The organism is uncultured Maribacter sp., assembly GCF_963975365.1.
Lineage (GTDB): Bacteria > Bacteroidota > Bacteroidia > Flavobacteriales > Flavobacteriaceae > Maribacter.
In genome coordinates, this window is the sequence record NZ_CAXBGF010000008.1 from 57,672 (window position 1) to 115,342 (window position 57,671).

The 57,671-nt window shown below is 33.9% G+C and carries 49 protein-coding genes and 1 pseudogene (1 of these 50 only partly in view); 21 read left to right on the plus strand and 29 right to left on the minus strand.

Going from position 1 to position 57,671, the window contains the following annotated elements:
- Positions 1-1,048 carry the 3' portion of a GTP cyclohydrolase gene (locus AACZ49_RS10830; protein ID WP_339654503.1) on the plus strand. Its footprint begins 74 nt before the window's first position, so the window shows 1,048 of its 1,122 coding nt (coding positions 75-1,122); the start codon falls outside the window, past its left edge; its stop codon occupies positions 1,046-1,048.
- 63 nt (positions 1,049-1,111) lie between these two features.
- Here AACZ49_RS10830 and AACZ49_RS10835 read toward each other — a convergent pair whose 3' ends face one another.
- The 3 genes from AACZ49_RS10835 to AACZ49_RS10845 form a co-directional block, all read right to left on the minus strand.
- Complete coding sequence (locus AACZ49_RS10835; RefSeq protein WP_339654506.1) at positions 1,112-2,371, minus strand: aminotransferase class I/II-fold pyridoxal phosphate-dependent enzyme; 1,260 nt, start codon at positions 2,369-2,371, stop codon at positions 1,112-1,114.
- A gap of 114 nt (positions 2,372-2,485) precedes the next feature.
- Entirely contained in the window at positions 2,486-3,526 is a 1,041-nt protein-coding gene (locus AACZ49_RS10840) for a cysteine synthase family protein (protein ID WP_339654509.1), read from the minus strand.
- A gap of 78 nt (positions 3,527-3,604) precedes the next feature.
- A complete protein-coding gene (locus tag AACZ49_RS10845; RefSeq protein ID WP_339654511.1) occupies positions 3,605-5,662 on the minus strand; it encodes a S9 family peptidase in 2,058 nt (685 codons plus the stop codon).
- Positions 5,663-5,785: 123 nt separating this feature from the next.
- Here AACZ49_RS10845 and AACZ49_RS10850 point away from each other — a divergent pair, with 123 nt between their 5' ends.
- Together AACZ49_RS10850 and AACZ49_RS10855 are read left to right on the plus strand one after the other, a co-directional pair.
- Complete coding sequence (locus tag AACZ49_RS10850; protein ID WP_339654512.1) at positions 5,786-6,112, plus strand: YbaB/EbfC family nucleoid-associated protein; 327 nt, start codon at positions 5,786-5,788, stop codon at positions 6,110-6,112.
- Between the two features lie 64 nt (positions 6,113-6,176).
- A complete protein-coding gene (locus AACZ49_RS10855; protein WP_339654514.1) occupies positions 6,177-6,506 on the plus strand; it encodes a YegP family protein in 330 nt (109 codons plus the stop codon).
- Here AACZ49_RS10855 and AACZ49_RS10860 read toward each other — a convergent pair.
- Complete coding sequence (locus AACZ49_RS10860) at positions 6,492-7,514, minus strand: GntG family PLP-dependent aldolase (RefSeq protein ID WP_339654516.1); 1,023 nt, start codon at positions 7,512-7,514, stop codon at positions 6,492-6,494. The two genes, AACZ49_RS10855 and AACZ49_RS10860, sit on opposite strands and share 15 nt — an antisense overlap.
- A 20-nt stretch (positions 7,515-7,534) precedes the next feature.
- Complete coding sequence (locus tag AACZ49_RS10865) at positions 7,535-9,940, minus strand: zinc-dependent metalloprotease (protein WP_339654519.1); 2,406 nt, start codon at positions 9,938-9,940, stop codon at positions 7,535-7,537.
- Between the two features lie 196 nt (positions 9,941-10,136).
- On the opposite strand from AACZ49_RS10865, the gene AACZ49_RS10870 reads away from it, so the two are divergent.
- The 7 genes from AACZ49_RS10870 (at position 10,137) to AACZ49_RS10900 (ending at position 18,128) form a co-directional block, all read left to right on the plus strand.
- Positions 10,137-11,600 carry a circularly permuted type 2 ATP-grasp protein gene (locus AACZ49_RS10870; RefSeq protein WP_339654520.1) on the plus strand — a complete coding sequence of 488 codons (1,464 nt, stop codon included), beginning with the start codon at positions 10,137-10,139 and terminating at the stop codon, positions 11,598-11,600.
- Between the two features lie 9 nt (positions 11,601-11,609).
- Complete coding sequence (locus AACZ49_RS10875; protein ID WP_339654521.1) at positions 11,610-12,557, plus strand: alpha-E domain-containing protein; 948 nt, start codon at positions 11,610-11,612, stop codon at positions 12,555-12,557.
- Positions 12,558-12,586: 29 nt separating this feature from the next.
- Complete coding sequence (locus AACZ49_RS10880) at positions 12,587-13,441, plus strand: transglutaminase family protein (RefSeq protein ID WP_339654522.1); 855 nt, start codon at positions 12,587-12,589, stop codon at positions 13,439-13,441.
- Positions 13,442-13,494: 53 nt separating this feature from the next.
- Positions 13,495-14,596, plus strand: a protein-coding gene (gene prfB / locus AACZ49_RS10885) for a peptide chain release factor 2 (protein WP_339654525.1) whose coding sequence is annotated in 2 segments (ribosomal slippage) — positions 13,495-13,560 and positions 13,562-14,596 — 1,101 coding nt in all. Because the reading frame shifts where the segments join, the coding sequence is not laid out codon by codon here.
- 67 nt (positions 14,597-14,663) lie between these two features.
- Positions 14,664-15,008 (plus strand): arsenate reductase (glutaredoxin), encoded by a 345-nt coding sequence (gene arsC / locus AACZ49_RS10890; protein ID WP_339654528.1) that lies wholly within the window; start codon positions 14,664-14,666, stop codon positions 15,006-15,008.
- An 81-nt stretch (positions 15,009-15,089) separates the two neighbouring features.
- Positions 15,090-15,611 (plus strand): hypothetical protein, encoded by a 522-nt coding sequence (locus tag AACZ49_RS10895; RefSeq protein WP_339654530.1) that lies wholly within the window; start codon positions 15,090-15,092, stop codon positions 15,609-15,611.
- Positions 15,612-18,128, plus strand: a complete 2,517-nt coding sequence (locus tag AACZ49_RS10900) for an outer membrane beta-barrel family protein (protein ID WP_339654533.1) — start codon at positions 15,612-15,614, stop codon at positions 18,126-18,128.
- 51 nt (positions 18,129-18,179) lie between these two features.
- Here the strand turns inward: AACZ49_RS10900 and AACZ49_RS10905 are convergent, their stop codons facing one another.
- Entirely contained in the window at positions 18,180-18,353 is a 174-nt protein-coding gene (locus AACZ49_RS10905; protein WP_091609002.1) for a hypothetical protein, read from the minus strand.
- Between the two features lie 170 nt (positions 18,354-18,523).
- Here AACZ49_RS10905 and fumC point away from each other — a divergent pair, with 170 nt between their 5' ends.
- Complete coding sequence (gene fumC, locus AACZ49_RS10910; RefSeq protein ID WP_339654538.1) at positions 18,524-19,924, plus strand: class II fumarate hydratase; 1,401 nt, start codon at positions 18,524-18,526, stop codon at positions 19,922-19,924.
- 67 nt (positions 19,925-19,991) lie between these two features.
- Here fumC and AACZ49_RS10915 read toward each other — a convergent pair whose 3' ends face one another.
- Complete coding sequence (locus AACZ49_RS10915; RefSeq protein WP_339654540.1) at positions 19,992-20,879, minus strand: hypothetical protein; 888 nt, start codon at positions 20,877-20,879, stop codon at positions 19,992-19,994.
- Between the two features lie 150 nt (positions 20,880-21,029).
- Between AACZ49_RS10915 and AACZ49_RS10920 the strand changes: the two genes are divergently transcribed.
- Both AACZ49_RS10920 and AACZ49_RS10925 read left to right on the plus strand, forming a co-directional pair.
- Entirely contained in the window at positions 21,030-21,488 is a 459-nt protein-coding gene (locus AACZ49_RS10920) for a GNAT family N-acetyltransferase (RefSeq protein ID WP_339654542.1), read from the plus strand.
- Positions 21,489-21,498: 10 nt separating this feature from the next.
- The gene (locus AACZ49_RS10925; protein ID WP_339654545.1) at positions 21,499-22,320 is read left to right on the plus strand and encodes an MBL fold metallo-hydrolase; all 822 of its coding nucleotides are present in this window, start codon (positions 21,499-21,501) and stop codon (positions 22,318-22,320) included.
- Between the two features lie 51 nt (positions 22,321-22,371).
- On the opposite strand, the gene ettA is transcribed toward AACZ49_RS10925, so the two are convergent.
- The 3 genes from ettA to AACZ49_RS10940 form a co-directional block, all read right to left on the minus strand.
- Positions 22,372-24,063: an energy-dependent translational throttle protein EttA gene (ettA, locus tag AACZ49_RS10930; protein ID WP_339654547.1), complete on the minus strand. Its 1,692-nt coding sequence runs from the start codon at positions 24,061-24,063 to the stop codon at positions 22,372-22,374.
- Between the two features lie 76 nt (positions 24,064-24,139).
- Positions 24,140-24,316 (minus strand): CAL67264 family membrane protein, encoded by a 177-nt coding sequence (locus AACZ49_RS10935; RefSeq protein WP_200811599.1) that lies wholly within the window; start codon positions 24,314-24,316, stop codon positions 24,140-24,142.
- Between the two features lie 76 nt (positions 24,317-24,392).
- On the minus strand, positions 24,393-25,364 hold the full coding sequence (locus tag AACZ49_RS10940; protein WP_339654549.1) for a Gfo/Idh/MocA family oxidoreductase: 972 nt from the start codon (positions 25,362-25,364) through the stop codon (positions 24,393-24,395).
- A gap of 73 nt (positions 25,365-25,437) precedes the next feature.
- Here AACZ49_RS10940 and AACZ49_RS10945 point away from each other — a divergent pair, with 73 nt between their 5' ends.
- Positions 25,438-27,066, plus strand: a complete 1,629-nt coding sequence (locus AACZ49_RS10945; RefSeq protein ID WP_339654551.1) for a carboxyl transferase domain-containing protein — start codon at positions 25,438-25,440, stop codon at positions 27,064-27,066.
- Between the two features lie 63 nt (positions 27,067-27,129).
- Here the strand turns inward: AACZ49_RS10945 and AACZ49_RS10950 are convergent, their stop codons facing one another.
- From AACZ49_RS10950 to AACZ49_RS10975, 6 genes and pseudogenes are all read right to left on the minus strand, one after another.
- Positions 27,130-28,857, minus strand: a complete 1,728-nt coding sequence (locus AACZ49_RS10950; protein ID WP_339654553.1) for a carboxypeptidase-like regulatory domain-containing protein — start codon at positions 28,855-28,857, stop codon at positions 27,130-27,132.
- A gap of 132 nt (positions 28,858-28,989) precedes the next feature.
- The gene (locus tag AACZ49_RS10955; protein ID WP_339654556.1) at positions 28,990-30,336 is read right to left on the minus strand and encodes a M24 family metallopeptidase; all 1,347 of its coding nucleotides are present in this window, start codon (positions 30,334-30,336) and stop codon (positions 28,990-28,992) included.
- 96 nt (positions 30,337-30,432) lie between these two features.
- Positions 30,433-32,529: pseudogene (locus AACZ49_RS10960) on the minus strand (von Willebrand factor type A domain-containing protein).
- Between the two features lie 93 nt (positions 32,530-32,622).
- Complete coding sequence (locus AACZ49_RS10965; protein WP_339654559.1) at positions 32,623-33,714, minus strand: AMP-binding protein; 1,092 nt, start codon at positions 33,712-33,714, stop codon at positions 32,623-32,625.
- Positions 33,698-34,657: a CPBP family intramembrane glutamic endopeptidase gene (locus AACZ49_RS10970; RefSeq protein WP_339654561.1), complete on the minus strand. Its 960-nt coding sequence runs from the start codon at positions 34,655-34,657 to the stop codon at positions 33,698-33,700. Before AACZ49_RS10970 ends, AACZ49_RS10965 begins: the two co-directional genes overlap by 17 nt.
- Positions 34,648-35,700 carry an o-succinylbenzoate synthase gene (locus AACZ49_RS10975; protein ID WP_339654563.1) on the minus strand — a complete coding sequence of 351 codons (1,053 nt, stop codon included), beginning with the start codon at positions 35,698-35,700 and terminating at the stop codon, positions 34,648-34,650. The genes AACZ49_RS10970 and AACZ49_RS10975 overlap by 10 nt, the downstream gene beginning before the upstream one ends.
- A gap of 54 nt (positions 35,701-35,754) precedes the next feature.
- Here AACZ49_RS10975 and AACZ49_RS10980 point away from each other — a divergent pair, with 54 nt between their 5' ends.
- Positions 35,755-36,540 carry an SDR family oxidoreductase gene (locus AACZ49_RS10980; protein ID WP_339654565.1) on the plus strand — a complete coding sequence of 262 codons (786 nt, stop codon included), beginning with the start codon at positions 35,755-35,757 and terminating at the stop codon, positions 36,538-36,540.
- A 1-nt stretch (position 36,541) separates the two neighbouring features.
- On the opposite strand, the gene AACZ49_RS10985 is transcribed toward AACZ49_RS10980, so the two are convergent.
- The 9 genes from AACZ49_RS10985 to AACZ49_RS11025 form a co-directional block, all read right to left on the minus strand.
- Positions 36,542-38,512 (minus strand): sensor histidine kinase, encoded by a 1,971-nt coding sequence (locus AACZ49_RS10985; RefSeq protein WP_339654568.1) that lies wholly within the window; start codon positions 38,510-38,512, stop codon positions 36,542-36,544.
- Positions 38,513-38,923: 411 nt separating this feature from the next.
- Positions 38,924-39,685, minus strand: coding sequence for a response regulator (locus tag AACZ49_RS10990; protein WP_339654571.1), 762 nt, complete (start codon positions 39,683-39,685; stop codon positions 38,924-38,926).
- Positions 39,686-39,718: 33 nt separating this feature from the next.
- Complete coding sequence (gene menA, locus AACZ49_RS10995; RefSeq protein WP_339654574.1) at positions 39,719-40,627, minus strand: 1,4-dihydroxy-2-naphthoate octaprenyltransferase; 909 nt, start codon at positions 40,625-40,627, stop codon at positions 39,719-39,721.
- Positions 40,627-41,235, minus strand: coding sequence for an SPOR domain-containing protein (locus AACZ49_RS11000; protein WP_339654577.1), 609 nt, complete (start codon positions 41,233-41,235; stop codon positions 40,627-40,629). The genes menA and AACZ49_RS11000 overlap by 1 nt, the downstream gene beginning before the upstream one ends.
- 170 nt (positions 41,236-41,405) lie before the next feature.
- Complete coding sequence (locus AACZ49_RS11005) at positions 41,406-42,242, minus strand: S1-like domain-containing RNA-binding protein (protein WP_339654579.1); 837 nt, start codon at positions 42,240-42,242, stop codon at positions 41,406-41,408.
- 93 nt (positions 42,243-42,335) lie between these two features.
- On the minus strand, positions 42,336-42,680 hold the full coding sequence (locus AACZ49_RS11010) for a DUF2853 family protein (protein WP_339654581.1): 345 nt from the start codon (positions 42,678-42,680) through the stop codon (positions 42,336-42,338).
- Between the two features lie 34 nt (positions 42,681-42,714).
- On the minus strand, positions 42,715-44,466 hold the full coding sequence (gene menD / locus AACZ49_RS11015; RefSeq protein ID WP_339654583.1) for a 2-succinyl-5-enolpyruvyl-6-hydroxy-3-cyclohexene-1-carboxylic-acid synthase: 1,752 nt from the start codon (positions 44,464-44,466) through the stop codon (positions 42,715-42,717).
- Positions 44,467-44,515: 49 nt separating this feature from the next.
- Positions 44,516-45,628, minus strand: a complete 1,113-nt coding sequence (locus AACZ49_RS11020) for a chorismate-binding protein (protein WP_339654586.1) — start codon at positions 45,626-45,628, stop codon at positions 44,516-44,518.
- Between the two features lies 1 nt (position 45,629).
- Positions 45,630-46,052, minus strand: coding sequence for a hotdog fold thioesterase (locus AACZ49_RS11025; RefSeq protein ID WP_339654588.1), 423 nt, complete (start codon positions 46,050-46,052; stop codon positions 45,630-45,632).
- 64 nt (positions 46,053-46,116) lie between these two features.
- On the opposite strand from AACZ49_RS11025, the gene AACZ49_RS11030 reads away from it, so the two are divergent.
- Both AACZ49_RS11030 and AACZ49_RS11035 read left to right on the plus strand, forming a co-directional pair.
- A complete protein-coding gene (locus AACZ49_RS11030) occupies positions 46,117-46,758 on the plus strand; it encodes an esterase (protein ID WP_339654591.1) in 642 nt (213 codons plus the stop codon).
- Positions 46,755-47,312, plus strand: coding sequence for a GNAT family protein (locus AACZ49_RS11035; RefSeq protein WP_339654593.1), 558 nt, complete (start codon positions 46,755-46,757; stop codon positions 47,310-47,312). The genes AACZ49_RS11030 and AACZ49_RS11035 overlap by 4 nt, the downstream gene beginning before the upstream one ends.
- Positions 47,313-47,321: 9 nt before the next feature.
- Here AACZ49_RS11035 and AACZ49_RS11040 read toward each other — a convergent pair whose 3' ends face one another.
- Positions 47,322-48,248, minus strand: coding sequence for a hypothetical protein (locus AACZ49_RS11040; RefSeq protein ID WP_339654596.1), 927 nt, complete (start codon positions 48,246-48,248; stop codon positions 47,322-47,324).
- 102 nt (positions 48,249-48,350) lie between these two features.
- Positions 48,351-50,255: a molecular chaperone DnaK gene (gene dnaK, locus AACZ49_RS11045; protein WP_339654599.1), complete on the minus strand. Its 1,905-nt coding sequence runs from the start codon at positions 50,253-50,255 to the stop codon at positions 48,351-48,353.
- Positions 50,256-50,440: 185 nt separating this feature from the next.
- Here dnaK and AACZ49_RS11050 point away from each other — a divergent pair, with 185 nt between their 5' ends.
- The 3 genes from AACZ49_RS11050 (at position 50,441) to AACZ49_RS11060 (ending at position 54,529) form a co-directional block, all read left to right on the plus strand.
- Positions 50,441-51,865 (plus strand): L-serine ammonia-lyase, encoded by a 1,425-nt coding sequence (locus tag AACZ49_RS11050; protein ID WP_339654749.1) that lies wholly within the window; start codon positions 50,441-50,443, stop codon positions 51,863-51,865.
- A gap of 88 nt (positions 51,866-51,953) precedes the next feature.
- Positions 51,954-53,873 carry a DUF294 nucleotidyltransferase-like domain-containing protein gene (locus tag AACZ49_RS11055; RefSeq protein ID WP_339654602.1) on the plus strand — a complete coding sequence of 640 codons (1,920 nt, stop codon included), beginning with the start codon at positions 51,954-51,956 and terminating at the stop codon, positions 53,871-53,873.
- Positions 53,873-54,529: a 3'-5' exonuclease gene (locus AACZ49_RS11060; RefSeq protein ID WP_339654605.1), complete on the plus strand. Its 657-nt coding sequence runs from the start codon at positions 53,873-53,875 to the stop codon at positions 54,527-54,529. Before AACZ49_RS11055 ends, AACZ49_RS11060 begins: the two co-directional genes overlap by 1 nt.
- Before the next feature lie 2 nt (positions 54,530-54,531).
- Here AACZ49_RS11060 and AACZ49_RS11065 read toward each other — a convergent pair whose 3' ends face one another.
- The gene (locus AACZ49_RS11065) at positions 54,532-55,488 is read right to left on the minus strand and encodes a phosphoribosylaminoimidazolesuccinocarboxamide synthase (protein ID WP_339654608.1); all 957 of its coding nucleotides are present in this window, start codon (positions 55,486-55,488) and stop codon (positions 54,532-54,534) included.
- 8 nt (positions 55,489-55,496) lie between these two features.
- Positions 55,497-56,450, minus strand: coding sequence for a PhoH family protein (locus AACZ49_RS11070; RefSeq protein ID WP_339654611.1), 954 nt, complete (start codon positions 56,448-56,450; stop codon positions 55,497-55,499).
- Between the two features lie 129 nt (positions 56,451-56,579).
- On the opposite strand from AACZ49_RS11070, the gene AACZ49_RS11075 reads away from it, so the two are divergent.
- Positions 56,580-57,410 (plus strand): SAM-dependent chlorinase/fluorinase, encoded by an 831-nt coding sequence (locus AACZ49_RS11075; RefSeq protein WP_339654613.1) that lies wholly within the window; start codon positions 56,580-56,582, stop codon positions 57,408-57,410.
- Positions 57,411-57,671 lie beyond the last annotated feature (261 nt).

Sequence of the window (57,671 nt, forward strand, 5' to 3'; positions counted from 1 at the left end):
AAACAACAAATATTGGGTACCACCCATTATTAATGATGAGCTGGAAAGTTTTGATAAAAATAAAAACCCTGTTTTTAAAGATGCCGATGCTTGGTTTTTTCTTGCGTTTGATGGCGATAAATTAGTAGGTCGTGTTTCCGCAGTAATAAATCGACTAGAGGTGAATCAACAGAATGTTAAAAAAATGCGTTTTGGATGGTTCGATTTTGTTGATGACCCTGCAGTATCAAAAGCACTTTTAGACAAGGTGGCCGAAATTGGTAATCAACACAGCTTAGAATATATGGAAGGCCCTGTAGGTTTTTCAAATTTAGACAAAGTAGGTGTTTTGGTAGAAGGTTTCGATCATATAGGTACCATGATTACTTGGTATAACCATCCCTATTACAAAGACCATTATGAAAATTTAGGTTTTGTAAAAGAAAAGGAGTACATGGAAAATAAGTTTCCAGCTAAAAATGCTGATCCGAAACTTTTTTCAAAACTGAACGACTTAATAAAAAGACGCTACGGACTAAAAGAGGTCAACTTTACAAAAACCAAAGAGGTTATGCCTTTAGCTGACGAAATGTTCGACTTATTCAATAAAACCTATGCCAGTCTTTCATCATTCGTGCCTATTACCGAAATACAAAAAGCTTATTTCAAGAAAAAATATATAAGTTTCATTAATCCTGAATATATAAAGTTCATTAAGGACAAGGAAGACAGACTAATTGCTTTTGCCATTGTAATGCCTTCATTTTCTGAAGCACTACAGAAAGCGAAGGGTAAGTTGTTTCCCTATGGCTTTTATCACCTTTTAAAAGCTAAAAAGAATAGTAAAGATGTTATCTTTTATCTGGTGGGCATTGACCCTGAATATCAAAACAAAGGGGTAACGGCAGTTATTTTCAATGAGTACCATAAAACATTTACCGATAAGGGTATCGACATGTGTTATAGAACACCTGAGCTTGAAGAAAACTTAGCAATCAAACAAATGTGGAAACATTTCGACCCAGTAATCTATAAACGCAGAAGAACATATAAGAAATCACTAAGCTAAGTACAATAAAAAAGCCCAGATTCAAATTTGAATCTGGGCTTTATAAATTATAATGAACTGAAATTACTCTCCCATTGCCGCAGCGACTGCAGCAGAAAGTCTTTTGTACGTTCCATTTTGTAAACGCTCACGAATAGAAGAAAAAGCTGTTAATGTTTCTTCAACATCTTGTAAAGTATGTGTAGCTGTTGGTATTAAACGCAGTAAAATAAGTCCTTTTGGAATTACTGGATACACTACTATTGAACAGAAAATACCATGATTTTCACGTAAGTCTTTCACCAATGCCATCGCCTCAGGTATACTTCCATTTAAGTATACAGGGGTAACACAACTAGTTGTCGTACCTATATCGAAACCGTTTTCTTTTAAGCCATTTTGTAGTGCGTTTACGTTCTCCCATAACTTAGCTTTAAGCTCTGGTTGCGTACGTAACATATCTAAACGTTTTAATGCTCCCTTCACATAAACCATAGGTAAAGATTTAGCGAACATTTGTGAACGTAAATTATATTTCAAATAATCAATAATTCCTTGATCTGCAGCTACGAAAGCTCCTATACTAGCCATTGATTTAGCAAAAGTTGCCAAATAAACATCAATACCATCTTGAACACCTTGCTCCTGTCCTGCTCCAGCACCTGTCTTTCCTAAAGTTCCAAAACCATGAGCGTCATCAACTAATAAACGGAAATTAAATTTCTCTTTTAAAGCAACAATCTCTTTTAGAATACCTTGTTCTCCACGCATTCCAAAAACACCTTCAGATATAACTAAAATACCTCCTCCGGTTTGCTCTGCCATTTTGGTGGCCCGCTCTAAGTTCTTTTCAAGACTTTCTGGGTTGTTATGAACAAATGTGAATCGTTTACCCATATGTAAACGTACACCATCAATAATACAAGCGTGACAATCTACATCATAAACAATAATATCGTCTTTAGTTACAAGTGCATCTATTACAGACATAAAACCTTGATAACCAAAATTTAATAAATAAGCAGCTTCCTTATCAACAAAGGCCGCACATTCTTGCTCTAATTGTTCATGAAATTCAGTATGACCACTCATCATTCTTGCACCCATTGGGTATGCAGCACCATATTCTGCTGCAGCTTCACCATCCACCTTTTTTACTTCAGGAAGATTTGCCAAGCCTAAATAATCATTGATACTCCAAGTGATTACATCTTTACCTTGAAATTTCATTCTATTAGAAATAGGGCCTTCTAATTTAGGGAAAACGAAATATCCTTCAGCTTGTGAAGCCCATTTACCCAAAGGACCTTTATTCTCTATAATTCTATCAAATAAGTCTCTCATTGCTTAATTCAGTTCTGTCTGCAAAAGTAAATAATTTTGATTAGGTTACATAAATTATTTACAATGCAAAAAAGTGGGCTATAAACCCACTTTTTCTAAAATATGTACTTCATATTATTTTATAAATTGAATCTCTTGTGCTTCCTCTACCGTATTTGTATTTAAGAAGCCTTGATCTTCCATCCATTGATCACTATATATTTTACTCATATATCGAGAACCATGATCAGGGAAAATAGCAACAACATTACTATTCTTATCGAATGTATTTAATTCATTCAATTGTTTAATTGCCTGCATTACCGCACCACTTGTATAACCAACAAAAATACCTTCTGTTCTAGAAATTTCTCTAGCCGTATGGGCACTTTCAGCATCAGTAACCTTTATAAACTCATCTATAACTGAAAAATCGGTCGCTCCTGGAATCAAATTTTTCCCTAACCCTTCAATACGGTAAGGATAAATTTCATTAGTATCTAATTTTCCAGTTTCATGATATTTTTTCAAAACTGAACCAAAAGCATCTACACCAATAACTTTAATATTAGGATTTTGTTCTTTAAGGTAACGTGCTGTACCAGAAATAGTACCACCTGTTCCACTACATGCAATTAAATGGGTTATTTGGCCACCTGTTTGTTCCCAAATTTCAGGCCCTGTAGACTTATAATGCGCTTCCATATTCAGTTTATTGAAATACTGATTAATATAGATAGAACCTTTTGTTTCTTTATGTAATCTTTTTGCAACTTCGTAATAAGATCTAGGATCATCAGCACTTACGTGCGCAGGACAAACATATACTTTCGCACCCATAGAGCGAAGCATATCAATTTTATCTGGAGATGACTTTGAACTTACAGCCAAAATGCAGTCATAACCTTTAATGATACTTGCCATAGCAATACTAAAACCAGTATTACCTGAAGTTGTCTCAATTATAGTGCTACCTTCTGTAAGTAAACCTGCTTTTTCAGCCTGCTCAATAATGTGAATCGCAATTCTATCTTTAGAAGAATGACCTGGATTAAAAGCCTCAACTTTTGCGTAAAAACTTCCTGTTAGACCATTAGCAATTTTATTCAACTTAACAAGTGGTGTATTACCTACTAGTTCTAAAATATTGTTGTAAGCCCTGATCTCATTTTTCATAAGAAGGATCAATGTTTGGTTATTTCTTTAAACGAAATTTGTTAAAATTTCTGTTGCAAATCTACTATTTTTTTTCAACTATGAGATTTTTCCTTCTAAATCTAAAAGAAAAGCATATTCTTTGGCTACTTCACGTAAAGACTCAAACCTTCCAGAAGCACCACCATGGCCGGCTTCCATATTAGTATTAAGAAGTAATTGATGATTATCCGTTTTCAAATCTCTTAATTTGGCTACCCATTTAGCCGGCTCAAAATATTGTACTTGAGAATCATGCAAACCAGTAGTTACCAACATATTTGGATATTCTTGTTCAATAACATTATCATACGGCGAATAGGACTTCATATAATCGTAATACTCTTTTTCATTCGGATTTCCCCATTCATCATACTCACCAGTTGTTAGAGGAATAGAGTCATCTAGCATGGTAGTCACTACATCCACAAAGGGTACCGCTGCAATTATACCCTTATAAATATCGGGTTGCATATTAATAATAGCTCCCATGAGCAAGCCACCTGCCGACCCACCCATAGCATATAAATGCTGGGCACTGGTCATTTTCTGTTCAATTAAAAATTTCGAACAATCTATAAAATCGGTAAAGGTGTTTTTCTTTTTCAATAGTTTACCATTATCATACCATCTACGCCCTAAATACTCCCCACCTCTTATATGTGCAATGACGTAAACAAAACCACGATCTAGTAAACTTAAACGAACGGTAGAAAAATAAGGGTCTATTGTTGCACCATAAGAACCATATGCATATTGTAATACGGGTGTATTTTCATTTAAGTCCGTATCTTTTCGATAGACTAATGACATAGGTATCTTTTCGCCATCGCGCGCTGTAGCCCACAAACGAAGTTCTAGATAGTTTTCCTTATCAAACTTACCACCAAGTACTTCCTGCTCTTTTTTAACATCGTTTTCTTTGGTTCTCATATTAAAATCAATAACCGAACTTGGTGTTGACATTGAATTATATGAATACCTTAAAATTTCGGTATCAAAATCAGGATTACTACCTACAAAGGCTGTATAAGTTTCACTTTGAAATGGTAAAAAGTATTCCTCTGTACCGTCCCATTTAATTATGCGAATCTTATTAAGTCCGTTTTCACGCTCTGAAAGCACATAATATTCTTTAAAAATATCAATATCTTCTAATAACACTTCTTCGCGATGAGGAATAAACTCCTGCCAATGCTTAGATGTTGTTTCTAATTCAGAAGAGCGCATTAACTTAAAATTCTCAGCCTTATCCTTATTTGTTAAAATATAGAAGTAATTCGCATAATGAAAAATAGTATATTCTAGACCTCTTTTTCTTGGTGAAAAAACCACAAACTCCCCATCAGGGTTATCGGTAGGTAAAATCTGAAACTCAGAAGTTAATGTACTGAACGAACCTATCACAAAATATTTTTTCGACTTTGTTCTATAAACAAAAGTGCTAAATGTATCATCTTCCTCATGAAAAATCAGAACATCTTCAGAGGTAGGCGTACCTAACTTATGCTTAAAAATTTTATCGGAACGAAGCGTAACTGGATCTTTTCTAGTATAAAATAAGGTCTTATTATCATTTGCCCATACTCCATCGCCTGTTGTATTTTCTATTTTATCTTTTAAAACGACACCAGTTTCTAGATTTTTTATCTGTAATGTATATTGTCTTCTTGAAATGGTGTCTACACCAAAAGCTGCCAATTTATTATCAGGACTGATTGCAATACCACCAAGACTAAAGTAATCGTGCCCCTTCGCCATTTCATTGCCATTGAACATTATCTCCTCAATAGCTTCTAAACTGTGCTTAAATCTAGAATAAAGTGGATACTCCCCTCCTATTTCATAACGAGTACTATACCAATAATCATTCAATTTATAAGGTACAGAAGAATCATCCTCTTTAATTCTACCTTTCATTTCTTGAAATAAATTCTCTTGAAAATCTTTGGTATGTGCCGTTAGCGTTTCATAGTATGAATTTTCAGACTCTAGATATGAAATAACTTCTTCATCTTCCTTGTCATTAAGCCAATAATAATTATCCAATCGAACATCATCATGAATGACTAATTCTTTTTTTACTTTTTTCGCTTTTGGCGGATTCTTATGACTCATATTTAATTAATTAATAAACATGTAAAAATAAGACTAATTCGCAGATGCCCTTTTAGAAAACTTAAAAACAAAAAATGGGCTCCATTTTTATTATTTTTACACTCTAAATCTAAAAATTAAATTATGTTCGGAGATATGATGGGAATGATGGGAAAACTTAAAGAAACCCAACAAAAAGTGGAAGCCACAAAAAAAAGATTAGACACGGTTATAATTGAAGAAAAATCAAATGATAGCCTATTATCGGTAACTATCACAGCCAATAGACAGATAAAAAAAACAGTAATAGATGACAGTCTTTTGGAAGATAAAGAACAATTGGAAGACTACCTCATCATGACCATTAATAAAGCTATCCAAAACGCAACTAACGTTAATGAAGCAGAATTAGCAGCTATTGCAAAAGAAGGAATGCCCAATATTCCTGGTATGGATTCTCTTTTCAAATAAACAACATGTAACGGTAAAAAATTTCTCTTTTGAATTTCTTATCTTTAGAAGAAAGATTTCTTCTATGATCGAATTTAAACAGACAAAAAAAGATAATTACCGCTTTCTATTGAAATCACAAACAGGTAAAACTCTTTTAAGAAGTATACCTTTCCCTTCTAAAGACTCAATGGAATCTTCCTTAAAAGCACTAAAGAACAAGGGCATTAACTTTAAACTATTTGAACGAAGAACTAACACAGATGGTAAATTTTTGGTAGAATTAAAAAATACCGGTGGCGAAATTATTGGATTGAGTGGCCTTTATTCTTCTGAAGCTGGTATGGAAAATGGAATTTTAAACATTAAGAACAGCCTTGAATCTGGCCTAGAATTAACCTTAAAAGTTCATTAATTGTTTTATGAGTTCATCATGCATGGCATCGGTATAGTCTAAATGGGTTACCATGCGTAATTTCCCTTGTCCCATTCCAATTATCAAAATATCTTTTTCCTTTAGTTTATTCACAAAAGTATCACTTGTCATAAAAGACTCGTCTATTTCAAATATGACAATATTAGTTTCAATTGGCTCCACCTTTTTTATAAATGACTTTGCTGACAATGCTTTCCCAATCTCCTCGGCTTTTTTATGATCTTCTGCTAAACGTTCAATATGATTATCTAAAGCATAAATAGCCGCAGCAGCTAAAAATCCTGATTGACGCATTCCACCACCAAAAATTTTACGAATTCGAATCGCCTTATCCATTTGCTCTCTGGTGCCCAATAAAATTGATCCAACCGGGCAGCCAAGACCTTTGCTTAAACATACACTAATAGTATCGAATAATTGACCATATTGCAAGGCCGTCTCATTCTTTTCTACCAAAGCGTTCCACAAACGAGCACCATCTAGATGAAATCCTAAATGGTGTTCGACACAAACCTTTCTTATATTTTCAAGTTCTTTAAAATCCCAACATGTTCCACCGCCTTTATTGGCAGTGTTCTCAACACACACCAATGTGGTTAGCGGACTATGATAAAAATCTGGGGGATTAATAACCGCTTCTACCTGAGCAGCTGTCATAGTGCCCCTACTACCATCTACTAATCTGCAAGAAACCCCACTATTAAAGCTTACACCACCACCTTCATAATTATAGATATGGGCATATTTATCACAAATAAGCTGTTCACCAGGCTGTGTATGTAATTTAATAGCCGTTTGGTTTGTCATTGTACCACTTGGAAAAAACAAAGCGGATTCCATACCAAAAAGCTTGGCTACTTTATCCTCTAAAGCATTTACCGTAGGATCTTCTTTAAAAACATCATCACCTACAATCGCCGACATCATAGCATCTAACATACCAGGTGTGGGTTTTGTTACGGTGTCACTTATAAGATTTATTTGCATTGTAACCTTGTATATTTATATTAATGAAAACAACCCATTCCGATAGGGGATCCATCAGGAATTTTGGGCGAAGGTATCACTTTGAACAATTCTGGATGATCATAAAACTCTTTTATTCTTTTAATCATTTCAGCATGTATTGGATTGCCTCCTGAATCTTTGGCTAATTGTAAACTCAATTCTTTTAATTTCTGTGATGCAATTGCATTTACCTGAGGATGCACCTCTTTATGACCTGCCAAGTTCATAATATGGAATAGTACTCTAAAATTAATCGTTGTTTGGGCTTCACTTAAATAGGCATCTTTATGCTTTTTATTAATTGTAGTTAAAATCAATTCATTGACAACCTCTTCTAGTCCCAAATTATTTCCTTCAATTGCTTTTTGCTGTATAAGCCTTGAAGCTCGTTCTGGATGTAATAAGAATGATAAGGTCATATCAGATGCAGTTTCTACTGCCGACAAAGCATCAAAAGAAACACCTGTTTTTCCATTTATCGATTCTCGAGTTCTTGGCGTTCCAAAAGCTCTTGGAGGAAACAAACGCAATTTATCCTTTGGTATCGCAATTTCAGTAGCATCCAATGTTTTCAAAACACTTTTTAGTGCTTCCTGTTGCATAGCCTTATTTGCAATAGCAACAGTTTGTTGTCCGTCACCTTTAACTGCATAATTATATTCTAAGCCTCCGATTATTTTTGCTACACCTTCTGTTTGATATCTATGATAGAAATAAAGCGGTACAAATACATCTTCGAGAACCGAATAGGGAGTACCGCCTTGAATATTATCAACCGAAAAATTATTAATTGCCGTTTTACGAATTCTCAGCATTTCATCTAATTCTTTACTAACTTCAGCTCCATTATCCCATAAATGTGCCAATACATGAGCACTACCTTGAGGTCGAGCATCTTGATCGGTAATGTAGCGAAGTCCGTCGGTTTTCGCCTTCTCCAAAATGGCATTCAAACCTTTTTTCTCATCATTTTTAGAAAAATTTTGATATGAATAAGCAACGGTAACTTTGTCCCAATCACCTATACCTGTTTCATAAGCTTTAGAAAAATCTATTTCTCCATTAACTAATGAAAATTGCGGATGTGGGTAATCCATAACAGATGATTTATCTGTAGTACTAGCCGCGTAATTATGAGAAAACCCAAGAGTATGGCCAATTTCGTGAGCAGACAGTTGACGAATACGCGCAATCGCGATATCTAACATTGGCTGATAATTATCATCACGTTCAGCAAATGGCTTGTTCATCAAAGCCTGTGCGATTAAAAAATCTTGCCGTATACGTAAACTACCCAAACTAACATGACCTTTTATTATTTCGCCTGTTCTAGGGTCAGTGATACTACTTCCATAGCTCCACCCTCTTGTAGATCGATGAACCCATTGAATTACATTGTAACGCACATCCAAGGGATCTGCTTCATCTGGCAACATAATCAATTGAAAAGCATCCTTATATCCTATGGCCTCAAAAGCTTGGTTCCACCAACGCCCCCCTTCTAAAAGAGCAGATCTTATAGGTTCTGGTGTTCCGTTATCCAAATAGTAAATTATTGGCTCTATCGCTTCACTGATTTCTTGATCAGGATTCTTCTTTGATAATCTATGCCTTGTAATAAATTGTTTAAGAATCGGAGACTCTACAGGTGTAGCATAATCATAATAAGAAAATGGGTAAGAACCACTTCTTGGATCGAACTCTCGCTTTTCATAGTTACCATCCGGCAATTCTATAAATGAATGATGTTCTGCCACAGTAACCAAACTTGCATTAGGTGTAACGCTTTTAATATAACTACCTGTAGGTTCGCCTTTAAATGTCAACGTAACATCGAACTCTACATTTTTAGGGAAAGCTTTTGTTCTATCTAAAGCAAATGCACTTTTAGATTTATCTAAACTATATGATCCTTGCTGGGAACGTTTTAATCTCTCAGTAACCCCATGGGCATCTTGCATTAAAAAATCGCTAATATCAATAATATAAACTCCACTATTCTCCTCTTCAATAGGAAAACCAAATAATATGGATTTAGCAAATGCCTGTTCTACAGATTTACGCTCTAAAATATTATCAGTAATAGCTCTGTATTTTAAATTCGGTTGCACAAGTAGCAATTTATTGCCTGCTTTTTTAAAGAAAACAACTTGTTCATTACCCAATTGCCCACGATCTAAACCTATATCGTTGCTACCGATACCACTACTTAAAGAGTATACGTATAAAAACTCTTTATTTAATTCATTTACTTCTAGATAAATTTTATCCTGACTTTCATCATAATAAAAATTATATAGCCCTTCGTATTTAACAAAATCTTTCTTTTTATCACTGAACTGAGCAGATACTGTATTAAAACATAGAAAAGCAAACCCCAGTAGAAGCACATAATATTTATTCATTTTCTTTTTTATTTCTACTAAAAGTAAATAAAATCTAAGTAATGATAAAACCAATTTACACTCAAGATTATAAATATCATTCTTGTTAAAAAATCTATAATATTATTACAGAATAAGGAAAAAAAACTAAAGATTAATATCAAACTGATAGCAATCATTTATATTTTATAATGTACCTTTTAGAAAAACTATGTCTATGGCGAACATTGAAAATCAAATCTTTTCATCTTATCAAAAAAACCCAGAATTACATGATGAAATATATGATGACAAAGGAAAGATTAAGGAGGTATATCAAAAATTATTTGATATATATGGTGAACATTCTATAAGTGATTATGTAAATCTTAATTCAAAAGCAAAATCTTCTTTTTTCAATCAAGGAATTACTTTTCAAGTATATGGTGACAATGAAGTTCAAGAGAAAATTTTTCCTTTTGATTTGTTTCCACGAATTATAGATCCTAATGAATGGGATATTATAGAACGAGGATCTATACAAAGAAGTAAAGCATTGAATTTATTTCTATGGGACATTTATCATGAAAAAAAGATATTGAAAGATAAAGTAGTGCCCATGGATTTAATTACCTCTTCTGCCAATTATTTAGATCAAATGAACGGAGTTAATCCTCCTGGCGGAATATACAATCATATTTCTGGCACTGATGTTATCAAACATAAAGACGGCAAATATTATGTATTAGAAGATAACATTAGATGTCCGTCTGGGGTAAGCTACGTAATATGTAACCGTACTGCTCTTAAAAAAGCCCTATTCGGAGTTTTCAATCATTACCAAACCCATACGGTAACTAATTATGCTGAAAATCTATTAGAACTTCTAGAATCAGTAAAACCGAAAGGAGTAGATCTTCCCAACGTTGTAGTTATTACTCCGGGAATGTATAATTCTGCCTTTTATGAGCATTCTTACCTAGCAAAAACCATGGGTGTAGAATTGGTAGAGGGCCGTGATCTTTTCGTTGAAAACGATTTTGTTTATATGAAAACTATAAAAGGTCCAGAAAAGGTTGATGTTATCTATAGAAGAATTGACGATCAATTTATAGACCCTTTAGAATTTAGGCCAGATTCTGCACTTGGTGTACCAGGTTTATTCGCTGCATACAAAAAAGGTAATGTGACATTGGCAAATGCACCTGGTACAGGTGTAGCAGATGATAAGGCGGTATATACGTATATGCCACAGATTATAAAGTACTATTTAAACGAAGAACCTATATTAAATAACGTACACACCTATCACTGTAGTAGACCGGACGAATTAAAATATGTTTTAGAACATATTCACGAGCTAGTCATTAAACCGGTCGATGAGGCAGGCGGCTACGGAATTTCAATAGGAAATACATTGACCAAAGCAGAAATAGAAAAGGTTAAACTTGAAATTAAGGAAAGCCCTAGAAAATATGTAGCACAACCAATTATGTCACTTAGTGTTCATCCAACTTATATAGATGAAACAGAATCTTTTGAACAACGACATGTAGATTTAAGAACATTCACTATTCTAGGAAAAGATAAAGAATTTGTATTAAAAGGTGGACTCACTCGAGTTGCTTTAAAAAGAGGTAATTTAATTGTTAACTCCTCACAAGGAGGTGGCTCTAAAGATACCTGGGTACTAAAAAAATAAAAAAACTATATGCTAGCAAGAGTAGCCAATAATTTATTCTGGATGGGACGTTATATCGAACGTTCTGAACACGTTGCACGTTATTTGAACGTGAATTATTTCTCATCATTAGATGCGCCAAACGTAAAATCTCAAGATAGACAGTTCGTGTTGCGTTCTATGTTATTCATGCTAGGCGATCCCGAAAAGGATGATGCCAAAATATTGAAGGAAGAAGATGTACTTTTCAAAATTGGTTTAGATACAGAGAACCCGTTTTCTATAATTAGCACCGTAAAACTTTCTAGGGAAAATGCAAATAGTGCACGTGATTTAATATCGACTGAATTATATGAAGCTATAAATAAGTTTTATCATTTTGTTCTTAATTATCCAAAAGGTGTCTTTGTCAAAAACGGACTTCATGATTTCACAAGTAATATTGCAGAGATGACAGCAATTTTGCGAGGAAAAATTAGAGGTACTTTGCTTCATGATTCTGTATACGCAATCATTATGATGGGGATAAATATTGAAAGAGCAACCCAGATAACACGAATGATTAACTCAAAATACAACGATGCGCTATTATCCCAAGGCAGTTATGGTGATAAATTCAGCAAAAGCTTCGAGTGGACAACCTTATTAAAATGCGCAGAATCTTATGATATGATGCGAAGGTTCTACAAAAAAACTCCAACAAGTATTTCTACCCTAGAATTTTTGATTTTGAACCCAAACTGTCCTAGATCTGTAATGAATTCTTTAAACCAAGTAAATGAACATGTACGCATGCTAAATCCTGAAAAGAGGTATAATAAAGAATCTACCGGTTTTTTAATAGGAAGGGTACGGGCAGAGTATGAATTTAAGTATATTGAGGAAATAGAAGAGGATATTAAAGCTTTTATCGAAAATATATTGGATAGTCTAGTGAAAATAAGCGACAAAGTTGATGAAGAGTTTTTTAACTATTAAGAGCTGTTTTTAAGGTATCTTTGACAACTATGCCAAATGAATACAAAATCACCTATAAAACTGAAAATACTTATGATAATTGGGTTCATGATGCCTATTGGCAATTTTTAATTATCCCAATGGAAAATAAAACTCAACATGAAATTAATGTTGAGTTTTCCAATTCATTATTTGCCAATAACGATTACTCTATTAATGGATTTGGTTTTAATACCATTCGGGTCCATCCCAAAATAAAATTCAAGAAAATAAATTTTGAAGCGCAATTCAGTTTTCTAAAAGATGATATTGATCCATTTGATTTCCCCTTAGATTTGGACGATACTTTAGCTAATGAAAAAATAAAGGAATTAAGTTTTAAAATAGACTTTGAAGCCTTTTTAAAAAGCACCCAACTAACATCATTACCAAATGGCATATCTTCTAACTTTGAATTTGATTCTACAAAGTCCATTTTCGACAATTTACAGTGTTTAAATAATTGGACTTTTGATTATATTCAATTTAAAGCAGGTGTCACTCAAGTAGACACCGTCTTAAGGGATGTTATAGCATCCCGACAAGGGGTATGTCAAGATTTCACGCATCTCTTTTGCGCAATGTCTAGAAAGAATGGAATTCCTGCACGCTATGTTTCAGGATATTTGAATCAAGAACATGGTCTCATAGGAGATTCACAAATGCATGCATGGGCAGAAGTTTACATTCCGTTAGTAGGTTGGAAGGGCTTTGATCCAACCAATAATATCATGGCCAATACAAACCATATAAAGGTGTGCCATGGTAAAGATTATAAAGATTGTTCGCCTCTAAAAGGAATCATTTATTCTATGGGACAAAACAAAACTAAATATAGTGTAAAAGTGCAAAGTCAACAGCAGTAAAATAACTTTCCAGTTTACTCAAAAGAGTATTATTTTTACCAAAATTTAATTATATGAACGTAAGTACAGACCACTACAAAGGTCTTTTAGATCGCCTTGGCGCGTTAAGGAGGTATCTTTGACATCGATGCCAAATTAATTGAAATAGAGAACGAACAAGAAAAAACCTTGTCCCCTGATTTCTGGAACAATCCACAGGAAGCACAGGCGCATATGAAATTTATCCAATCCAAAAAACAATGGGTAGATGATTATAATGCGGCAGAAAATCTTATTGCCGAATTAGAAGTATTAATTGAATTTCAGCAAGAGGGCGAGGTTTCAGAAGAGGAAGTCGAACAACAATACGAAAAAGCTTTGAATACCCTCGAAAAGATGGAATTCAAGAATATGCTATCTGAAGAAGGTGATGAACTACCTGCAGTTCTACAAATAACGGCAGGTGCCGGTGGTACTGAAAGTTGTGATTGGGCCGCAATGCTTATGCGTATGTACATGATGTGGGCAGAAAAGAACGGCTACAAAATTAAAGAACTCAATTACCAAGAGGGTGATGTAGCGGGTATTAAAACAGTTACACTTGAAATTGATGGCGAATTTGCTTTTGGCTGGCTAAAAGGAGAAAACGGCGTACATAGATTGGTACGTATTTCCCCATTTGACAGTAATGCAAAAAGACATACCTCATTTGTTTCTGTATATGTATATCCATTAGTAGATGATAGTATTGAAGTAGATATCAACCCAGCAGATATAACTATCACTACGGCTAGATCAAGTGGTGCCGGTGGTCAAAATGTGAATAAGGTAGAAACCAAGGTACAATTAACACACCACCCCACTGGTATTCAAATTTCTTGTTCAGACAGTAGAAGTCAGCATGATAATAGAGCTACGGCAATTAAGATGCTTAAATCTCAATTATATGAGATTGAGCTGAGAAAAAAAATGGAGGCAAGACAAGAAATTGAATCTTCTAAAATGAAAATAGAATGGGGTTCTCAAATTAGAAACTACGTAATGCATCCATATAAGCTTGTAAAAGATGTTAGAACTGGTGAAGAAACAGGAAACGTTGATAATGTTATGGACGGAGATATAGATCAGTTTCTAAAAGCATTTTTAATGATGATGGGGCAAAAAGAAGAAGAATAGTAATAGCTTTTCCTTTTCTTAAATCGAGATTTAGGAAAAGTTATTTACTTTAAATAACATTATTATCATGATTAAAATATACCACAATTCAAGATGTAGAAAATCTAGGGAGAGTCTTGCTGTTTTAGAAAATTCTGGCAAGAAATTTGAAGTTGTAAATTACTTAGAAAATGTTCCTACCAAAGATGAACTTAAAAATATTATAACTTGCTTAGATATAAAACCAATAAACCTTGTTAGAAAATCTGAAGCAATTTGGAAAGAGAAATTTAAAAGTTTGACCCTATCAGATGAAGAGATAATAGATGCAATGATAGCATTTCCAAAACTGATTGAAAGGCCCATAGTTATTAATGGAAATAGTGCTGTAATAGGTAGACCGGTAACCAATATAGATTCACTATTAAATTAGGGGTTGCACCTAATTTTAATGTATTAACAAATAATTAACCATTTACGGTTAAACCAAATTAAAATTTAATAATCAAAGCACATGAAAAAAGCAATGAAATACAGTAGTATCAGATTTTTCATAATACTGTCAATACTGCTAGGAAGTACTGAAATATACGCACAGTACGGTTATGGAGGTGGTGGTTATGGTTATGGAGGAAGAGGAAATTACGGTTATGGTAGACAAAGAAGTGCCATACCCCAAGCACAGGAATCACAAAAAGAGCCTGAACCTAAAACAGCTGAGCAATTAGTTGATGGTGAAATGCCTAGAATTAGTGAAGCCCTTTCTTTAAATGATTTTGAGCAAGCTGTTTTAAGTTCCGTTTTAAAAAAGTATGTACAAGAACGTATTGAAGCTCAAATATTAAAATTACCTCCCGAAAAAATGCTTGAGGTTTATGAAAATATAACAAAAAGGCAAGATGAAGAATTAAAAGCTGGGTTACCATTAGAAAAATATGAAGCATTTGTAACCATGCAAAAAGAAGGTGTTGCTAAGACACTAAAGAAGTCGAAAAAAAATAAAAAAGAAAAACGAAAAAAAACTAAAACTAATTAAATGAAAAAACTTTTCCCATTACTCCTAATTCTAATACTATCTTTTAATTACACAAATAGTCAAAGACCGGGGGGAGACCGGGAAAAGAGCTCTATACTTATTACAGGGCGGGTTTTAGACCAAGAAACCAATGAACCATTAGAATATGCAACACTAGTTTTGCAAAGTGTAGAAAATCCCGAAAAAATAACAGGAGGCATTACCGATATCGATGGTAACTACAGTGTAGAAACCAACCCAGGCAATTACAATGTTAGTATTGAATATATTTCATATAAAACTTACAAAAAAGCAAATCAATTACTTTCCGAAAACACCAATTTAGGCATCATAAAATTAGCTTTAGATGTAGCCCAATTAGATGCGGTAGAAGTAGTCGGCGAAAAGACGACGGTTGAAGTCCGCTTAGACAAAAAGATATATAATATTGGCAAAGATTTAACCACTAGTGGCGCCAATATTAGTGACGCTCTAAATAATATACCATCCGTAACAGTAGATATTGATGGTGCCATTGCCTTACGAGGAAATGACAATGTCAGAATCTTAATTAATGGAAAACCTTCTGCAATGGCAGGTTTTGGTTCTACTGACGCGCTGAGATCATTACCCGCCGATGCCATTGAGAAAGTCGAGGTAATTACTAGTCCTTCCGCCCGTTATGATGCCGAAGGTACAGCCGGTATACTTAACATTGTTCTTAAAAAGGAAAAGACATTAGGTATTAACGGAACCATAAATACTACTGTTGGTTACCCAACCTCAAGTTCCATAACCTCTAATCTTAATTTAAGAACGGATAAGTTCAACATCTTCAACACCCTTGGCTACTTTTATAGAGCTGCCCCAGGAAATGGCTATTTTGATAATAATTATTTTGACACCATTCCATACAATTTCGATAGAATTATAGAGGATAGAAAGATTAAAAGGAACGATCAAGGTTTCAATGTTAATTTGGGAATGGAATATTTCTTAACCGATAAATCTTCAATTACAGGAAGTGTTTTTGGTCGCTTTACAGATGAACAAGATATCACAGAAAACAGCACTACAAGATATAACCAAAAGGCTATTAGCAGTAATACGTTTAGAAATGAAGAGGAAAACCAAGATGATAAAAGTTATCAAGTCTCCCTTAATTACACCAATAATATTAACGAGGCTGGTCAAAAATTAACGGCAGATTTTCAATATTCATACGACAAAGAAATTCAGCCAACTATAATAACTGAGAACAATACATTTCCAGATTCCGAATTATTGGCCCGTGAAAATATTTTCGAAACACAATTACAGAATGAATTTTTACTTCAAGCAGATTATGTGCTACCTATTGGTGACGCTCAGTTTGAAGCAGGTTATCGTGGTAATTTTGAAGAAAGCTCTAATGATTATCAATTAGACCAATTAAACCTCAATACCGGAGAATTTGAAACCAATTTAGGACTTACAAACATCTTTACGTACACTCAAAATATAAATGCTCTCTATACGCAGTACGGAAATAAGTACGGTAAATTTTCATATCTCTTAGGCTTACGATTAGAAAACACCCAATTAAAAGGTGTAGTCGATGCTACTGTAGACTTAACAGAACTACAAGAATTATTAGGTGGTGAAATAGAACTTGATTTCGACAAAAACTATTTAGGATTATTCCCAACGTTAAACCTGATTTATGAACTAAGCGAAAAAGAAAATTTCAGTATAGGATATAATAGAAGAATAAATAGACCTCGTGGTTTCTTCATAAATCCTTTTCCATCAAGATCTAGTCGTACAAATATATTTCAAGGTAATCCAGATTTAGATCCCGCTTTCGCAAATGCCTACGATTTAGGTTATCTAAAAAGATGGGAAAAGCTAACATTAACCTCATCGGTATATTTACAAAAAGAAACCAATTCTTTTGAACGCATTCAAGAAGAGACGGGACAAGTTACCTCAGATGGAATTAATATTATACGAACATTACCTATTAATTTATCTACAAACCAAAGAATAGGTGCAGAATTGGGTATAATGTATAATCCTGAGAAATGGTTACGTTTAAATGGTAGCTTCAACTTCTTTCAATTTGAAACCGAGGGTTCTTTTAATGGTATAGACTATGGTGCTAAAAACACAAGCTGGTTCTCTAGATTCAGTTCTAAAATAACATTACCAGGTAAAATTGATTGGCAAACAAACGGTTTCTACAGAGGGCCATCTCAAAACTCACAAACCGAGAGTAAAGGAATATTTTCCTTAGACTTAGCGTTTAGTAAAGATGTGCTTAAAGACAAAGGAACACTATCCTTTAATGTTAGTGACCTTTTAAATTCAAGAAAGAGAAGATCATTTACAGATACAATGGACAGCTTAAATGATGATTCTTATTTCACATCAGATAGTGAATTTCAATGGAGACAAAGGCAATTTACTATGGCTTTTATTTACAGAATAAATGAGAAAAAGAAAAATGAGAGAAGAGGAAGAGGAAATAATGACGGTGGAGATGACGAAGAATTCTAAACCTTAAAATAAGAGACAAAAAAAAGAAGCCAATTGGCTTCTTTTTTTTATTTATGCTTCTCTTGCGGCTTTCTTTTTGTCGCGTCTTTCTTTTAACAATTCAATTATGTTTCCTCCTAACCAGTAAGGAACAACAAATAATAACAAAAACATCATTAGCCAAAAACCTATTGTTAAAATGGTCAAGAAAGCTAAAAATCCTAAATATTGGTCAAAATCAAACATATCCTTTTACTTATATATTGCAAAGATACCATAAACGAATTATTTTTTGCAAACGATAAGCAAAATTAATTTCAATATTCTCAACAATCTTGTCACTATAAAAATAAATGTAAACCTTATTTTTGAAGCGATTTAATTAGTTAACTTAAGATTCATTAAAATATAAAACAATGAAATATAGAATCGAGAAAGATACTATGGGTAAAGTAGAGGTACCTCAAGACAAATATTGGGGTGCACAAACCGAACGCTCACGTAACAATTTTAAAATTGGTCCGGTTGCTTCAATGCCTTTAGATATCGTATACGGATTCGCCTATTTAAAAAAATCGGCGGCATATGCTAATTGTGAACTTGGTGTATTGGCAGAAGAAAAAAGAGATTTAATTTCACAGGTATGCGATGAAATTTTAGAAGGTAAGCATAATGACCAATTTCCTTTAGTTATATGGCAAACAGGCTCTGGTACTCAAAGCAACATGAACGTAAATGAAGTTGTTGCCAATAGAGCGCATGAAATTGCAGGTAAAGTAATTGGTGAAGGGGAGAAAACAATTCAGCCTAATGATGATGTCAACAAATCGCAATCATCCAACGACACATTCCCTACGGGTATGCACATTGCTGCATATAAAAAGATTGTAGAAGTTACGATACCAGGTGTCACTCAGTTAAGAGATACTCTAAACAAGAAAGCCAAAGAATTTAAAAATGTGGTTAAAATAGGGCGTACACACCTTATGGATGCCACTCCACTAACCTTAGGTCAAGAATTCTCAGGTTATGTTTCTCAATTAGACCACGGTTTAAAAGCACTTAGAAACACACTTGAGCATCTTAGCGAACTAGCACTCGGTGGTACTGCTGTTGGCACAGGACTAAACACACCAGAAGGTTATGATGTACTGGTTGCAAAATATATTGCAGATTTTACAGGATTTCCTTTCATCACTGCCGAAAACAAGTTCGAGGCATTGGCCGCTCATGACGCTATTGTTGAAAGCCATGGTGCTTTAAAACAACTAGCTGTTTCATTGAATAAAATTGCTAATGACATTAGAATGATGGCTTCTGGTCCACGTTCAGGAATTGGTGAGATTATTATTCCTGCCAATGAGCCAGGAAGCTCTATTATGCCAGGCAAAGTAAACCCAACACAATGCGAAGCATTAACAATGGTTTGTGCTCAAGTAATGGGTAATGATGTAGCTATTAGTATAGGTGGTACTCAAGGGCATTATGAGTTAAATGTCTTTAAACCTTTAATGGCTGCCAATATTCTACAATCAGCTCAATTGATTGGTGATGCTTGCGTTAGTTTTGAAGAGAATTGTGCAGCAGGTATAGAGCCGAACCATGAAGTAATTAAACAACTTCTAAATAATTCTTTGATGCTAGTAACCGCATTGAATACTAAAATAGGTTATTATAAAGCTGCAGAGATTGCAAACACCGCACATAAAAATGGTACAACCTTAAAAGAAGAAGCTGTTAATTTAGGATATGTCACCGCTGAAGATTATGACGATTGGGTAAAACCAGAAAATATGGTTGGTAGTTTAAAAGACTAAACTAACATCTATAAAATAAAAAATGGCGACCAAATTGGTCGCCATTTTAATTCTTAAATTAAAAGTACTATTTCAATTCGAATTTAGAAGTACCCAATAACTTTAATTGGTCATCATATACGTTTACCATATAGTTACCATCTTTAAAATCGCCTGATGGCTTATTGATATAATCACATACATCTAAGGATTTATTTTCAAAATAAAAGCTTGTTTGTTTACTATAAGTAATAGAGGCACCATTATCATTAGTTTTAGAGTTACTTCCTCCAAGAATATTTCCTTGTGGATCTAAAACTTCTAAATAAAATTGTCTATCACCAGCTTGCGCTATTACGTTATCTGCAACTGTAAAACAAATTTTAAATTTGTCTGTAGCTTTAGCTCTTTGTGTAGAAACCATCTTACCACTGCTACGTTCTTTTACGGCATCTACATTGAATTTAGATAAGTTCAATGCTGATCCTTTCTCAACTACTTGAGCTAAATTCGTATTCTGTACTACCAATGAATCATTAAAAACAGTTTGTTTTTCTAATTCAACATACGTACTATCACGTTGCATAGCGATCATAGTATTAGAACGAGTTAAAGAATCAACTTGTTTTAACAACTGTTCTCTTTCAGCTTTAAGAACACCAACTTGTCTTCTATATCTTGACAATGTTCCAATATCTGCTTTCATTGTTTTCACAGAATCAATATATTTTGCAATATTGTCTCTAGCACTAACTAACTCTTCATTGGTAGCGTTACTTTCTAAAATAGCTTTATCATACTCGGATTGTAAGCTTTTTAAATCTTCTACTACCAATTCTTTTTCTTTGGTGAGTACAACTTCAGTCTTTTTCTTATCTTGATAAAGACTAACGGTGTAAATGATAGTACCTAAAAGCACAACCCCTAAAAGCGCGGTCAAAACCTTTAAACCATTGTTATTTTTTGTTTCAGTCATAATGTTAAATTTAATAAAGTGTCTGTTTGTTCAGTATATATACGTTAAGTTTTAACGTTTAGATTTTTTGATGTTAAATTAATTTAGATTCTGCTTTTTCACTATTAAGAATAGCATAACTTAGAACCACTAATCATTTAAAAATCTACAATGTTAACCATAGTTCCGTACCAATCTAAATATGCAAAAAACTTTAAAGAGCTAAACCTAGCTTGGATTACCGAATATTTTAAAGTAGAAGAAAAAGACAGAGAACTATTAGATAATTGTGAATCTTCAATCATCAAAAAAGATGGGTATATTTTTATAGCATTATGGGACAATAAGCCAATTGGTTGCTTTGCGCTATTGAAAATATCTGAATTTAATTTTGAACTAGGAAAAATGGCTGTTAGCAAATCGCACCAAGGTCTTAAAATTGGCCAAGAACTATTAGTCTATGCTATAAATTTTGCCAGAAATGAAAACTGGCAGAAACTAATATTGTACTCAAGCACGAAACTTGGCACGGCTTTGCATATATATAAGAAATTAGGTTTTACACCGGTGCCTTTAGAAAATAATAGTATCTATCTTAGATCGGACATTAAAATGGAATTAACACTTTAAAAAAACGATGATGAAAAAGAAAAAATTACTAGTCTTGTTATTGATATTTTCCCTTTCGTTTGCATGTAAGGATGCAAAGAAATCGGAAAAAGAAATAGATTCATCTACTGAGAATGTTGAAGAAACAGCAGATGCCAAGAAAATTTTAAAAACGAAAGGTGATGAAATAAAAATCATACCAATTGAACATGCCACTGCAGTTATTGAATGGGGTGATGTCTCCATTTACATTGACCCAACAGGTGGACCTTTAGCGTTTAAAAATCTAAAAACACCAGATTTAATTTTGATCACTGATATTCATGGTGACCATTTCAATAAAGAAACATTAGAAGCCCTAGATGTTTCTAAAGCTAAGTTCGTAGTACCGCAAACAGTAGCTGATGAAATGCTAAATGAGTTTGTTGGGAAACTGGAAGTTCTAGCCAATGGATCAAATATAGAACTAAATGGAATATCAATAGAGGCTGTTCCCATGTACAATTTAAGAGAAGAGGCCAAAGATTTTCATGTAAAAGGTCGAGGCAATGGTTACATATTAACGATTGATGGTCAACGCATTTATTTTTCTGGTGATACTGAAGATATACCAGAAATGCGTTCTTTAAAAAATATTGATAAGGCCTTTGTTTGCATGAACCTACCTTACACAATGACTGTTGAAAGTGCAGCCTCTGCAGTTTTAGATTTTAAACCTAAACAGGTATATCCATATCACTATAGAGGCCGACCAGATGTAAGTAATGTTGAAATATTTAAAAAGCTGGTCGATGCAGGTAATCAAGATATTGAAGTAGTTCAATTAGATTGGTACCCAAATGAAGATTTCTAAATAGAACATAATGTAAAAAAAATAAAAAGCCCGCGATTACGGGCTTTTTAATCATCTAATTAGTTTTTTATACTTTATTCGTTTTGGCATTAAATCTCCGCCAAGTCGTTTCTTTTTATTCTCTTCATAATCTGAGAACGAACCTTCAAAGAAATAAACTTCCGAATTTCCTTCAAAAGCTAGTATGTGTGTACAAACACGATCTAAGAACCATCTATCATGCGATATTATCACCGCACAACCTGCAAAGTTCTCCAAACCTTCTTCTAATGCTCTTAACGTATTAACATCTAAATCGTTAGTAGGCTCATCTAACAAGAGTACATTACCTTCTTCTTTTAAGGTCATTGCCAAGTGTAAACGGTTACGTTCACCACCAGACAACATACTTACCTTCTTATTTTGTTCGCTACCCGAAAAATTAAATCTACTTAAATAAGCTCTAGAATTTACTTGTTTACCTCCCATCATAATGAGTTCTTGCTCATCACTGAAATTCTGCCAAATTGTTTTCTCGACATCAATATTTGAATGGCTTTGATCTACGTAGGCTATTTTAGCCGTTTCACCAATTTCAAATTCTCCTTTATCTGGCTTTTCCTCTCCCATAATCATTCTGAAAATGGTCGTTTTACCAGCACCGTTAGGCCCAATAATACCAACAATACCTGCTTGAGGTAATTTAAAATTCAAATTCTCATAAAGCAACTTATCTCCGTATGCCTTACTAACACCTTTGGCTTCTATAACATTAGTACCCAGACGTGGCCCATTAGGTATGTAAATTTCAAGTTTTTCATCAAGCTGCTTTTGGTCTTGACTCATTAATTTATCATAATTCTTAAGCCGAGCTTTTTGTTTCGTCTGCCTACCTTTTGCTCCTTGACGAACCCATTCCAGCTCACGCTCCAAAGTTTTTTGTCTTTTTGAGGCAGTCTTATTTTCTTGTGCAAGTCTTTTAGATTTCTGATCTAACCAAGAAGAGTAGTTTCCTTTCCAAGGTATACCTTCTCCTCTATCCAATTCCAATATCCATCCGGCTACATTATCTAAAAAATATCTATCATGGGTTACAGCAATAACAGTTCCTTTATATTGCGCTAAATGATGTTCTAACCAATGTACAGATTCAGCATCTAAGTGGTTTGTTGGCTCATCTAACAAAAGAATTTCAGGTTCTTGCAGCAACAATCTACATAGCGCAACTCTTCTTCTTTCACCACCAGACAATACACCAATCTTCTTATCTGGTTCTGGTGTGCGAAGGGCATCCATCGCTATTTCTAGCTTAGTATCTAACTCCCATGCATTAGCAGCATCAATTTTATCTTGCAATACAGCTTGCTGATCCATCAACTTCTGCATTTTATCGGCATCCTCATAAACTTCAGGAAGACCGAACATATCGTTTATCTTATTGTACTCATCAAGAATAGCAACCGTTTCAGCTACCCCTTCCTTTACAATTTCCAAAACCGTTTTGTTTTCATCTAATTCTGGCTCTTGCTCTAAATAGCCAACATTGTAGCCAGGAGAAAAAACTACATCACCTTGAAAATTTTTATCAACTCCTGCAATTATTTTTAAAAGGGTTGATTTACCTGAACCGTTTAATCCTAAGATTCCGATTTTAGCACCATAAAAGAAACTTAAGTATATATTCTTTAGTACGGGTGTATTTGCATTCTTGTAGGTTTTCGTAACCCCTGACATGGAGAAGATCACCTTCTTATCATCTGACATATAATTATAATATTAAATAAAAAATAATAATTAAACCTAATTGCAGGATTCGTTTTAGGTTTTGTTTGTGAGCTACTTAGACCCTTCCTTTTAGGGCATTGAAAACCCATGCAATTGCAAAGAAACCAACACCTACAGAGGCAAAACCCCATCCGGCAACATCATCATAACGAAAAGCTCCTAAAGCAATTAGTGCAAGACCTACAAAAATCATAATAAAAGTGGCCCATGCGAGCACTGTATTCTTGTTCATTTTCAAATCAATTAAAATTTAAGCGAATTTCAAATATCGGAAATTTTAAAACATTTGTCCAACTTTAATACGGCTATTATTCAAAGGGAAACACAATTCCGACTTTATTACGCACAGTATCCATAATTTCAATTAAATCCATGCTATTTTTATGACTCCATAAATCACTTTCTGTTTTCCCTGCATTTAAGCAATTATGCACTTCTTCAATTTCATATGTATAACCTTTACCTACCTTACCAACCTCAACGACACTAGAATCTCCATCGACTTCTAACGTGTATCCTGAGGCTTCATGCCATCTAGGATGCACAAAAATTGAACCTTTACTACCGGCTATTTGAGCTTTCATTTCTGAATTAGAATTAAGCCCGCTATATAAGATTGATTGAGCATCATCGTAGTCAAAAATCATACTTGTTTGAACCTCAACTCCAGTTTTATAAAAATTGGCAGATGCCTTTATATCTTTTGGTATACCTAACATTAAATAGGATAGGAATATGGGATAAATACCAATATCCAATAAAGAACCACCTGCAAGATCAGGATTCAAAAGTCTACCGTTTTCGTCACGATCTAAAGCATAAAAAGCAAAATCTGCATGTAAATAACCAATATCGCCGATGGTTCCATTATCTACAATTTCTTTCACCTTTTTTATGGTAGGGTTAAAACGTGTCCATAGGGCTTCCATAAAAAAAACATTGCTTTCTTTAGCCACCTTAATCATCTCTTCTACCTCATTTTTATTAACTCCCACTGGTTTTTCACAAAGTACACTTTTACCTGCCTTCATTGCGGCAATACTTAATTTTGCGTGGGTGGTATGCGGTGTAGCGATATAAATCACGTCGACCATATCACTGTTAAACAATTCTTCATAACTACCAAAAGCATTTGGCACTCCATACTCCTTAGCAAAAGACCGTGCCTTATCTAAATTTCTAGATGCCACTGCCGTTAATTCACCACCACTTGCCAAGGCTAAATCTTTTGAAAAACTATGTGCAATGTTACCTGCCCCTACTATGCCCCACTTTATCATACATTATATTTTTTGTTGTATCTACACCAAAATTAACTTCTTATCTTTATCCGAAGAAAAGAAATAATTAAGAATGGATTTAAAATTCAATCAAAACGAAGATAGGAATAAGTTATTATTATCAGACCTTAGAAGAAAGTTGAATGATGTTTATCTAGGAGGTGGAAAGTCAAAAATCGCCAAACAGCACGACCTAGGTAAGATGACCGCTAGGGAACGTATTGATTACCTTTTGGATACAAATTCAAACCGAATTGAGGTAGGAGCATTTGTTGGTGACGGCATGTATGAAGAACATGGCGGATGCCCATCTGGAGGGGTTGTCATTAAAATAGGATATATCCATGGCAAACAATGTATTGTTGTTGCAAATGACGCCACCGTAAAAGCCGGTGCATGGTTTCCTATTACTGCAAAGAAAAATTTAAGAGCCCAAGAAATTGCCATTGAAAATAAATTACCGATTATCTATTTAGTGGACAGTGCAGGAGTTTATTTGCCTTTACAGGATGAAATTTTTCCAGACAAAGAGCATTTCGGTCGCATATTTAGAAACAATGCTATAATGAGCAGCATGGGTATTACCCAGATTTCTGCTGTTATGGGTAGCTGTGTTGCCGGTGGAGCTTATTTACCCATTATGAGTGATGAAGCGTTAATAGTTGACAAAACTGGTAGTATATTTTTAGCTGGCAGTTATTTAGTAAAAGCTGCTATTGGTGAAAGTATTGATAATGAGACTTTAGGCGGGGCAACAACACACTGTGAAATAAGCGGAGTTACGGATTACAAAGCAAAAGACGATGCAGCAGCTTTAGATACTATTAAGAATATCATGGATAAGATCGGCGATTTCCCTAAAGCCGGATTCAATCGCAAGAAAAGCATTAAACCTAAAGAAAACCCCGATGATATTTATGGAATACTACCAAGCTCTAGATCGGAACAATATGATATGATGGAAATCATTAAGCGATTGGTTGATGATTCTGAATTTGAAGAATATAAAGCTGGCTACGGACAAACCATACTTACAGGATATGCTAGAATAGACGGATGGGCCGTTGGTATTGTTGCCAACCAAAGAAAAGTAGTGAAGACTGCGAAAGGTGAAATGCAGTTCGGTGGCGTAATCTATTCAGATTCAGCTGATAAGGCAACACGTTTTATAGCGAACTGCAATCAAAAGAAAATTCCTTTGGTCTTTTTACAGGATGTCACCGGCTTTATGGTGGGTAGTAAAAGTGAACATGGGGGTATTATTAAAGATGGCGCCAAAATGGTAAATGCAGTCAGTAACTCCGTAGTACCAAAATTCACTATCTTAATCGGTAATAGTTATGGAGCGGGAAATTACGCGATGTGCGGAAAGGCTTACGACCCAAGATTAATTGTTGCTTGGCCAAGTGCAGAACTTGCCGTAATGAGTGGTAATTCTGCCGCAAAAGTACTTTTACAAATTGAAAAATCCTCTCTAAAAAAGAAAGGTGAAACCATTACCGATAAAAAAGAAAAGGAAATGTTCGATAAGATAAAACAACGATACGATAACCAAGTATCTCCGTATTATGCCGCTTCACGCTTATGGACAGATGCTATTATAGACCCAAAAGATACTCGTAAATGGGTTTCAATGGGTATAGAGGCCGCTAATCATGCGCCTATTGAAAAGCCTTTTAATATGGGCATTTTACAGGTTTAAGATTACAATTTATACCAATAGATATATTGCATTGAAGAACTTTTAAATACATAAAGAGGCAACCTATCTTTTGTTAAAGTTACTTCTTGCTACAATTGACAACAATTCTCTATTAACATTTTTCTCAGACATTTCAATTACTTCTACTACTTCTTTCTGAGAAGATCTTCCGTAATTATAATAAATAGTAGTTTTTAGATACGTGGGATCATAACCTTTATTTCCTAAGTATTTTAGATTAATTTTCCATACCCCTTCTTGCGTTTCATCTATTAAAAATTGTTTACTTGAATACCCTTTTATCTTTTCATCATAAATCCTTTTAGGTTCATTTTCAAGGGTATGACTCCATACAAAATAGCGGCTTTCTGGATTAACGAATTGTAGGTCGAATTCTGCCTCACTATTATTCCATTCAAAAAGTACTCGAATACCTCCAACATCTCCATCTACCCTATCCTCTTCCGAAATGGCTAGCTGATCAGGTCTTAATGCTATTAAATTTACGGTTTCGGTTTCCACAATCGCATCTATACCATCCTCTATGGCTGCAATTGGATCCATTTTCCTAAAACTCTTATATCGTGCATAAATACCTAAGGCTTTCTTGTACTGTTGATTTACAACATACATATTGGCTAAATCTCGATAAGATTGGGCATATCTAGGTCTATTTATGAAAATTTTCTTGTATAAAGGAAGTACATCTTGCAATCTATTTTGCTTTTCCAAAAGATATGCAAGTCCCTTTAAGGCATCGGGGTTATCTTCAAATTTATCTTTAAATTCAGATTCAATTTTCGAAGAAAAAAGGTTATCCACTCTCTTTTCATAAAAGTGATTCAACGAAGCCAGAAAAAAATATGGAGAACTACCATATACTTTTTTCTGTTCTTGAAATACGCCAAATGCATCTTCATCCGATCCTGCTTTCTCCATATCAATAATATAAATAGGAGCCGCTCTTGCCAAAGCACTTGTGGCCATGGATTTGTCAAACTTATTATTTCGAAGTTTCGCTTGATCATAAGGCTCATTCGACCCTTCTTCTCTTTTAATAAATTTACCCTTAGTATTTATTATGATAACACCACCACTTGCAATATTACCATATTTAATAGCTCCTTTAAGGCCAGGAATAATAGCAATTCTATCTATACTATTCAGATCAAGAAATTCTGGGGTTGTGGTAAAAATCACTCCATCCACTTCAAAAATTGGCGGTTTTGGATTTTCCAATGAGCCTCCTCCTCTAAGTAAAACGGTATTATCTCCACCGCGTCTTAATCCTGGAAGAATTCCAATTAAAGCATCAACAAGATAAACTGCCCCTCCATTAAGACTCGCACCATCTATAAAGTTCATTTCATAGCCAGCATTTTCTGCATCAATAAAACCATATGATGTTTGTATAATACTTTTCTTTGTAGCATAATCAATTGCCATAGCTTCTTGACCTTTCTTTTTTCTTTGCTCTACGGTAACCTCATCGAGCTCTTGTACCATGGGCAACATATCGATATTCAGTACTTTCGTTACATCTTCTACAATTATTTCAACCGTTTTCATACCTACATAACTAAAAACCAAAATATCACGCGGACTAGCATTAATTTGGTATTTTCCGCTACTACTGGTTTGTATACCCGAAGACGAACCTTTTAGAGAAATATTGACACTAGGCAATGGCGCGTCATATGAAGTCACCACCCCTTTTATACTATTTGTATTGTCTTGAGATAAACAAATAAAACTGCTAAAAAGAAATAAATAAGCTAAAATGGATTTCATAGATTGTTTTTGTAATCAATATATTATAGAAAATTCCTACAAATATTTTAAAAATTTAAAGTTTTCAAAAAACACATCTGTATAGAAATAATCTTTTAAATAATAAACTTCTACTTAAAAAGATGTTTTTACCTAATTCCCCTGATGCCCTTTAACTCTTGGTATCAATAAAAGTTCTGTTTGGCGACCATTTACATATCTAAAGCCATCTTCACCATAAAAACCAGCTTCTTCGAGCATAATACGAATATCTCTATTCCATTCAGGTATATTGACAGTGGTATTCAATTCAATAGCATAAACCGTATTCGGGTTTAAAGTATACTTCTCACCATCGTCACGCATAACACCTCCTTGAGAATCCCACATGCCAATTGTAGTGCCGGCAGAATGTCCATACATACCTAAAGGATGCGTGTAGATTGAAGGTTTTAAACCAGCTGACTTAGCTTCACTTAATGATTTCGCCAAAATATCATTTCCACTCTTGCCTTTTATCATATTAGTCGTTAAAAAATCTTGCACCCTATTACCGTCTTTAAGTCCGTCTATTAAAAAATCAGGTGCTGAAATTTCCTCAGGTTTTAAAACATATGCTAATTCTTGGCAATCTGTATTTAAACGTAAATAGGTGATTCCGAAATCGCAATGTACCAAGTCACCTGGCATTATTACCATATCTTCTGGTTTATCTGCAAATGAATAAAATTCGCTTTTTTCATTATTCTGGGTTCTTTGCACATCTATAGTGGGGTGAAACCAAGTCTCCAATCCTAAATCGGTAACTTTTTGTCTCATCCACCAAACCACATCTGAAGTTGTGGTAACTCCTGGGGTAATTACCTTTTCGGAAAAAGCCTCGGCAATAATATCATGAGTAATATCTACCAGTTGATCATAAATAACCATTTCGCGTTCAGTTCTAGTTTCAATCCAACGAACAGCTAATTGCTCTGCCGAAACAATTCTAGAAGTAAATCTCTTTGGAAGATTCACCATGAATTCCTCATAATCGGTCTTTACCAAGCCATCAGCAATATTGTGATCTTTAGAAAAGTTAAGTCCGATTTTATTCGGATTTCTTTCTGCTATCAATTGGATTAAACGCTTCCATTGATCAGGTTCTTTTTCTTTATCCCAAGCAGACACTATATTCCTACCCACATTATAACGGGCAACTGCTAGTTTCTCTATGGTATTTTTCTCCTTATTTCTATAAAACAAAAGAATTGTTCGCCTTCTAGCATTTAACCAAGTAGCAGGTAACATTGTCTTAATAACTGGATCTTCATTATACTCTCTTGAAATTACTACCCACATATCTAGCCCAGCAGTATCCATCAATTCAGGTAATAGAATATTAAATCGATCCTCTAAAATTTCATCGATTACAATTGCACGTTCTTTTTCCGAAAGAATTTGCTGTGCATATATTTTACCAATTAATAACAGGCATACTAAAAGGAATAGTTTTCTCATAGGGGTTAAATTATATATTGTTTGAAAATACAAAATAACCAACATTCGAAATCACCTATTCCTTTAAAATACCTAGAATTTGTAGTCTATATAAAATTAGCGACTTGCCGTTTCTAATTTTTCATTCGCACTTTTTACCAATCGTATAAATTCTGCCCTATAACCATTATCATCTTCACCCCTTCCTTTTTCTGCCAATATAATGACATCTTGAAAGGTAGTTTTGTCAATAAAAGCTGATTTTCTTAACTGCTGACCAAATAACGCCACTGCAGAGGCGAACTGAAAATCTCCCGACATTTCTTTAGTAGTATCTTTTTGAACATGAACCAATTCGATACTTTTAGAACCTTCAGGTTTTTTATATCTAAACTTCACTGTAAATAATTCATCTGAAAAATCACTCTTTAAGTCGCTATTCGTGTATTTCAAATCTGCCACTTCTTTGACATATTCTGAAGCTACACCAATTTCTATAATTTCATATAATGCGGTAACCTTATGTCCACTACCTAATTCCCTAGCATCTTTTGTGTCATCTATAAAATCCTCATTTGCCAATAATCTATTTTCATATCCTATTAACCTATATGACTTTACTTTATTGGGATTAAATTCGATTTGTATTTTTACGTCCTTGGCTATTGTAAATAACGTCCCTCCAAACTCCTTCCCAAATAATTTCTGCGCTTCTTGCATGGTATCGATATAACCATGGTTACCATTACCTTTATCTGCTAAAGTTTCCAATTTTGAATCTTTATAATTGCCCATTCCAAAACCTAATACGGAAAGAAAAACACCAGACTCCCTTTTTTAAGTGATAAGATCTTCCATATCCTTATCTTTTGATAATCCTACGTTAAAATCACCATCGGTTGCAAGTATAACCCTGTTATTCCCATTCTTTTTAAAATGTTTTTCAGCCAATTTATAGGCCAATTCAATACCTTGCCCACCTGCAGTTGAACCACCTGCCTCTAACTTGTTCAATGCATTCATAATCTTTAATTTGTCACTACCGGATGTTGGATCCAAAACGACACCTGCTGCACCAGCATAAACAACAATCGATACCTTATCCTTTTCTCGTAATTGATTTACCAAAAGTTTAAAAGCAGATTTTAGTAAGGGTAATTTGTTGCTGTCTGACATTGATCCAGAAACATCGATTAAAAAAGTAAGATTAGACGCTGGTAATTCTTCATTTAAATATTCTTTACCATGTAAACCTATTCGAACTAATTTGGTAGCAGTGTTCCATGGTGTTTTACACACTTCGGTATTTACAGAAAAGGGATGACCATTCGTTGGTTGCGGATAGTCATAATCAAAATAGTTGATCATTTCTTCTATTTTGACCGCATCTACCGGTACTTCTTGCCCTTTGTTTATGAATCTCCTAATATTGCTATAAGCCGCTTTATCTACATCTATGGAAAAAGTAGATAAAGGATTAATTTCAACTTTTTGAAATTGATTTTCGGTGATTCTTGCATAGTTTTCATCTTTTTCAACAGCATAATTACCGTTTACTGTTGTTATGACAACACAACCATACTGCCCATCTAATCCATACAATTTTTTAGCAGCAGAAGCACCAAGTACCTTTTTACTATCGATACGTTCTTTATTTAAACTTTGAACAATATCATTATACTGTCTTTGAATTGGAATACCATCTACAATATATAAAGGACTTTTAACCTTATTTTTTGTGCTTTTTTTCAATACAGAACCTGTTCCACGTATAGAAATACCACCAACCTTTCCTTGTAAAAGGGTAGTAATGTTTTTAGTAGAGTTATGTTTACTTTTTCGTTTACCACTTACCATTGCCACCGAGCCCGTTACATTTCTACTTCTAGAAATACCATACCCTGTAACCACTACTTCTTCTAATTTTTGAAAATCTTCTTCAAGCAAAACATTAATAATTTCCAAATCTCTAACTTTAATAATCTGGGTATCATACCCTATATATGTAAAAATTAAATCTGCTCCTTTTTGGGTATTTATAACATAGTATCCATCAAAATCGGTTTGTGTACCATGCGAAGTACCTTTTATCACAATATTGACTCCTGGTAAAGGGTTACCATTATAATCAGAAACAGTACCATTGATTTTCATTTGTTGTGAAGACAATAAAAAACTGCTGAAAAGAAGAAATAGAAATATTACATTTTTCATAACCGTCGGTTTTAAGTTTGATTGATAAACCTAAAAAAGAAGTGAAATTAAAAAAATGAAGAATTAGGGAAGCTTATGTTTGGGCTAGTGAAACTATAAGCTCAATAAGGCTAAAGTTTCATTTCTCTTTACTTTACCGCTATCCGTCCGTAAGAATTCTGGAATGGTTTTAACCAATCGAGGTAGTTCATACTTGTTCAAAGTATTACTTGCGATAATTTGCTGCATGACATTCTCTTTATCCATTACACCTTCTAAAATCAACACCACTTGTTCCCCAAGTTTTGGGTCTGGAAATGAACTAATAAAAAAACTATGATGTAGTATATCTGAAAGTTTAGATTCTATTTGTTCTGGGTTTAATTTAATACCACCGGAATTTATCATGTTATCATATCGACCCAACCATCTAAATTCATTGTCAGAAACTAGCGCAACCACATCATTGGTTATTACTATTTTATCAGATACTTTTGGGGCGTTTATGACTAAACAATCTCTTTTGTCTTTTGATATTTCAATACCTGGCAAGGTTTTGAAACCTAGATCAGTAGCAACAATCGAACTAAGCATTTGATTAAGTGGTTTTACAGCAACATGGGTAATGGTCTCGGTCATGCCATAGGTTTCAAAACTATTATTTTCAATTATATGTAGCTGATCTCGCAACGTATTAGAAATGGGAGCTCCACCTATAATTAAAGTTTTTACTTGATGTAAAAATGGTAATGAGTTCGAAACCTGAAGAGGCACCATTGCCCCAAAATCGAATGTTCTATTACTATCTTTTAATGGCGACGACGTTGGCGGTACCATATAAAGATCAAGCCCTAACACCATAGCTCTTACCAACATCATCTTTCCAGCTATATATGTTGCGGGTAAACAAAGCAATTCAGAATCTTTAGCTGATAGATTAAAATAGTTACCTGTCGCCAGTGCACTATTTATCATCTGTTCTTTTTTAAGTGTAATCGCTTTAGGAGTGCCGGTCGACCCAGAGGTGTATACATTAACAAATGAAGACTTATCAATCCAATCTAAAATGAATTCCCCTATGTGTTTTTCAAAGTCCTCACCTTCTTTAATAAAACTGTAACTAAGCTCCGTTAAATCATTTAGAGAATACCTTCTACCTTGAATAGAAAAATTGGGATGTAAGTTTATATTATACAACTTCCTCATTTTGAGTAGCTAAAAACTCTTCTTTACTCAAAACTTTGCCGGTTAGTTTGTCTTTCCAGTTTGTCCAGCCATATCTTTTTGAGAAAACATATAAGAGAATTGGAAATACCACCAATACAGGCACAAAAACATCCCAACCTAATACAGGGTCTGAAATATCTCTATACATAGAATCTGTTTGAAAAGCAGTCCAATCTGCAGTAACCAATAAAGCCGCCGTTAGATTGTTAGCTGCATGAAATCCTAAGGCCAATTCTAAACCTTCATCCATTAAAGTTATTATACCTAAAAAAAATCCTGTTCCTATATAAAAGATTAAGATTCCATACCCTAATTTCTCAACTTCAGGATTCATAACATGTAGCAATCCAAACAGCAATGAAGTAAACATTAATGGAAACCATCTGTTTTTAGCCATAAGCCCTAAGCCCTGCATCATATAACCTCTCATAAAATATTCTTCCATACTGGTTTGCAACGGAATCATTAAAATAGCCACTACCGCAAGAGTTAAAAACGGAACTAGGTTAAAATTAAACTCATAATCTTCTGGTGATAAATAGATATCCAGAAAAATAAATATGACAGAAATCAAAGCCCAAAGAATAAAAGCAAAAGAAAACCGCTTCCAATCTATCTTCTTTCTTGCAGTTGTTAAAGCCGTTAACGATTGCTTGTGTAGAAATTTAGCAAAAACAAATATGGAAATAAGTGCGATTACAAAGGTTAAAAGCATAAAAAACAAAAAGGTATTTGAACCCAGAACATCTGACATTGCACTTATGTCACCACTTAACATTGCAGACATGCCCCCATCCTTTATAGCCAATGCCGCCAATAAAGGTATTGCAGCTATTATTTGCCATACAATCAACACACCAAATATTCCTATAATATATCGCCAACTATCACTAAGCCCTTTATACGCCTGCTCTATATACATAAACTTTCAATTAAATTATTTTTCCAATTTTTTGACTTATTATAAAACAAGCCTCCTTTCGCCACTTCTAAGGGACTTTCAATATTATTTGTAAATAACGAACCAGTGCCCAAACCTTGAGGCATTTTATTACCTAACGTGGCGGTCCATTGTGCTATAGCATTCAACCCTATGTTACTTTCAAGTGCGCTGGTAATCCACCAACCTATTCCATTGGTATCCGCTAAATCAATCCACTGCTTACTTCCCGAAAAACCACCTACTAAGCTTGGTTTCAAGATAATATATTGTGGTTGTACAGTTTGCAGTAATTCTTTCTTTTTTGTTACATCCACTACACCAATAAGTTCTTCATCAAGTGCAATGGGCAAAGGTGTATTTCGACATAGCTCATACATTGCTGTCACTTGACCTGGTTTAATTGGTTGTTCAATAGAATGTAAATCTAACTTTGAAAGTCTTTCTATTTTACACAAAACTTCCTCTGGCGAGAAAGCACCATTAGCATCTACCCGCAACTCAATTTCATTCTTTGAATACCGATTACGAATCGATTTTAGCAGTTCAATCTCGGTATCGAAATCAATAGCCCCAATTTTCATTTTAATACAAGTGAAGCCATTCTTAAGCTTATCCTCTATTTGACGGTACATAAAATCCTTATCCCCCATCCACACCAAACCATTAATCGAAATGGGTTGTTGCTCAGCTAAAAATGTAGATTCAAAAAGTTCAAAAGGATGATTAGAGTGAAGCGATAAAAATGCCTGTTCAACTCCGAATTGAATACTAGGATATTCAGATAATTGCTTCAGTAATTTAGATACTCCTAGATGTATATGCTCTGCAACCCAAGAACATTTCTCCTCATAATCAGGAACATCATCATAACTTAGACCTCTAAAAAGTCCACATTCGCCAATTCCCCACCTTCCTTCATCCTCTAAAATCAAAAACCAGGTCTCTTTGGTTCGTAGAATTCCTCTAGACGTACCACTGGGATTTTTAAAATTGAGTAGATACTTTTTAAAAGTTGCTTTCATATAATCCTTCAAATTTAGCTATATTTTCACTTTAATATGGATTGATAATAAAGTATGGAAAATAGAGTAATTTGGATTACGGGAGCATCATCTGGTATTGGTGAGGCATTAGCTTACCAGTTGAATGCCAAAGGTGACAAAATAATACTCTCCGCTCGGCGAGAAGAAGTTCTAATAAAAGTGAAAGACAATTGTAAATTTATAGAAAACGCGCTAGTTCTACCTTTGGATCTAACCGATTTCGAATCATTGGAAACAATCACCAAAAAAGCCATATCATTATATGGAAATATCGACATATTAATCAATAATGGCGGGCTAAGTCAACGTTCATTGATAATCGACACCAAGTTTGAAGTTTACCAACAAATGATTGATGTTAATTACCTGGGTACTATAAAACTGACCAAACATCTACTACCTTTTTTCATATCACAAAAAAGCGGACATTTTGTCACTATCACCAGTTTAATGGGTAAATTTTCATCACCATATCGTTCTGGATATTGTGGTGCAAAACATGCGCTTCATGGCTTTTTCGATGCCTTAAGAATGGAACATGAAAAAGATAATATTGATGTCTCAATAATATGCCCAGGTTTTATTCAAACCAACGTAGCTAAAAATGCATTAACAGGAGATGGCAGTGCTTTAATGAAAGAAGATAATGCCACCAAAAACGGAATGCCAGTAAGCCGATGTGCAAAAGAGATTATTACTGCTATTAAAAAGAAAAAATTTGAAACTTATATTGGTGGTAAAGAAAAATATGGTATTTACCTAAAACGATTCTTTCCAAAATTATTGCATAAAATTATTCTTAAAAGTAAGGTTAGGTAGACTATTTAAAATTAAACCAAAATCGCACCCCTTCGGCAGTTCTATCTGAATTCAAAGAAGTCTGTAATTGATTTGCCAATCTATTCATTAGGCGAATTCCCATAGAAGAATTTGCCCGTTCTTCTGAATCTTCAGGTAAACCAATGCCATTGTCCGTATATTCAAAAAATCCTTCCTGACCAGCCATTTTACGCAAATGAATATAAATCTTACCATAACCATCATCTTCTGGAAATGCATATTTAAAGGAATTGGAAACCAATTCATTTAATATTAATCCGAAAGGTATCGCCCTGTCAATATCTAATTCAACTCCTTCGGCATCAATTGTTATCGTAATATTATGACCCCCTTTTTTGTAAACAGATTGTATGCTATTAATTAAGCTCTCAATATAACTTTGCATTTCAATAACCGACAAATCATCGTTTTGATACAGTTTTTGATGTATTAAAGCCATTGCTTTTACCCTACTCTTACCTTCCTCTAACGCCTCTATTGCGTCTTTACTTCGTGTGTTTTTGGTTTGAAGACTTAATAGACTAGAAACCATTTGAAGATTATTCTTGACCCTATGATGTATCTCTTTAAGCAAAGAGTCCTTTTCGACCAATGAGTTTTCAATAATAAATTTTTGTTCCGCAATAAGCCTCTGGTTCTTTATACTCTTTAAATAAGCATAAACCAAACCAGCGAAGCCCATTAATGTAAATATCAACGATATAAACACCAAACTAATCTTATCATCCCTAGCTTTTATATCTTTTCTAGACTCTTCTAATTGAGCTTTCTGTTGCTCCATCATTTTTCGGGAATTCTCCAAATCTTGAGTAACAACAGAAGTCAATTGTTGATTTTTAATATTCGATGCATGAGCATCTATAGAATCTCTTATTTTAATATTCTTCTTTAAATACGCGGTAGAGTTTTTGAAATCTCCTGTTTTATAATAATAATCTGCATAAATCCTGTTTCGTTTTAGAATATTATCGGGCTTTATCGGATTTAAATTATCACTCAAATAATCGGTCGTCTTATCATAATTATCTAATTTTAGATAACTTTCCGCAAGCGCTAAAGTGTTTTCTATCAAATCTGATGAAAACTTACTTGTATTGTACTTTTTAATAAGACCCCTACTCTCTTCAAGAAAAGGAATAGCCTTTTCATATTCATTTAATTCAACATGGCATTTACCTATATTACCTATGATAATTCCGTTTAAAATTCTACCATCTGCTATTTCCCTATCCGTTCTTTGATTAGTAACATCACTTAAAAATACTTTTATTAGGCCTTCAGCCTTTTTAAAATAACTAAGTGCAGTTTGTGTCGATTTATCAAGTCTTAAATAATCCCCAATAGTATTGTTATAAATGGCCAGACCATAATAGTCGTCATCTTTTAATTCTTTTTTTTCTTCGGTCATATAGTCGCGCATGGCCTTTCTATATTGACCTAGACTTGCATAAACATCATAGAAAGCTACATTTTCATTAAACCCCAGTTCGCGTTTAACCCTTCTAATCTCTATTTGCTTATCATACAATTGAAGCATTGCATAATTATCATCCATCAACTCTAAAATGGTTTTTTTCAAATCTTTATCCAATGTGTCCATATAATCATAGACAGACCTAGAAATCGCTAAACTCTTTTCATAGTTACCTAAATCATAATAAATTTGAGCTTGAACTAATTGATAATTTCTTATGGAAGTAGAATCTTTTGTCTTCTCAGAACTATTTAAATAAACATTGACAGTATCTAACCAATCGTAAGGAGAGTTCTGATTGTATCGGTTAGGAGTATTGAAAAAGAAGAAAGAACGAAGTTCACCGTTCTCTAAATCTTGAAACTGCTTATAATAATCTTCATCTTGAGACGACAAACTATCTTGTGCAACAAGAAGGCATGAAAATGCACTTATGAAGAATGCACATATGAATCTCAAAACAACTATTTTTTTCATATCATATTTAAAAACAGAATCAAACTTAGAATTAAAACCTGACTCTACTAAACTTTTGTTGTGAGTTAGATAAGTAAGATTATCTAATACCCCTCAACTCTAAAAGCGTGTTCTATGCCCTTTTTAACAAACTATTAGAAATTTTAATGTATTTCTTGTGCACAGCCCACTTTATCACATGGAAAAGTGCAAATTCCTAATAAAACAAATTTAAAAATTAGTCTTAAGGCTTCGCATTAATTGTTGTGTAAACCTCAATAATTGTTGTGAAAGCAGTTCTAAAACCTAAACAGTGTATTACATCGAAAACACCACTAACTTTATCCATGAATATTAACCTTTCATCAAGACTTAAATCAAAAAAAAAAAAAAACACCTTAGAAAGGTGTTTTTTTTTTAAATAGTTTTGAATTATGAATTCATAGCTGAAATTATAAATTCCTTGAAATCTTTAGAAATCGGTATTAACGTATTGTTGATCATTATATCCTTTGAATTGATGGCATCAATATGATCTACATTCACAATGTAAGATTTATGAGCTCTATAAAATTTATTCTGTGGTAATTTCTCCAAATAGTCCTTTAAAGGTGAACGAACCAAAAATTTCTTATCAACGGTGTTCACTTCTAAATAAACATTATCTGCTTTTATAAATTGAATATCGCCAAATTGTATTCTATAATATAAATGTTGTTTCTTGACAAATATCGAATCCTTTAATATTGAATTAGACATTGGTACATCATCATTTACATCTTCGCTAGAAATACCCTTTTCAACATTTTGTTTACCGTAAATGAAATTTGAAAGTGCAATTTCTATTGATGTGTATAAATCTTGTTGTTCGAACGGTTTAACCAAATAACCATTTGGCTTTACCGTTTTCGCATTTTCAACAGTTGCACGATCTGAGTTAGAAGTAACAAAAATGAAAGGAATATCAAAATTATCTCTTATGTGCTTCCCTAAATCTATTCCAGTCTTATCTGAAGCTAAAATAATATCTATAAGTACTAAGTCAACTTGTTGTGTTTTTAGCACTTCAACTGCCTGCTCATACACTATAACATTATCAACAATTTCATATCCTATTTCCTCTAACATAGACTGCATGTCATCAGCGATAATCACGTTGTCCTCTACAATAAGAATTTTTATCGGTTGTTCCAAGATCTAAAATGGTTTAGAAGGTTACATTCAAAATTACAAAAAATAATAATAACTAATAAAAAACACAAGCGCAGTAAAAAAGGTACTTAAGGCCAATTTTTTGAGCTCAGGATCAAGTTCTGCTTCATTGTTCGTCAATGCCACTTTACGCAAATGAATAAATACTGGCACGAACCCAATAAGACTTAGATAACGAATTAGTGATCCATTTGTTGTAGACAAATAATAAAACAAGCACAAAAAGGAAATTGATAATAAGGTATAATGATACATCTTAGCTTTTTCAAGTCCTAATTTAACAACCAAAGTATTTTTACCTACCGATTTATCTGATTTAATATCTCTCATATTATTCAGATTAAGAACTCCAACACTTAACAAACCAATTGATACAGCAGGTAGAAAAGCGATAAGATATATAGCCTTCAGATACAAAAACATTGTACCAAGAACACTAACCAATCCGAAGAAAATAAAAACGAAAATATCACCCAGCCCATTATATCCATAAGCCGATTCACCCACGGTATATTTAATAGCTGCCCAAATAGCAAAGGCTCCCAATAATAAAAATAGTGAGGGATATAGAATTTGTTTTAAACCAAAAGAGGTTATTATTAATAAAACTATGAGAACGCTATTAAGTACTATGCTAATATAGATTCCTCGCCTTAACTCTTTTGCTGTTAGAAGTCCACTTTGCAAAGCTCTTTTCGGACCTAATCTTGCATCGTTATCCGTTCCTTTTACACCGTCACCATAATCATTGGCGAAATTAGAAGTAATTTGAAGCCCTACCGTAGTACATAACGCCAATATAAAAACCAGAGAATTTGTTGCACCATAAAAGGACGCAATTCCTGTACCTACAAGTATACCGGAAATAGATAAAGGAAGAGTTCTAAGCCTTGCTGCATTTAGCCATGCATTAACTTTAGTCACTAATAAGGATCTTCTATTTGAATTCTTTTACCATCTTGATATGATGCTACGAAAGCATCTCCAAAACCGATATCTACCAATTGCTTTCTAAAAAACTGAGCTTCTTGCAGGGTCTCAAAATTACCTAGAGAATATGAGTAAAATGGGTTTGTTTTAACGAATAGTGTATTTGTAAGTGCTTCAGAAGCCAAGGTTACATTATTATCAACGAACGATTTTACCTGAACCGAATAAATCTTCTCTTTCTGTAAGAACTCTTTAGCTAGATAAAACTCTTTTACAAGACTTAATTCTTCGTTCTGTTCTTTTAAGCTTTCCAATCGTGTTCTTATTGCATCTACACTATCAATAGAAGTCAATACTAAGTCATTTGATGCCTTTCTATTGAAACCACCTGAACTTGACAAACCTGCCGTAAAAGATGTAAATGCTAAACCACCTATTAAAAAAAGGGTTGTTATCCCAGCAAATATGTTCCGCTGAAGCTTACTTTTTTTTAATTCCTTGTTTTTATATTTTATCTGATCCAGAAGACGCTCATTAATAATCTGAGCTTTATCTACATCTTTGTGTAATTCCAATAAATCACTCTCTTCTATAAAAGGCATACTTATATATAATTATGATGCTTAAAATCTAAATGTAAGTTAAAAAATATTAATAACTTTTCATTTGACACAAAAATAAAATTAAATGATTAGGACGCCAAAAATACACCTCCTAATTTGAGATATAATTCTGCAAATCAATATTTTAAGAAATTTCTGACATTACCTTGTTATTCTTCTATTAACGTGATTCCGGCTGGTTCGATATTTATTTTTCTATCCTTGTACAAGGTCCCTAATCCTTTCTTGAATGTTTTCTTACTCATTTGAAAAACATCTCTAATTTCTTCTGGTGCAGATTTATCATGCAACCCTAAAAATCCGCCATTTTTCTTTAGAACTTCATAAATTTTATTGGCAGCTGGTTCCAGCACCTTTGCTCCTAGCGGTTGAAGAGAAATATCAAGTTTATTATCTTTTCTAATGGTTTTAATACAACCAGGTATCACATCACCAATATTTATTGGTTTAAAAACTTCATTAAAATAAACAAGCCCTTTATATCTTTCATTAACAATCACTTCCCAACCCAAATCAGTTTGTCTAGTGACTACCAAATCTACTTGCTCCCATTCTTTAAGATCTACATTATCATTACTTAAAAACTTATCTATCTTATTAGAAGCCACCAATCTACCAGAACGCTCATCTAAATAACAATGTACAACATACCACTGGCCTTCTTTCATTTTATCGCGTTGTTCTCTAAAAGGAACCAATAGATGTTTTTCAAGACCCCATTGCATAAACGCGCCAAATTCATTTACTTCGGCTACCTGCAATAATCTAAACTCTCCCAACATTATGTCTGGCTCTAATGTAGTTGCTATAGGACGTTCATCATAATCCAAATAACAAAACACCTTTATACTCTCTCCAATTTCATAATTGGCAGGTACATATTTATTAGGTAATAATACATCATTGCCTTCGTCGTCGCCCAAAAATAGCCCAACACTAGTATCTCTTAAAATTTCTAGATTGTTTATACGTCCTAATTCTATCATGATACAAAATTACATTTAAAATTTAGAAAATGAGGTTAAAAAAAAAGACCGTTACCAAATTGGCAACGGTCTTCACTTTAAGTTCGACAATGTTTATTTATTATAAACAGACGCTTTATTGAAATGTTGACAAAGCTTATAATAGATAACAGCTCTATACTTATTTCTATTAGATGAACCATACTTGTCCATAACAGTTTTTATAGCATCATCTAATTTAGAATCATCTGCTAGTCCTAATTTTTTGATCAAGTAATTGTTCTTTACAGTATCCAATTCTTTCTGATCAGTACCAGAAACTTTTGATGCATCAATATTGTAAATAGATGGTCCTAAACCAACAGTAACTTTTTTAAGCAAGTCCATATCTGCACTTTCACCAAATTTATCTTTGATATCCGCAGCATACTTTTCAATTAAATCGTCTCTTTTACTCATTTTAAATGTGTTATAATTAATGGTTAATACACCTCTAATGTATGAAACGAAAATATTCAATCAAAATTTTATCATTTATTAATGCAGGCGTATTAATTTCAAGTAATTTGGGTCGACTCGATTTTCTGTAAAAGCCAACCAATACTTCTGCAAGAACCTCTGTTGAATCAGCAGTTTTATATTCAAAACCAAACATTTTGCACAGGTATTCAGCATTTAAGTTATGGCGTGTCTCAAAATAAGTTTCAAAAACTTCGCTATTTTCTTTTCCTGGTAGAATTCTAAATATGCCTCCACCTCTATTATTAATCACAATAATTCTAAAATCATTTTTTATATAATTGTTCCATAAGGCATTACTATCATAGAAAAAACTAAGATCCCCTGTAATGAACAAAGTAGGAGTTTTACTTGCTACAGAAGCCCCTAAAGCAGTCGAAGTACTACCATCTATTCCACTAGTCCCTCTATTGCAGTATACCCTCAGCGTTGGGTTAATTTCGAACAATTGAGTATATCTTATAGTAGAACTATTAGCAAGTTGCAAAAGATAATTATTTGGCATCGATTGCATTAGTTGACTAAAGACAGAAAAATCTGAAAAAGGTATTTTCTTTAGGTAGCTAGACCTTTTTAGAACATATTCCTTCTTTACTTGATGCCAATTACTGAAATAGTCACTTTTCACAGTTTTAGCCTCTGCGTACAATACTTGAAAAAAATGATTTATCGGAACCTTAATATGTTTCTCTAAACAAAAAAAGGTATCATTTGCTTTCATACCACCAATATGCCAATGATGTTTAGGAGAAAAGGTTCTTAAAAAAGCTTTGATTTTTTTTGAAACAATAAGTCCACCGAAAGTCACTAGCACCTCTGGTTTTAATTTTTCAAACAAGACATCTTTATCAACGTTCAATTCAATAGGTGCGATAATTGAATCTATACTATTGAAAAAACTAGGATGATTTAAGTTTGAAGTTGTTTCGGTCAAAACCAAAACACTAGGGTCATTTGCTAAACTCTGAAGTACTTGTTCATCAACACTATTTGGCTTGTTAACACCAACTAAAACAATTTTACGTTTTGATTTGTTCCAAATATCCTTCTCTCGTTGAAATGAAGATTGATTCGCTTTTTGAATATAAATTGAATCTATTTGAGCTATTACTTTGGTGTCTGTTGTTGTATTATACAGGGGTTCTTCAAAAGGTACATTTACATGAACCGGAATCTGTGATGTAAAAGCAATATTAAAGGCCCTATTTAATTCCGCATCATTATATTCCTGAACTTTATTTTGAATTTCATTTACATTTCCACTCCTAATAAATTCTGGCTTGTAATGCAGAATTTTATCAGTAGCATGACTCACATCTTGTTTGAGATTAGCCGAATACCCTATATGATTTTCGAATATGTTTTTCTGATTAATAGTTTGCCCATCCCCTATTCCAACTTTATAAATCGGTCTATCAGCAGAAATAACTATTAATGGAATATTACTAAAATATGCCTCTGCTACTGCAGGATAATAATTTAAAAGTGCACTACCCGATGTACAGATAACCACTACTGGTTTTTGTAGTTGTTGCGCCATACCTAATGCAAAAAAAGCTGCACAACGCTCATCAACGATACTAAAACAAGAAAAAAAAGGATTCTCTGCAAAGGAAATTGTTAGTGGCGCATTTCTAGAACCAGGGGAAATTACAATGTTATTAATATCGTTTGCCTGACAATGCTGAACGATAGTTTGTGCAGTAGGTATGAGAGAGTAATTCATGTACTTCAAAAATACAACCTAAGCAGCTTATTACCCAAATGTATTAATGCTATTTATGTTTCAGAACACGAAACATGGTATTGCTTTTTAATACTGTTTCATTCCATTCACTTTCAGGTATGGAATCACTAGTAATACCACCACCAACATAAATACTTATTACGTTTTTACTGATTTGCATACACCTTAAATTCACGAAAAGTTCAGATTTTTTTGCTACACTCCTATAGGCACTATTCTCTTGATTTCGACTATTCCTATTTCTAGCCAACTCAGTAGAAAAGTTCAACTCCCCTAAAAATCCAGTATAAAAAGACCGGTCATAATTTTCATTTTCGAGAATGAATCTTTTTGCGTTTGCCAAAGGTGTTCCACATACTGCCGGTGTCGGGTGTAAGGCTCTCAATACTTCACCAAATTTACCAGGTGCAAAAACTCCATTAATTTCTGTTCGTAAATGCCAAAGTTGACCTGCCTCAATAGATGCTACTTCAGAGGCTTTTAGTGAAACAGTCTTATTTTTTAAGGTTTCAAGTATATAATTGGTAACTACTTGTTGTTCATTTAATTCTTTCTTAGTCCAATTAGGTTTTGAAAATTTATTCGAGCTTTGCGTTCCCGCTAAAGACATAGTAGTAAACTGTGTTCCTCTACTTTTTATTAATATTTCTGGTGTAGCCCCTATCCAAGTACCTACTTTTGGGTGGTGCCATAAATAACAAAACGCTTTAGGGTAATTATTTAAAAGGTTTTGAAACAGGTATAACAGTGAAACTTCATCTTTAATTTCAATCTTTCTAGATATAACCACCTTATCTAATTTACCTTCATTAATAACTTCTAAGGCTTTTGCTATTAACTTAATATAATCTGCTTTCTCTGAGTCATTAGAAAAAGCATTTTCATCTTTAAACGTTGACGAGATATTCTTTTGTTCTATTGGGACTTTTACTATATCATCAGTTTTTAATAGTATAGGATGAGAATCTAAATCGAACGGAGCAAAGACAAATCCGGATTCTGAAAAATCAACCACCGAATATAGATGATTATTATCTTGAAAAACCCCATTCAATATATCCTTATTTGGCTTTCTGTATAAAACAAAAGGCAATTCTTTATTTAAACTTGCAGAAGCCCTATGAAAAAGTTCTTGAACCATACTAGCTTCTTGGTAAAGCGATTGTAGTTAATTTACAAAGCGAAATCAGCTGATTAGCTTCGTTGGTAATCTTAATTTCCCATAGCTGTGTTGTTCTTCCTTTATGTAAAAGTATCGCCCTTGCATAAACAAAACCCTCCTTTATACTTTTCACATGGTTTGCTGAAATTTCTATACCTCTAACAAAGTATTTGTTGCCATCTAAAAAAATATAAGATGCTGCACTGCCCACACTTTCAGCCAATGCTGCAGTTGCACCACCATGAAGCACACCATCTGGTTGATGAACTTTTGGCGTAACGGGCATTTTAGCCAACAAAAAATCTTCACCTACATCTATATATTCAATATCTAAGGTTTCCATTAAGGTATTCTTAGAAGTCTCATTACAAATTTTTAGAATTTTTTCTTTATGGTCGTTCATTCTTTTTTTTGTAAAATTAAGCATTACATTACCAACTGAAAAGCTCAAAAGAATTGCATCTTATATGAATACTCAGATAAAAAATGTCACCTATAAATCGGCTAATACTTATGAAACATTAAATGTTTTAAATAAAGACACTAAAAGGGTTTGGATTGTTTTTCACGGAATTGGTTTTTTAAGCCGGTTTTTCCTAAAATATTTCAATGAACTTCCTGTAAACGAGAATTACATTATAGCACCACAAGCCCCCTCTAAATACTATTTAAACGGAGAATACAAATATGTAGGTGCCAGCTGGTTGACAAAGGAAAATACTGAACAAGAAAAAACTAATCTCTTCAATTATTTAGATGCTGTTTTAGCCAATGAAAATATCCCTAAGAGTTGCGAACTGATCATGTTCGGGTTTTCTCAAGGAGTTTCTATTGCTTTGCGGTACTTGACACACTCAAAATTACAGTGTAACAAATTAGTTTTGTATGCTGGAGGAATACCTACTGAACTTACAAAGTACGATTTCCAATATTTAGCAAATACCGAAATCATATCAATCATAGGGAATAGTGATGAATATTTAACTCCAGACCGACTCATTGAAGAAAAGAATAAATTAGTAAAATTATTTGGTGATAGCGTTCGCAAAATAAATTTTAATGGCGTACATGAAGTCAAAAAAGAAATCATTAATAACTTAGTAAAATGAATGAGTCATTTATTTTAGAAAATGATAGAGTGCTATTGCAGCCCCTAACACTTGATAATTTTGAAGAGCTAATTTCAATTGCTTCTCAAGAAAACTTGGTTCAATATTCCCCTTCAAATATTTCAACTCGTATCTCATTAAAAGATTATGTAGAAACAGCTATATATCAATTAAAAAATGGCACCAGTATTCCATTTATAATTTATGATAAACAGAAAAAAGCATATGCCGGTAGTACCAGATTTATGAACATAAATTTCAAAAACAAAGTTCTGCATATAGGCTCTACGTGGATTGGCAGAGAATTTCATGGTAGCGGATTAAATGACAGAATGAAGTCTTTAATGTTAGAACATGCCTTCATAAAAATGGATTTTGAAAAAGTTGAATTTCGTGTAGATGAACGAAACATTAAATCAAGAAAAGCTGTCGAAAAATTAGGATGCACATTAGAAGGCATTTTAAGAAAAGATGTATATCTGCTCGATGGGTTTAAGAGAAATACATGTTGTTATGGACTACTTCGTGAAGAATGGATTGAGCCTAAATCGTAAAACAACTATTTATTTTTCTACCTTAGGATTAATAGCATAATACGTAATTTTTCTTGTAGTGTAGGTATTATCAGGAATTACGATTTGCTTTATCCAGTTACCTTTATGGGCTTTATCGTATTGGTAGATATACTCCTTTTTTATTGTATCTACTCCCGATTTAGCAACTTCAGTGACTAACATTCCATTTTCATCATAAGTGTATGTTGTTCTAACTGTGGGTTCAAACTTTTTGGCCGTACCATTGTATTCAAACTCTTGCTGTGCCATTAAATGACCATCTAGGCTAAAAACTTCTTCAAAAGCAAAATCAGCCTCCCCTTTTATAAACTCTTTAGTTAGTACAATTTTTTGTTCAGGTCTATTTTTAGGTTTCTGGGTAGACGTACGTAAAGTCTTTAATGGAACACCATTAAGCAAATACGTTACCGTATATTCTCCTTTAAACTTTTTATGTTCAACTTGAGTTATGTCTGTACCATCATTGTTCGTTCTTCTAATACTAGTTAAATCTCCTGATTCATCATATTCATAAACGTATTCGTCTAAAAATTCTTTGTCGTACGAAAAAATTCGTTCTTGTATTTTTATGTTATCGGTAGAATCAATTTGATAAAAATGTGCGATTGATGTACTGGGATCAAACTCATTATTACGGTAAGATTCTGAGCGCTTCTCAGTTAATTCACCAGCAGAATATTTGTAATATACTACATCGTAATCGGTGTCATTGTATCTAGTTACCGCTTTAGTTAAAAAACCTTTTTTATTGAAATTATATTCTTCTTTGCCATAATCGGTACTTACTAAACAAAATTTCACATTCTCTTTCAAATCAAAATCTGCAAGGGTAAAAATTTGAATTTCTTGTCCTTGTGCGGTGCACATAAAAGTGTATAATACAAGAATTAGAGTTTGGAAATATCTATTAATCATACTACAAAATTACTTTATTAATAATTGGTACAAAAAAATAAAGTGTAAATGTAAAAAGGGACGGTATTAACCGTCCCTTTTCTATAATAACTTAATGTTATATTACTTAACTTCTTCGAAATCTACGTCTTCAACATTATCACTTTCTGAACCTGAATCGCTAGCTGTTGGCTCTCCTTGAGGAGCACCACCACCTTGTGCTTCAGCCTGTGCTTTGTACATTTCTTCAGATGCAACCTTCCATGCTTCGTTGATTTTGTCTAAGGCAGGCGTAATTAATGCTATATCTTTAGTTTCATAAGCAGCCTTCAACTCTGTCAAAGCATCTTGAATTGGTTGCTTCTTATCATCAGATAATTTATCTCCAAATTCAGATAATTGAGATTCGGTTTGGAAAATCATTCCATCTGCTTCATTCAACTTGTCTGCAGTTTCTTTGGCTTTTTTATCAGACTCTGCATTAGCTTCCGCTTCTGCTTTCATCTTCTTGATTTCCTCTTCTGTTAATCCTGAAGAAGCTTCAATTCGAATATCCTGAGTTTTATTTGTAGCCTTATCCGTTGCCGATACTTTAATAATACCATTTGCATCGATATCAAAAGTTACTTCGATTTGAGGTGTACCTCTCTTCGCTGGTGGAATACCATCCAAATGGAATCTACCAATAGTCTTATTATCGTTAGCCATTGGTCGTTCTCCTTGCAAAACGTGAATTTCAACCGATGGTTGGTTATCTGCCGCTGTAGAGAATACCTGTGACTTTTTAGTTGGTATTGTTGTGTTAGACTCGATTAATTTAGTCATTACACTACCCATAGTTTCTATACCTAAAGAAAGTGGCGTAACATCCAATAACAATACATCTTTTACATCTCCTGTTAAAACACCACCTTGAATAGCCGCACCAATAGCAACTACCTCATCTGGATTTACACCTTTAGAAGGTTTTTTACCAAAGAATTTTTCAACCGCTTCTTGTACAGCCGGTATTCTAGTAGAACCACCAACTAAGATAATCTCATCGATATCGCTCTTAGAAAGTCCCGCTGCTTTCATTGCAGTTTCGCATGGCTCAATTGTTCTTTTTACTAAGTCAGCGATCAATTGCTCGAATTTTGATCTTGTCAAAGTTCTAACTAAGTGCTTTGGTCCTGAAGCTGTTGCTGTAACATAAGGTAAATTAATCTCTGTCTGTGCAGAAGAAGACAACTCTATCTTTGCTTTTTCAGCTGCTTCACGTAAACGTTGTAAAGCCATAGAATCTTTTCTTAAGTCCATATCTTCTTCAGACTTGAACTCCTCAGCTAACCAGTCAATAATTTTTTGATCTACATCATCACCTCCTAAGTGAGTATCACCATCAGTAGCCAATACTTCAAATACACCATCTCCTAATTCTAATATAGAAACATCATGTGTACCACCACCAAAGTCAAAAACAACTATTTTCTGGTCTACATCTTTTTTATCCATACCATAAGCCAAAGATGCAGCTGTTGGTTCGTTGATAATACGCTCTACCGTTAAACCTGCAATTTCACCAGCTTCTTTCGTAGCTTGTCTTTGCGCATCATTAAAGTAGGCAGGCACAGTAATTACCGCACGAGAAACTTCCTGACCTAAATAATCTTCTGCCGTTTTCTTCATTTTTTGAAGAATCATAGCAGATAATTCTTGTGGTGAATATAAACGTCCGTCTATATCAACTCTTGGTGTATCATTATCACCTTTTACTACTTTGTAAGGTACTCTTCCAGCTTCTTTACTCGATTCTGAAAATTTATTACCCATAAACCTTTTAATAGAATAAATGGTTTTGTTAGGGTTGGTTACTGCCTGTCTTTTAGCTGGATCACCAACTTTAATTTCACCTCCTTCAACAAAAGCGATAACAGACGGTGTTGTTCTTTTTCCTTCTGCGTTCGGTATTACCACTGCTTCATTTCCTTCCATTACGGAAACACAGGAGTTGGTAGTACCCAAATCTATTCCTATAATCTTACTCATCTTATATGTTTTAAATTAAGTGCTTTATTTTACAATCGTTTTCTAAAGGACAAACAATATGCCAAGCAAGAAAAACTGACATGATGTCATCAATAGAATTTAATAACTAATAATTATGCCATTTTTGTATATCAAAAAGGTTTAGGAAACATTGTACCTTAGCTTATAATTAATACGTATTGGAAATAGAAAGCATAAGCGTTTTTGACATGTTAAAAATTGGTGTAGGCCCTTCTAGCTCGCATACACTTGGGCCTTGGCGCGCAGCCGAACGATGGTTGGCCCGTCTTGATTCAAGAGGTAATATTGAAAAAGTTAGAGAAGTAGAAGTTCACCTTTACGGCTCACTGTCATTAACAGGAAAGGGCCATGCTACTGACTATGCTGTAATACTAGGTTTACTTGGCAAAGACCCCGAAACAATACCTATTGAACATATCCACCCTTTAATAGAAGGTATTAAAAAGGAAAATATATTAGTACTTAATGGCATTCAAAAAATTCCATTCGACCCAAAACAACATATAATATTTAATAAAAAGTTTCTACCCTTTCATGCTAATGGATTAAAATTCATGGCCAAACTAGCCTCGGGAAAGATAATATCTAAAACGTATTATTCAATTGGCGGAGGCTTTGTAATTAGTGAAGAAAGAAAAAATGCCAAACGGAAGGTTGATATGTTCAACCAATTTCCATTTCCGGTACAAAAAGGTACGGAACTACTTGAATTTTGCAAAAATGAAAATTTAATTATTTCAGAACTTGTTCTAGAAAACGAGCGTTCGTTACGAAACGATGAAGAAATTGACCACCAACTACATCGAATTTGGGATACCATGTTAGAGTGTATGTATATTGGTTGTCATACAGAAGGCATTTTGCCTGGCGGCTTAAATGTTAAACGAAGAGCTTTTGAGATGCATAAAAATCTTAAAAGTGACTTACCTTACACTAACCCAGAAGAATGGTTACAAACACTACGCCAAACCGAAGTAAAATTCAGACAGATATTACAATGGGTTAGTTGTTTCGCGCTTAGTGTAAATGAGGTAAACGCTTCTCTTGGCCGAGTGGTAACAGCACCTACCAATGGGAGTGCTGGTGTTATACCGGCTGTATTAATGTATTATTTGGTTATTGAAAACCATGCAGGTAACTACGAACATATAAAACAGTTTCTTTTGGTGGCCGGGGAAATTGGAAGCATTTTCAAAAAAGGGGCAACAATATCTGCCGCAATGGGCGGTTGCCAAGCAGAAATCGGAGTTTCTTCTGCAATGGCTGCTGGTGCACTTACTGAATTATTAGGTGGCACCCCTGAACAAGTATTAATGGCTGCCGAAATAGCTATGGAACATCATTTAGGTCTTACGTGTGACCCAATAGGTGGCTTGGTTCAAATACCTTGCATTGAACGAAACTCAATGGGTGCAATAAAAGCGATAAACGCAGCAGAACTTGCATTAGGCTCAGACCCTTCTGCTGCAAAAGTTCCATTGGACAAAGTGGTACAGACCATGTGGGAAACTGCCAAGGACATGAGCTCGAAATATAAAGAAACATCAGAAGGTGGTTTAGCAGTAGGGGTATTCCTTAGTGATTGCTAATACTAGCGCTATATTTTATATCAAATTCTTATTTCAATAGATGGATTTTTTTTCTGTTATACAAAATTAATTCTACTAACTTTAATTTATGAAAAATCTAATTTCAGAGAGAGTTGCTGATTTTATTAAAAATTTCCCACCTTTTAATATTCTAGATGCCAAGTCACTTTATCTACTTGCAGAGCAAGTTCTTATCGTCTATAAAGAAAAAAATAGCATCATTTTTACGGTTGATGAAAATCAGCATTCACATTTTTACTTAGTTCATAAAGGTGCCGTTACACTTAACAACCCTACTACCAATACTATTATTGACTATTGCGACGAAGGTGATGTATTCGGACTTAGGCCACTTATTGCCAACGAAAACTATAAATTAGAAGCTAGAGCTCACGAAGAAAGTATTCTTTACGGAATACCTATTGATGTTTTTAGGCCTATGGCTAAACAGAACGAAGAAGTTTCTGTTTTTCTTATGGAAAGTTTTGCTTCGAACACAAGAAACCCGTATTCAAAAAATCAAAAAGGCCAGCTATATAGCATTGAAGGTGAAGACGATTCAAAAAAAGAAATAAAAATTCCGGATCTACAATTGGCAAGTTATTCCAAAAAGTTGATTACTTGTTCCCCAAGAACAACAATACAGAAGGCAGCCGAATTAATGACGCAGAAGCATATTGGTTCTATATTGGTTGTCAGCAAAGGACTGGCAATTGGTATTATAACCGACAAAGATTTACGCAACAAAGTTATATCCGGCAAACAGCCTATAACCGCCACAATAAAATCAATTATGTCTTCACCTGTAATTACCTACCCAAGAAAACTAACCATTACACAGGCGCAGATGGCAATGATGAAAAGTAGCATAAGCCACTTGGTCATCACAGAAGACGGCACAACGAACACAAAACCGCTCGGAATTTTGTCTAAGCACGATGTAATGGTCTCCTTAGGCGACAACCCAGCTGTATTGGTTAAAGCTATCAAGCGGACACAAAAAATAAAAAAAATAAAGCAGCTGAGAAAAAGTGTTATGGTACTTTTAAACGGCTATTTAGAACAAAATATTCCCCTAGGCTTAATTGCTAAAATAATCTCTGAACTTAATGATACCTGCATTAAACAGGTTGTTGAGATTTCATTGGCAAAGATGAAGAATCCACCGCCAGTTAAATTCGCTTGGCTTGCATTAGGTAGTCAAGGTAGAAGTGAACAATTGTTACACACCGATCAAGATAACGCATTGGTTTTTGAGGATGTACCTGACGAAGATTTACCGAAGACAACAACTTACTTCCTAAATCTCTCTGAAAAAATTACCAAAGGTTTACATACGATTGGATACGAATACTGCCCTGCAGATATGATGGCCTCGAACCCAAAGTGGTGCCTAAGTTTACAAGAATGGAAAAATAAATTATCGTATTGGATCGGTAATCCTGGTCCGAACGAAGTACTGATGTCATCCATATTTTTTGATTATAGCTTAGCATTTGGCGAGCGAAGATTGTTAGATAATATGTCGGAACATATATTTAGAACCGTTGAAAAATATCCTATATTTTTAGTCCATTTAGCCAATGGAGCATTACAGAGTCCTTCACCAACAGGCTTCTTTAGACAGTTTGTAGTAGAACAAGATGGTCAGCACAAAGACTTCTTCGACCTTAAAAGCAGAGCATTAAGACCTTTAATTGATGCAGCAAGGGTTCTGATTTTATCACATTCTGTTAAAGGCATTAGTAATACTTGGGAGCGATATGAAAAATTGGCTGAATTAGAACCCAATAACAGCGAGCTATATTTAGCCTGCTCCTATGCAACTAAAGCCCTTTTAAAATTTAGAACACGGCAAGGTTTGCTGCACCACGATTCTGGTCGGTTTATTGAATTAGAGCGATTAACCAAACAAGAAAAGATGAAACTAAAACGCACATTTAAAGCGATTAAAGAAATTCAAGAATTGATTACGTTACGTTTTAAGGTTACTAATATTTTGGGATAATGGGACTATTCAAAAAGCCAACTACCAATTTTCCGGAATTTTGGAAGCACTACGAAAGTCATTTCAAAAAACCGACTTCAAAAGATTTTAACGAATTAACATTTGTTGTTTTAGACACCGAAACAACAGGTTTCAGTTTTGATGAAGATCGCATATTATCAATTGGAGCTGTAAAAATAAAAAGAGAAATAATTTCAGTACAAGAGGTTTTTGAAATCTATCTTGAACAAGAAAAATTCAATAAAGACACTGTTCATGTTCACGGACTCTTAAAAAATGGCCAAAGAGTATGTATTAGTGAAATTTTAGCTTTAGAAAAGTTCTTAGACTATGTTGAAAACTCAATAATCGTGGCACATCATGCAGTATTCGATATTGGCATGATAAATAGTGCCTTAAAACGTAATGGATTACCTAAGCTAAAAAATACAGTTATAGATACCGGTGTCATATACAGAAAAACATTTATAAAATCATATTTAGTTCAGCCAAAAAAGAACTATACCCTTGACGAGCTAGCTGAAAAATATGCCATCTCGAAAAAAGATAGACATACTGCATTAGGCGATGCATATATTACTGCAGTCGCCTTTTTAAAAATAGTTTCTCGCTTAAGGGAAAAGAAAAAATTTTCACTTAAAATGTTGATTAACTAAACCTAAAGACTTTCTAAATAAGTAAGAACATTTCTATTAATTCGTTCGTGAATATGAGTTGTATCTGCCTTTACGAAAGGTTCTCCGGTAATATGCTCATATAGCTCAATATAACGTTCAGATACAGATTCAATATATTCATCGGTCATTTCAGGAACGGTTTGTCCTTCTAAACCTTGAAAGTTATTGGCAATCAACCATTGCCGTACAAATTCTTTAGAAAGCTGCTTTTGAGATTCGTTTTTGTCCTGTCTTTCCTGATATCCATCCGAATAAAAATATCTTGAAGAATCAGGAGTATGAATTTCATCAATTAAAACTATTTCACCCTCTTTCGTTTTTCCAAATTCATATTTGGTATCCACTAAGATCAATCCTCTTTCCGCAGCAATTTCAGTACCTCTTTCAAAAAGAGCATACGTATACTTTTCAAGCATTGCATAATCGGCTGCTGAGACTATGCCCTTACTTAGAATATCTTCTTTCGAAATATCTTCATCATGATCACCCATTTCAGCTTTTGTTGCAGGGGTAATAATTGGGGTGGGAAATTTATCATTCTCCTTCATCCCCTCAGGCATATCAACTCCACAGAGTTTTCTTTTACCAGCTTTGTATTCTCTAGCAGCGTGACCTGATAAGTATCCACGAATAACCATTTCAATTTTAAAAGGTTCACAAGCCACACCCACTGCTACATTAGGATCCGGCGTAGCTGTTAGCCAATTAGGCACAATGTCTTTTGTTGCCATCATCATTTGGGTCGCAATCTGATTTAAAATCTGACCCTTATAAGGAATTCCTTTTGGCATTACCACATCAAATGCAGACAACCTATCAGTTGCGACCATAACCAACAAATCGTTTTCGAGGGTATATACAGATCTTACCTTGCCCTTGTAGACATTCTTTTGACCTGGAAAATTGAAATTAGTTTCGTAAATAGTATTATTTGACATGTTTTATTTTAATTGTGGTGTTCAATAGTTTTATAGGCAGCAATAACTTCCTTAACGAGCTTATGACGAATTACATCCTTATCATCTAAATAAATTACCTCTATACCTTCTACATTCTGTAAAATCAAAAGAGCCTCTTTTAGTCCCGAAATTGTTCTTCTCGGTAAATCTATTTGACCAGGATCCCCTGTAATTAAGAATTTGGCATTTCTACCCATACGGGTAAGAAACATTTTCATTTGTGCATGGGTGGTATTCTGTGCCTCATCTAAAATTACAAATGCGTTATCTAATGTTCTACCACGCATAAATGCCATTGGGGCAATCTGTATGGTTCCATTTTCAATATAATGTACCAATTTCTCAGCGGGTATCATATCTCTTAGCGCATCATACAATGGCTGCATATAAGGATCAAGCTTTTCCTTTAAATCTCCAGGTAAAAATCCTAGATTCTCACCAGCCTCAACAGCAGGTCTAGTTAAGATTATTTTTCTTACTTGTTTCTCTTTTAAAGCTTTTACAGCAATGGCAACACCAGTATATGTTTTACCAGTTCCTGCTGGTCCAATGGCAAAAACCATATCGTTCTTTTTTGAGGCATCTACCAATCTTCTTTGATTGGCGGTTTGAGCTTTAATTAAACGCCCACTTACACCATGAACCAAAGTCTCTCCACTAATCTTAGATGATTTAATTTCATCATTATTAGAAATGGTTAAAATTCTTTCGATACTATTTTCATCCAACTTATTGTATTTAACATAATGCTGGGTTAACATATCAAAACGTCTTTCAAATTCTTCTAGAAGTTCTTCATCACCAAAAACCTTAATTTTATTGCCTCTAGCAACAATCTTAAGCTTCGGAAAATACTTTTTCAATAAATCTATGTGTTCATTTTGCTGCCCAAAAAACTCTCTTGGGCTTATTTCGGTAAGTTCTAGAATAATTTCGTTCAAACAGTCAGTTTTAATAAGATTTATAGATAGCGAAGTTTAGTTTCTAATCGCTGATTTTTGTTTAATTTTGTATATCAAATTTAAGCAAATTTTAAGTTTGACTAACCAAAAACATATCAACATTGCTGTATGGCAATCATCACCCTAACCACAGATTTTGGACTAAAAGATCACTTCGTAGCTGTATTGAAAGGCTCTATTTATAGTGAACTACCCGATGCAAAAATTGTTGATATTTCACATGACATCATGCCATTTAATATTCAAGAATGTGCATACATCCTTTCAAATTCATATAAAAGTTTTCCAAAAGGCACTATCCATATTGTTGGGGTAGACTCCGAAGAGACTCCAGACAACAAACATATCGTAGCTTTGGTCAATGGTCACTATTTTATAAGTGCTAATACCGGTGTCATTGGTCTCATTACTTCCGAAATGACTCCGGAAAAAGTAGTTGAAATTAATTTACCAGATTCCATCGCAAATTCCTTCCCTGTTCTAAATGTTTTTATTCAAGTAGCTTGCCATATTGCCCGTGGCGGAACCCTTGAAATTGTGGGGAAACCTTTTACAGAATTAAACGACCTTAGAGAATTCTCGCCAAGAATTGTTGAGGATGGAAAAAAAATTATTGGAAGTGTTATCTATATTGACAACTATGGTAATGTAATTACAAATATTCGCAAAAATCTTTTCGACGCTTATCGTAATGGCAGAGATTTTAAACTTTTGGTGCGAAATCATAAGATCAGTAAAATTCACAAAGCTTACAATGATTTTATAGATTATAGCATTGATAAAAACCAAAGAAAGAGTGCTGGTGATTTACTGGCAATTTTCAATTCTTCCAATTATATTGAATTAGCTATTTACAAAAGCAACCTTACAACCGTTGGTGGTGCCTCTACCCTATTGGGGCTTGAATACAGAGACACTATAATGGTAGATTTTGAATAGAATTTCACGGAAGAATTAAATCGTAAATGAAGCGTTTTAATCTAATCTCCGACGAATTCAAAAGTTAATAACTATTTTACATATTTTGAATTAACAAGCTTTGTCTAGCAATAACAAGTGCTGCAGTTCAACCTTATGCTACATAAAGTGTTAATAAGTTTGTTTCCTTAAAAAGGCCAATTAAAATATCTTTGTTGGTATATAAATCTACCAATACTAAGGAGTTTAATCTTACGGTTCTAAATTACTTTAGGAATAATA

Bases quoted from the DNA above. Each gene is read 5' to 3' on its own strand.
- AACZ49_RS10835 (WP_339654506.1), bottom strand. From the start codon at position 2,371: ATGAGAGACTTATTTGATAGAATTATAGAGAATAAAGGTCCTTTGGGT.
- AACZ49_RS10840 (WP_339654509.1), bottom strand. From the start codon at position 3,526: ATGAAAAATGAGATCAGGGCTTACAACAATATTTTAGAACTAGTAGGT.
- AACZ49_RS10845 (WP_339654511.1), bottom strand. From the start codon at position 5,662: ATGAGTCATAAGAATCCGCCAAAAGCGAAAAAAGTAAAAAAAGAATTA.
- AACZ49_RS10850 (WP_339654512.1), top strand. From the start codon at position 5,786: ATGTTCGGAGATATGATGGGAATGATGGGAAAACTTAAAGAAACCCAA.
- AACZ49_RS10855 (WP_339654514.1), top strand. From the start codon at position 6,177: ATGATCGAATTTAAACAGACAAAAAAAGATAATTACCGCTTTCTATTG.
- AACZ49_RS10860 (WP_339654516.1), bottom strand. From the start codon at position 7,514: ATGCAAATAAATCTTATAAGTGACACCGTAACAAAACCCACACCTGGT.
- AACZ49_RS10865 (WP_339654519.1), bottom strand. From the start codon at position 9,940: ATGAATAAATATTATGTGCTTCTACTGGGGTTTGCTTTTCTATGTTTT.
- AACZ49_RS10870 (WP_339654520.1), top strand. From the start codon at position 10,137: ATGGCGAACATTGAAAATCAAATCTTTTCATCTTATCAAAAAAACCCA.
- AACZ49_RS10875 (WP_339654521.1), top strand. From the start codon at position 11,610: ATGCTAGCAAGAGTAGCCAATAATTTATTCTGGATGGGACGTTATATC.
- AACZ49_RS10880 (WP_339654522.1), top strand. From the start codon at position 12,587: ATGCCAAATGAATACAAAATCACCTATAAAACTGAAAATACTTATGAT.
- arsC (WP_339654528.1), top strand. From the start codon at position 14,664: ATGATTAAAATATACCACAATTCAAGATGTAGAAAATCTAGGGAGAGT.
- AACZ49_RS10895 (WP_339654530.1), top strand. From the start codon at position 15,090: ATGAAAAAAGCAATGAAATACAGTAGTATCAGATTTTTCATAATACTG.
- AACZ49_RS10900 (WP_339654533.1), top strand. From the start codon at position 15,612: ATGAAAAAACTTTTCCCATTACTCCTAATTCTAATACTATCTTTTAAT.
- AACZ49_RS10905 (WP_091609002.1), bottom strand. From the start codon at position 18,353: ATGTTTGATTTTGACCAATATTTAGGATTTTTAGCTTTCTTGACCATT.
- fumC (WP_339654538.1), top strand. From the start codon at position 18,524: ATGAAATATAGAATCGAGAAAGATACTATGGGTAAAGTAGAGGTACCT.
- AACZ49_RS10915 (WP_339654540.1), bottom strand. From the start codon at position 20,879: ATGACTGAAACAAAAAATAACAATGGTTTAAAGGTTTTGACCGCGCTT.
- AACZ49_RS10920 (WP_339654542.1), top strand. From the start codon at position 21,030: ATGTTAACCATAGTTCCGTACCAATCTAAATATGCAAAAAACTTTAAA.
- AACZ49_RS10925 (WP_339654545.1), top strand. From the start codon at position 21,499: ATGAAAAAGAAAAAATTACTAGTCTTGTTATTGATATTTTCCCTTTCG.
- ettA (WP_339654547.1), bottom strand. From the start codon at position 24,063: ATGTCAGATGATAAGAAGGTGATCTTCTCCATGTCAGGGGTTACGAAA.
- AACZ49_RS10935 (WP_200811599.1), bottom strand. From the start codon at position 24,316: ATGAACAAGAATACAGTGCTCGCATGGGCCACTTTTATTATGATTTTT.
- AACZ49_RS10940 (WP_339654549.1), bottom strand. From the start codon at position 25,364: ATGATAAAGTGGGGCATAGTAGGGGCAGGTAACATTGCACATAGTTTT.
- AACZ49_RS10945 (WP_339654551.1), top strand. From the start codon at position 25,438: ATGGATTTAAAATTCAATCAAAACGAAGATAGGAATAAGTTATTATTA.
- AACZ49_RS10950 (WP_339654553.1), bottom strand. From the start codon at position 28,857: ATGAAATCCATTTTAGCTTATTTATTTCTTTTTAGCAGTTTTATTTGT.
- AACZ49_RS10955 (WP_339654556.1), bottom strand. From the start codon at position 30,336: ATGAGAAAACTATTCCTTTTAGTATGCCTGTTATTAATTGGTAAAATA.
- AACZ49_RS10965 (WP_339654559.1), bottom strand. From the start codon at position 33,714: ATGAGGAAGTTGTATAATATAAACTTACATCCCAATTTTTCTATTCAA.
- AACZ49_RS10970 (WP_339654561.1), bottom strand. From the start codon at position 34,657: ATGTATATAGAGCAGGCGTATAAAGGGCTTAGTGATAGTTGGCGATAT.
- AACZ49_RS10975 (WP_339654563.1), bottom strand. From the start codon at position 35,700: ATGAAAGCAACTTTTAAAAAGTATCTACTCAATTTTAAAAATCCCAGT.
- AACZ49_RS10980 (WP_339654565.1), top strand. From the start codon at position 35,755: ATGGAAAATAGAGTAATTTGGATTACGGGAGCATCATCTGGTATTGGT.
- AACZ49_RS10985 (WP_339654568.1), bottom strand. From the start codon at position 38,512: ATGAAAAAAATAGTTGTTTTGAGATTCATATGTGCATTCTTCATAAGT.
- AACZ49_RS11000 (WP_339654577.1), bottom strand. From the start codon at position 41,235: ATGCCTTTTATAGAAGAGAGTGATTTATTGGAATTACACAAAGATGTA.
- AACZ49_RS11005 (WP_339654579.1), bottom strand. From the start codon at position 42,242: ATGATAGAATTAGGACGTATAAACAATCTAGAAATTTTAAGAGATACT.
- AACZ49_RS11010 (WP_339654581.1), bottom strand. From the start codon at position 42,680: ATGAGTAAAAGAGACGATTTAATTGAAAAGTATGCTGCGGATATCAAA.
- menD (WP_339654583.1), bottom strand. From the start codon at position 44,466: ATGAATTACTCTCTCATACCTACTGCACAAACTATCGTTCAGCATTGT.
- AACZ49_RS11020 (WP_339654586.1), bottom strand. From the start codon at position 45,628: ATGGTTCAAGAACTTTTTCATAGGGCTTCTGCAAGTTTAAATAAAGAA.
- AACZ49_RS11025 (WP_339654588.1), bottom strand. From the start codon at position 46,052: ATGAACGACCATAAAGAAAAAATTCTAAAAATTTGTAATGAGACTTCT.
- AACZ49_RS11030 (WP_339654591.1), top strand. From the start codon at position 46,117: ATGAATACTCAGATAAAAAATGTCACCTATAAATCGGCTAATACTTAT.
- AACZ49_RS11035 (WP_339654593.1), top strand. From the start codon at position 46,755: ATGAATGAGTCATTTATTTTAGAAAATGATAGAGTGCTATTGCAGCCC.
- AACZ49_RS11040 (WP_339654596.1), bottom strand. From the start codon at position 48,248: ATGATTAATAGATATTTCCAAACTCTAATTCTTGTATTATACACTTTT.
- dnaK (WP_339654599.1), bottom strand. From the start codon at position 50,255: ATGAGTAAGATTATAGGAATAGATTTGGGTACTACCAACTCCTGTGTT.
- AACZ49_RS11055 (WP_339654602.1), top strand. From the start codon at position 51,954: ATGAAAAATCTAATTTCAGAGAGAGTTGCTGATTTTATTAAAAATTTC.
- AACZ49_RS11060 (WP_339654605.1), top strand. From the start codon at position 53,873: ATGGGACTATTCAAAAAGCCAACTACCAATTTTCCGGAATTTTGGAAG.
- AACZ49_RS11065 (WP_339654608.1), bottom strand. From the start codon at position 55,488: ATGTCAAATAATACTATTTACGAAACTAATTTCAATTTTCCAGGTCAA.
- AACZ49_RS11075 (WP_339654613.1), top strand. From the start codon at position 56,580: ATGGCAATCATCACCCTAACCACAGATTTTGGACTAAAAGATCACTTC.